General features: G+C 71.1%; 51 protein-coding genes and 2 pseudogenes (2 of these 53 running past the window's edge). 23 read left to right on the top strand and 30 right to left on the bottom strand.

From position 1 onward, the window contains the following. A protein-coding gene (locus AV521_RS04685; RefSeq protein ID WP_107480813.1) for a SulP family inorganic anion transporter crosses the window boundary here: on the top strand, positions 1–707 show its 3' end. The gene continues 964 nt to the left of window position 1, outside the view; 707 of the gene's 1671 nt are visible here — the last part of the coding sequence; its start codon lies off the left edge, out of view; the stop codon is at positions 705–707. A 49-nt stretch (positions 708–756) separates the two neighbouring features. Here the strand turns inward: AV521_RS04685 and AV521_RS04680 are convergent, their stop codons facing one another. The 4 genes from AV521_RS04680 to AV521_RS04665 are packed head-to-tail and all read right to left on the bottom strand — an operon-like array spanning position 757 to position 5395. Continuing rightward, positions 757–1680: a carbamate kinase gene (locus AV521_RS04680; RefSeq protein WP_076083831.1), complete on the bottom strand. Its 924-nt coding sequence runs from the start codon at positions 1678–1680 to the stop codon at positions 757–759. A gap of 3 nt (positions 1681–1683) precedes the next feature. Then, positions 1684–2685 carry an ornithine carbamoyltransferase gene (argF, locus tag AV521_RS04675; RefSeq protein WP_076083829.1) on the bottom strand — a complete coding sequence of 334 codons (1002 nt, stop codon included), beginning with the start codon at positions 2683–2685 and terminating at the stop codon, positions 1684–1686. 18 nt (positions 2686–2703) lie between these two features. Then, complete coding sequence (locus AV521_RS04670; RefSeq protein ID WP_076083827.1) at positions 2704–3918, bottom strand: arginine deiminase; 1215 nt, start codon at positions 3916–3918, stop codon at positions 2704–2706. A 28-nt stretch (positions 3919–3946) separates the two neighbouring features. Beyond that, entirely contained in the window at positions 3947–5395 is a 1449-nt protein-coding gene (locus AV521_RS04665; RefSeq protein ID WP_076083825.1) for an APC family permease, read from the bottom strand. A gap of 606 nt (positions 5396–6001) precedes the next feature. Here AV521_RS04665 and AV521_RS04660 point away from each other — a divergent pair. After that, positions 6002–6457: a cyclic nucleotide-binding domain-containing protein gene (locus tag AV521_RS04660; protein WP_076083823.1), complete on the top strand. Its 456-nt coding sequence runs from the start codon at positions 6002–6004 to the stop codon at positions 6455–6457. Between the two features lie 27 nt (positions 6458–6484). Further along, positions 6485–7189, top strand: coding sequence for a CBS domain-containing protein (locus tag AV521_RS04655; RefSeq protein ID WP_107480812.1), 705 nt, complete (start codon positions 6485–6487; stop codon positions 7187–7189). A gap of 98 nt (positions 7190–7287) precedes the next feature. Here AV521_RS04655 and AV521_RS04650 read toward each other — a convergent pair. Continuing rightward, positions 7288–7979: pseudogene (locus AV521_RS04650) on the bottom strand (response regulator). 187 nt (positions 7980–8166) lie between these two features. On the opposite strand from AV521_RS04650, the gene AV521_RS04645 reads away from it, so the two are divergent. From AV521_RS04645 to AV521_RS04635, 3 genes and pseudogenes are all read left to right on the top strand, one after another. Continuing rightward, complete coding sequence (locus tag AV521_RS04645; protein WP_076083821.1) at positions 8167–8565, top strand: hypothetical protein; 399 nt, start codon at positions 8167–8169, stop codon at positions 8563–8565. A 268-nt stretch (positions 8566–8833) separates the two neighbouring features. Then, complete coding sequence (adhE, locus tag AV521_RS04640; RefSeq protein ID WP_076083819.1) at positions 8834–11521, top strand: bifunctional acetaldehyde-CoA/alcohol dehydrogenase; 2688 nt, start codon at positions 8834–8836, stop codon at positions 11519–11521. Between the two features lie 217 nt (positions 11522–11738). Continuing rightward, positions 11739–12065 (top strand): annotated as a pseudogene (locus AV521_RS04635) (pyridoxamine 5'-phosphate oxidase family protein); the annotation flags it as partial. A gap of 73 nt (positions 12066–12138) precedes the next feature. Here the strand turns inward: AV521_RS04635 and AV521_RS04630 are convergent. The 4 genes from AV521_RS04630 to AV521_RS04615 all read right to left on the bottom strand — a co-directional run bounded on the left by AV521_RS04630 (position 12139) and on the right by AV521_RS04615 (position 16807). Continuing rightward, on the bottom strand, positions 12139–13056 hold the full coding sequence (locus AV521_RS04630; RefSeq protein ID WP_076083817.1) for a universal stress protein: 918 nt from the start codon (positions 13054–13056) through the stop codon (positions 12139–12141). A gap of 127 nt (positions 13057–13183) precedes the next feature. After that, a complete protein-coding gene (gene pflA / locus AV521_RS04625; protein WP_179022842.1) occupies positions 13184–13933 on the bottom strand; it encodes a pyruvate formate-lyase-activating protein in 750 nt (249 codons plus the stop codon). Beyond that, positions 13930–16191, bottom strand: a complete 2262-nt coding sequence (pflB, locus tag AV521_RS04620; protein ID WP_076083815.1) for a formate C-acetyltransferase — start codon at positions 16189–16191, stop codon at positions 13930–13932. The genes pflA and pflB overlap by 4 nt, the downstream gene beginning before the upstream one ends. Before the next feature lie 175 nt (positions 16192–16366). Beyond that, positions 16367–16807: a pyridoxamine 5'-phosphate oxidase family protein gene (locus AV521_RS04615; protein WP_076083813.1), complete on the bottom strand. Its 441-nt coding sequence runs from the start codon at positions 16805–16807 to the stop codon at positions 16367–16369. 175 nt (positions 16808–16982) lie between these two features. Here AV521_RS04615 and AV521_RS04610 point away from each other — a divergent pair, with 175 nt between their 5' ends. After that, the gene (locus tag AV521_RS04610) at positions 16983–17372 is read left to right on the top strand and encodes an STAS domain-containing protein (RefSeq protein WP_076083810.1); all 390 of its coding nucleotides are present in this window, start codon (positions 16983–16985) and stop codon (positions 17370–17372) included. A 91-nt stretch (positions 17373–17463) separates the two neighbouring features. Here the strand turns inward: AV521_RS04610 and AV521_RS04605 are convergent, their stop codons facing one another. Further along, on the bottom strand, positions 17464–18444 hold the full coding sequence (locus AV521_RS04605; protein ID WP_076083808.1) for a nitroreductase family protein: 981 nt from the start codon (positions 18442–18444) through the stop codon (positions 17464–17466). Positions 18445–18742: 298 nt separating this feature from the next. Here AV521_RS04605 and AV521_RS04600 point away from each other — a divergent pair, with 298 nt between their 5' ends. After that, positions 18743–19342 carry a hypothetical protein gene (locus tag AV521_RS04600; RefSeq protein ID WP_076083806.1) on the top strand — a complete coding sequence of 200 codons (600 nt, stop codon included), beginning with the start codon at positions 18743–18745 and terminating at the stop codon, positions 19340–19342. Between the two features lie 193 nt (positions 19343–19535). Here the strand turns inward: AV521_RS04600 and AV521_RS04595 are convergent, their stop codons facing one another. Next, positions 19536–20042: a hypothetical protein gene (locus AV521_RS04595; protein WP_076083804.1), complete on the bottom strand. Its 507-nt coding sequence runs from the start codon at positions 20040–20042 to the stop codon at positions 19536–19538. A gap of 774 nt (positions 20043–20816) precedes the next feature. Here AV521_RS04595 and AV521_RS04590 point away from each other — a divergent pair. After that, positions 20817–22193 (top strand): MFS transporter, encoded by a 1377-nt coding sequence (locus AV521_RS04590; protein WP_076083802.1) that lies wholly within the window; start codon positions 20817–20819, stop codon positions 22191–22193. An 89-nt stretch (positions 22194–22282) separates the two neighbouring features. Here AV521_RS04590 and AV521_RS04585 read toward each other — a convergent pair whose 3' ends face one another. From AV521_RS04585 to lnt, 4 genes are all read right to left on the bottom strand, one after another. Then, positions 22283–24202 carry a GAF domain-containing protein gene (locus tag AV521_RS04585; protein ID WP_076084685.1) on the bottom strand — a complete coding sequence of 640 codons (1920 nt, stop codon included), beginning with the start codon at positions 24200–24202 and terminating at the stop codon, positions 22283–22285. Positions 24203–24302: 100 nt separating this feature from the next. Continuing rightward, a complete protein-coding gene (locus AV521_RS04580) occupies positions 24303–25118 on the bottom strand; it encodes a 3-hydroxybutyrate dehydrogenase (RefSeq protein ID WP_076083800.1) in 816 nt (271 codons plus the stop codon). Positions 25119–25172: 54 nt separating this feature from the next. Continuing rightward, complete coding sequence (locus tag AV521_RS04575) at positions 25173–25652, bottom strand: NUDIX domain-containing protein (protein WP_076083798.1); 480 nt, start codon at positions 25650–25652, stop codon at positions 25173–25175. An 88-nt stretch (positions 25653–25740) separates the two neighbouring features. Further along, positions 25741–27351 (bottom strand): apolipoprotein N-acyltransferase, encoded by a 1611-nt coding sequence (gene lnt, locus AV521_RS04570; protein WP_076083796.1) that lies wholly within the window; start codon positions 27349–27351, stop codon positions 25741–25743. Between the two features lie 352 nt (positions 27352–27703). On the opposite strand from lnt, the gene AV521_RS04565 reads away from it, so the two are divergent. After that, positions 27704–28720: an O-antigen ligase gene (locus tag AV521_RS04565; RefSeq protein ID WP_256725433.1), complete on the top strand. Its 1017-nt coding sequence runs from the start codon at positions 27704–27706 to the stop codon at positions 28718–28720. Between the two features lie 87 nt (positions 28721–28807). On the opposite strand, the gene AV521_RS04560 is transcribed toward AV521_RS04565, so the two are convergent. Both AV521_RS04560 and AV521_RS04555 read right to left on the bottom strand, forming a co-directional pair. Further along, the gene (locus AV521_RS04560) at positions 28808–29353 is read right to left on the bottom strand and encodes a hypothetical protein (protein WP_076083794.1); all 546 of its coding nucleotides are present in this window, start codon (positions 29351–29353) and stop codon (positions 28808–28810) included. A gap of 107 nt (positions 29354–29460) precedes the next feature. Continuing rightward, positions 29461–30246, bottom strand: coding sequence for a glutamate racemase (locus tag AV521_RS04555; protein ID WP_076083792.1), 786 nt, complete (start codon positions 30244–30246; stop codon positions 29461–29463). A gap of 69 nt (positions 30247–30315) precedes the next feature. Between AV521_RS04555 and AV521_RS04550 the strand changes: the two genes are divergently transcribed. Beyond that, complete coding sequence (locus AV521_RS04550) at positions 30316–31479, top strand: glycosyltransferase (protein WP_079249122.1); 1164 nt, start codon at positions 30316–30318, stop codon at positions 31477–31479. A gap of 6 nt (positions 31480–31485) precedes the next feature. On the opposite strand, the gene AV521_RS04545 is transcribed toward AV521_RS04550, so the two are convergent. Further along, the gene (locus tag AV521_RS04545) at positions 31486–32838 is read right to left on the bottom strand and encodes a TerD family protein (RefSeq protein WP_076084681.1); all 1353 of its coding nucleotides are present in this window, start codon (positions 32836–32838) and stop codon (positions 31486–31488) included. A 275-nt stretch (positions 32839–33113) separates the two neighbouring features. On the opposite strand from AV521_RS04545, the gene AV521_RS04540 reads away from it, so the two are divergent. From AV521_RS04540 to AV521_RS04520, 5 genes are all read left to right on the top strand, one after another. Next, on the top strand, positions 33114–33545 hold the full coding sequence (locus AV521_RS04540; RefSeq protein WP_076083787.1) for a DUF6643 family protein: 432 nt from the start codon (positions 33114–33116) through the stop codon (positions 33543–33545). A gap of 43 nt (positions 33546–33588) precedes the next feature. Then, positions 33589–34413 (top strand): MOSC domain-containing protein, encoded by an 825-nt coding sequence (locus tag AV521_RS04535; RefSeq protein WP_076083784.1) that lies wholly within the window; start codon positions 33589–33591, stop codon positions 34411–34413. Positions 34414–34633: 220 nt separating this feature from the next. After that, positions 34634–35239, top strand: coding sequence for a hypothetical protein (locus tag AV521_RS04530; RefSeq protein ID WP_076083781.1), 606 nt, complete (start codon positions 34634–34636; stop codon positions 35237–35239). 228 nt (positions 35240–35467) lie between these two features. After that, positions 35468–37906 carry a right-handed parallel beta-helix repeat-containing protein gene (locus AV521_RS04525; RefSeq protein ID WP_076083778.1) on the top strand — a complete coding sequence of 813 codons (2439 nt, stop codon included), beginning with the start codon at positions 35468–35470 and terminating at the stop codon, positions 37904–37906. Between the two features lie 38 nt (positions 37907–37944). Next, positions 37945–38295: a VOC family protein gene (locus AV521_RS04520; protein ID WP_076083775.1), complete on the top strand. Its 351-nt coding sequence runs from the start codon at positions 37945–37947 to the stop codon at positions 38293–38295. Here AV521_RS04520 and AV521_RS04515 read toward each other — a convergent pair. Continuing rightward, a complete protein-coding gene (locus AV521_RS04515; RefSeq protein ID WP_076083772.1) occupies positions 38292–40640 on the bottom strand; it encodes a hypothetical protein in 2349 nt (782 codons plus the stop codon). The two genes, AV521_RS04520 and AV521_RS04515, sit on opposite strands and share 4 nt — an antisense overlap. Before the next feature lie 290 nt (positions 40641–40930). Here AV521_RS04515 and AV521_RS04510 point away from each other — a divergent pair, with 290 nt between their 5' ends. Then, positions 40931–41761: a DeoR/GlpR family DNA-binding transcription regulator gene (locus AV521_RS04510; RefSeq protein WP_076083769.1), complete on the top strand. Its 831-nt coding sequence runs from the start codon at positions 40931–40933 to the stop codon at positions 41759–41761. A 68-nt stretch (positions 41762–41829) separates the two neighbouring features. Continuing rightward, positions 41830–42324, top strand: coding sequence for an SRPBCC family protein (locus AV521_RS04505; protein WP_076083766.1), 495 nt, complete (start codon positions 41830–41832; stop codon positions 42322–42324). Here AV521_RS04505 and AV521_RS04500 read toward each other — a convergent pair. From AV521_RS04500 to AV521_RS04460, 8 genes are all read right to left on the bottom strand, one after another. Then, positions 42318–43109 carry an enoyl-CoA hydratase/isomerase family protein gene (locus tag AV521_RS04500; protein WP_076083763.1) on the bottom strand — a complete coding sequence of 264 codons (792 nt, stop codon included), beginning with the start codon at positions 43107–43109 and terminating at the stop codon, positions 42318–42320. The genes AV521_RS04505 and AV521_RS04500 overlap by 7 nt on opposite strands. After that, positions 43106–44368, bottom strand: coding sequence for a cytochrome P450 (locus AV521_RS04495; RefSeq protein WP_076083760.1), 1263 nt, complete (start codon positions 44366–44368; stop codon positions 43106–43108). The genes AV521_RS04500 and AV521_RS04495 overlap by 4 nt, the downstream gene beginning before the upstream one ends. Before the next feature lie 164 nt (positions 44369–44532). Then, the gene (locus AV521_RS04490; protein WP_076084679.1) at positions 44533–45837 is read right to left on the bottom strand and encodes a cytochrome P450; all 1305 of its coding nucleotides are present in this window, start codon (positions 45835–45837) and stop codon (positions 44533–44535) included. A gap of 95 nt (positions 45838–45932) precedes the next feature. Beyond that, positions 45933–46535 (bottom strand): ATP/GTP-binding protein, encoded by a 603-nt coding sequence (locus AV521_RS04485; protein WP_076083757.1) that lies wholly within the window; start codon positions 46533–46535, stop codon positions 45933–45935. Beyond that, complete coding sequence (locus AV521_RS04480) at positions 46510–46884, bottom strand: DUF742 domain-containing protein (protein ID WP_076083754.1); 375 nt, start codon at positions 46882–46884, stop codon at positions 46510–46512. The genes AV521_RS04485 and AV521_RS04480 overlap by 26 nt, the downstream gene beginning before the upstream one ends. After that, complete coding sequence (locus AV521_RS04475; RefSeq protein WP_076083751.1) at positions 46881–47282, bottom strand: roadblock/LC7 domain-containing protein; 402 nt, start codon at positions 47280–47282, stop codon at positions 46881–46883. The genes AV521_RS04480 and AV521_RS04475 overlap by 4 nt, the downstream gene beginning before the upstream one ends. Beyond that, the gene (locus tag AV521_RS04470) at positions 47279–48481 is read right to left on the bottom strand and encodes an ATP-binding protein (protein WP_179022840.1); all 1203 of its coding nucleotides are present in this window, start codon (positions 48479–48481) and stop codon (positions 47279–47281) included. Before AV521_RS04470 ends, AV521_RS04475 begins: the two co-directional genes overlap by 4 nt. 232 nt (positions 48482–48713) lie before the next feature. Then, entirely contained in the window at positions 48714–49838 is a 1125-nt protein-coding gene (locus AV521_RS04460) for a PLP-dependent cysteine synthase family protein (protein ID WP_076083748.1), read from the bottom strand. 453 nt (positions 49839–50291) lie between these two features. Here AV521_RS04460 and AV521_RS04455 point away from each other — a divergent pair, with 453 nt between their 5' ends. Together AV521_RS04455 and AV521_RS04450 are read left to right on the top strand one after the other, a co-directional pair. Beyond that, complete coding sequence (locus tag AV521_RS04455; protein ID WP_076083745.1) at positions 50292–50615, top strand: hypothetical protein; 324 nt, start codon at positions 50292–50294, stop codon at positions 50613–50615. A 252-nt stretch (positions 50616–50867) separates the two neighbouring features. Beyond that, the gene (locus tag AV521_RS04450) at positions 50868–51542 is read left to right on the top strand and encodes an ATP-binding protein (protein ID WP_179022837.1); all 675 of its coding nucleotides are present in this window, start codon (positions 50868–50870) and stop codon (positions 51540–51542) included. Between the two features lie 299 nt (positions 51543–51841). On the opposite strand, the gene AV521_RS04445 is transcribed toward AV521_RS04450, so the two are convergent. Genes AV521_RS04445 through AV521_RS04435 form a run of 3 tightly spaced genes read right to left on the bottom strand, consistent with a single transcriptional unit; the run spans position 51842 to position 55436 of the window. Then, positions 51842–54403, bottom strand: coding sequence for an ABC transporter permease (locus tag AV521_RS04445; RefSeq protein WP_076083739.1), 2562 nt, complete (start codon positions 54401–54403; stop codon positions 51842–51844). Then, a complete protein-coding gene (locus AV521_RS04440) occupies positions 54400–55149 on the bottom strand; it encodes an ABC transporter ATP-binding protein (protein ID WP_076083736.1) in 750 nt (249 codons plus the stop codon). The genes AV521_RS04445 and AV521_RS04440 overlap by 4 nt, the downstream gene beginning before the upstream one ends. After that, complete coding sequence (locus AV521_RS04435; RefSeq protein WP_076083733.1) at positions 55146–55436, bottom strand: SHOCT domain-containing protein; 291 nt, start codon at positions 55434–55436, stop codon at positions 55146–55148. Before AV521_RS04435 ends, AV521_RS04440 begins: the two co-directional genes overlap by 4 nt. A 228-nt stretch (positions 55437–55664) precedes the next feature. Here AV521_RS04435 and AV521_RS04430 point away from each other — a divergent pair, with 228 nt between their 5' ends. The 3 genes in view from AV521_RS04430 to AV521_RS04420 are tightly spaced (at most 22 nt apart) and all read left to right on the top strand, a layout consistent with a single transcriptional unit that may run on beyond the window. Further along, a complete protein-coding gene (locus AV521_RS04430) occupies positions 55665–56228 on the top strand; it encodes a TetR/AcrR family transcriptional regulator (protein ID WP_256725432.1) in 564 nt (187 codons plus the stop codon). A 22-nt stretch (positions 56229–56250) separates the two neighbouring features. Next, positions 56251–56835 (top strand): DUF4865 family protein, encoded by a 585-nt coding sequence (locus tag AV521_RS04425; RefSeq protein WP_076083727.1) that lies wholly within the window; start codon positions 56251–56253, stop codon positions 56833–56835. Beyond that, positions 56832–56874: the 5' end (the start) of a phosphotriesterase gene (locus tag AV521_RS04420; protein ID WP_076084671.1), read on the top strand. 866 nt of this gene lie beyond the right edge of the window; only the first 43 of its 909 coding nucleotides appear in the window; the start codon lies at positions 56832–56834; the stop codon falls past the right edge of the window. The genes AV521_RS04425 and AV521_RS04420 overlap by 4 nt, the downstream gene beginning before the upstream one ends.

Here is a 56874-nt window from a genome sequence, read left to right as displayed (position 1 = left end):
GCCACTCGCTGGTAGCCGGAGCGGCGGTCCTCGCCGTCCTACTGTTCCTGAGCCCCTTGCTGAGCAGAACACCCTCGGCGGTGCTGGGGGCGCTCCTCGTCTACGCCGCCGTCCGCATGATCGACGTGGCCGGCTTCCGACGCCTGGCCTCCTTCCGCCGCCGCGAACTCCTGCTCGCCGTCGGTTGCCTGGCCGGCGTGTTGGCTCTGGACATCCTGTACGGGGTGATCGTGGCCGTCGGCCTGTCGGTGGCCGAACTGCTGACTCGGGTGGCGCGTCCGCATGACGCGGTCGAGGGCCTGGTGCCCGGGGTGGCGGGCATGCACGACGTCGACGACTACCCGCAGGCTCGCACGATCCCGGGCCTGCTGGTCCACCGCTACGACTCGCCCTTGTTCTTCGCCAACGCCGAGGACTTCCGCCGCCGTGCCCTGGCCGCCGTCGCCGAACAGACCGAACCCGTCCGCTGGTTCGTCCTCAACACCGAGGCCAACGTGGAGGTCGACATCACCGCCCTCGACGCCGTGGACGAGCTGCGCCGGGAGCTGACGGGCCGCGGCATCGTGTTCGCCCTCGCCCGGGTCAAGCAGGACCTGCTGGACGACCTGAAGGCGTACGGCCTGGCGGACTCCGTGGGCACGGACCTCATCTTCCCCGCGCTGCCCACCGCGGTGGCCGCCTACCGCGAGTGGGATGGCGAGCGATAGGAACCGGTCCTGGACACGCGACACGGAGCCGGACCGGCCACCCCCTCTGTCACCCGACCGTGAGGTCCGGCCGGATCAGCGTGCCCGACCTGCCGTGGACGATCTCGTAGGCCGCGTCCAGGGCCCCGATCGCGGCCAGGCCGCCGGTGTGCTCGACGAACCGTGCAGCCGCCTCGGCCTTGGGGCCCATCGAGCCGGCAGGGAAACCACCGTGCCGCAGCTCCCGGGGGGTGGCGTCGGGCAACGGGTGCTGGTCGGGCGTCCCGTAGGCCTCGTAGACGTAGGGGACGTCGGTGAGGATGAGCAGGAAGTCCGCCTTGAGATCCTCGGCAAGAAGGGCTGCGGTGAGGTCCTTGTCGATGACGGCCTCCACGCCGGTCAGTGCGCCGGTGTCGCGGTCGGCGGTGACGGGTACCCCGCCTCCGCCGGCGCAGATCACAAGGGTCCCGCTGTTCAGGAGCTCGCGGATGGTGTCGGTCTCCAGGATGCGTTCGGGCGCGGGTGACGCGACGACGCGCCGCCAGCCGGTGGTGTCCCGGGCGATGTGCCAGCCCCGCTTGCGGGCCAGTGCCTTGGCCAGCGGCGCGGAGTACACCTGGCCGACGAACTTCGTTGGCCGTTCGAAGGCGGGATCGTCGGTCCGCACGAGGGTGTGCGTGACGAGGGCGGCGATCCGGTGCCCGGGCAGAGCGTCGTGCAGGGCACGGGTGAGCAGGGAACCGATCATGCCCTCGGTCTGGGCACCGAGCAGGTCCAACGGGTAGGGGGCGCTGAGCGCGGGGTCGGCCTCGCTCTCCATGGCGAGGAGGCCGATCTGCGGGCCGTTGCCGTGGGTGATGACCAGCTCGTGCTCGTGGGCGAGGGCGGCCAGCGCGGTGGCGACCCGGTCGATGTTGGCCTGCTGGACAGCGGCGTCGGGGCGTTCGCCGCGGTGCAGCAGGGCGTTGCCGCCGAGGGCGACGACGATGCGCATGGTTCAGTCCTCCAGGGTGGCGACGAGTACGGCCTTGATGGTGTGCAGCCGGTTCTCCGCCTGGTCGAAGACGATCGAGGCGGGCGAGGAGAAGACTTCGTCGGTGACTTCGAGGCCGTTGAGGCCGTAGGCCGCGAACAGCTCCTGACCGAGCCGGGTGCGGTGGTCGTGGAGGGACGGCAGGCAGTGCATGAACTTCACGTCCGGGTTGCCGGTGAGGGCCAGCGTCTTGTCGTTGACCTGGTACGGGAGCAGCAGCTCGATCCGTTCCCGCCAGGTGTCGGCCGGTTCGCCCATGGAGACCCAGACGTCCGTGTGCAGGAAGTCTGCGCCGCGTACCGCGGTTTCGACGTCCTCAGTGAGGGTGATCCGGGCTCCGCTGCGGTCCGCCAGCGTGCGGCACTCGGTCACCAGCGCGGGGTCGGGCCACAGCGCGGCGGGGGCGGCGATGCGGACGTCCATACCGAGCAGGGCGCCCATGGACAGCAGGGAGTTGCCCATGTTGTTGCGGGCGTCGCCGAGGTAGCAGTAGGCGATGTCCGGCAGCGGCTTGGGGTTGTGCTCGTGCATGGTGAGGACGTCGCACAGGCTCTGAGTGGGGTGGGCCGTGTCGGTCAGCCCGTTGTAGACGGGGACGCCGGCGTGGGCCGCCAGTTCGGTGACGATGGACTGGGCTGAGCCTCGGTACTCGATGGCGTCGAACATCCGGCCCAGCACGCGCGCGGTGTCGGCGATGGACTCCTTGTGGCCGGCGTGGGTGTCGCCGGGGCCGAGGTAGGTGGTGGCGGCGCCCTGGTCGGCGGCTGCGACCTCGAAGGCACAGCGGGTGCGGGTGGAGGTCTTCTCGAAGGCCAGGGCGATGTGTTTGCCCGTGAGCCGGGGCTGTTCGGTACCGGCCTGCCGAGCCTTCTTGAGGTCGGCGGCGAGGTCGAGGAGGTGGTGAATGTCAGCGGCGGCGAAGTCGAGTTCGCTCAGGTAGGAGCGGCCTCGCAGGTCGACGGTCATGGTGGTGTCCTTACGGGGTCAGGCGACCGGGTCGCGTTCGATGGGGCAGCTCATGCAGCGTGGGCCGCCCCGGCCGCGGCCGAGTTCGGCACCGGCGATCGTGACGATCTCGATGCCCTGCTTGCGCAGGTATGTGTTGGTGGTGACGTTGCGCTCGTAGCCGACGACCACACCGGGTGCGACGGCGAGGAAGTTGCTGCCGTCGTCCCACTGCTCGCGCTCGGCGTTGCGGATGTCCTGGAGGGCCGAGAGCATCCGGACCTTGTCCAGGTCGAGGGCCTCGGCGAGCGCGGTCGCGAGATCGGAGTTCGCGGTGACGTCGAAACCGGTCTCGCGCTCGGAGCCGGGCCGCAGCGTCCAGGAGCGCAGGGAGTCGGCGAGGCCGGGGTAGATGACGAAGGCGTCGCGGTCGACCATGGTCAGCACGGTGTCCAGGTGCATGTACGCACGCGCTGCGGGCAGTTGGACGGCGATCAGCCTGCTCGCCGTACCGGCCGCGAAGAGCCGGGCGGCCAGGTTCTCCACGGCCTGGGCGGTGGTGCGCTCGCCCATGCCGACCATGACGGTGCCGTTGCCGAGGACGTGGACGTCGCCGCCTTCGAGGGTGCCGATGGGGCCGCCGAGCAGGGGTGCCGGCGCGACGCCGGCGAACATCGGGTGGAACCGGTAGATGGCCTCCGCGTGCAGGCTCTCGCGCCGCCGGGCGGGCTTGGCCATCGGGTTGACCGACACCTGGTCATAGACCCAGCAGGAGTTGTCGCGGGGGAAGAGGTGGTTGGGCAGCGGGGCGAGGGCGAAGTCGTCGGCGCCGAGCGCGTTCCACACCAGGCTGTGCGGCGTGGCGAGCGGCAGATCGCTCTTGAGGAGGCCGCCGATCAGGTACCCCGCGAGCGTCTCTCCGTCGAGTTCGGCGCACAGTTCGCGCACCGGGTCGATGAGGGCCGGGCCCACGGTGCCGGGAGTGACGACCTGGTCCAGGAGCCAGTCGCGGGCCTCGGGGACGTCGAGGCTCTGCGCCAGCAGGTCGGCGAAGTAGTGGACGCGGGCGCCGTGGTCGCGCAGGACCTGGGCGAAGGCGTCGTGCTCCTCGCGGGCGCGCTTGGCCCAGAGGATGTCGTCGAAGAGCAGCGCATCGACGTTGCGCGGGGTGAGGCGGGACAGTTCGAGGCCGGGGCGGTGCAGGATCACCTGGCGCAGGGGGCCGACCTCGGAGTCGACGTGGAAGGTGTTCATCGCGGAGGTTCCTCTGTGCTGGGGGCGGTCAGTCGTGGTGGCGGAGCTCGTTGCGCTTGCGGGGTCCGCCGATGCGGCTGGTACGGAGCCCTCGGGAGAGCCGCTGGGCCGGCGGGGGCGTCTCGGGTGCCCGTTCCTTCCGGTCCACGGTCGCCGCGGTCCTCGGCGCCGTGGCCTCGCCAAAGGTGTCCTGTCCCCGCTTCAGCCACACGTAGACGGGGACGCCGAGCAGCAGCACGAACAGGCCGTAGTAGACGGTCTGGTAGCCGCTTCCCTGGATCGACCAGTACGAGAAGGCGAGCGCCAGCCCCGTGACGGTGACATCGCGGGCGAGCCTGCCGGGGCTGAGGCTGTCCCGGCCGCGCACCAGCAGCCAGTACAGCTGGGCGGCGGCGGAGAAAAGGTAGGGGATCACGGCGGTCAGCACGCTCAGCAGCACGATCTTGGTGAAGACGTTGTCGAAGCGCGTGTAGCTGAACACGGTGATCAGCGAGGCCAGCACCGTGGAGGCGACGATGCCGAAGGCCGGGACACCGCCCTCGCCGCGCAGCCGGGCGAAGGCCTGCGGGAAGAGTCCGTCGCGGGCGGCCGCGTACGGCATCTCCGCGCACAGCATGGTCCAGCCGTTCAGGGCGCCGATGCCCGAGATGATCGCGGCGACGGCGACGATGTCGCCGGCCCAGCTGCCGCCGAAGATATTGTTCGCCGCGTCGGTGAACGGCGCGGTCGAGCCGCCCAGCTTGCCGTGGGAGACGGTGCCGAAGACGGCGAGGGTGCCAAGGATGTAGATGACGGCGCAGATAAGCGTGCCGTAGACGGTGGCGCGGGGAACGTTGCGCTCCGGCTCGCGGACCCGGCCGGCGACGACGGAGGCCGCTTCCAGGCCCAGGTAGCTGAACAGGGCGATGGCACCGGCGGCCGAGATCGCGCCCAGCGCCGACTGGCCGCTGGCGTTGAACGAGCCGAAGTTGCGCGAGTCGATGAACAGCAGCCCGACGGTGGCCATGAAGATCAGCGGGACGAACTTCAGCACGGTCGTGATCACTTGGAACGCGCCCGTGTTCCGGACGCCGGTAAGGTTGATCGCGGCGGGAATCCACAGTCCGACCAGCGCGAGAAGCACCGAGACCCACTTGTCGTGCCCGGTGTTCACGAACACCTCGACGTAGCCGACCCAGGCGACGACGATGGCCGCGTTGCCGGCCCAGGCCGTGATCCAGTACGACCACGCGTTGAGGAACCCGGCGAACTCGCCGAAGGCCTCGCGGGCGTAGACGTACGGCCCACCGCTCGCCGGAACGCGCTTGGACAGCGCCCCGAAGGTCAGAGCCAGCGCGAGCGCGCCGAGGGTGACGGCGATGAAAGCGACGAGGGAGATGGGCCCGTACGGGGCGAGGGCGGAGGGCAGCGCGAAGACTCCGGTGCCGATGATGCTGCCGATCACGAGCGCAGAGGCGGCGGGAAGACCGAGCGCCATGGGCGCTGTCCCCTTTCCACCTCCCGTGGTTCTGGGCACGGCTAAGGCTCCTTACAAGCCGGTGTGGGTGAGTCGATCCGCGACTGATCTTTCTGCCCCTCAGCCGCGCACAGCCAGCGGCCACACGGCCCACACGCGACCCCGATGGTCCCGCTGCCGTAGGCCTGGACAGCCCAAATCGTCCGCTTCCCGGCGTGCTCCTGGTCACAGGACATGGGCCGTTCGGTCCACGGCATGGCCCGCCCAGCCCCATCGTCAACTCCGAGCCGAGCTCGACAATCGAGGGCAGGAGCTGCGGCCGGTCGCAGCAGACACGCTGCCGACCGGCCAGCCGTGCCATGTCCTTACGGCTCGTTCGAGATGGGGTTGGTTCTCCCGCACGCCCCAGGAGCCGCGAGGGCTTCCGCGCGAGTCTCGTGCAGGGGAGACACGACACTCGCGCCACGGCTGCCGCCCCCACCGACACGGGGGGCGGCAGCCGTCTTCGATGCCATCGGCCTCGGGGCCGAACGGCCCTGCTCCGGACCCAATGGCCCCTCGCAACAGTCGAAGTCGGTGCCACACGCTGCAAGTACCAGTTCGTACGCCCTGACCGGGAGGCCGGCCATGAACACCCCGGGCATGCTGCGCGCGCTGCCCACCCAGCACCGGCAACGGCTCATGCGTCTCGCCCGGGAGGTGTCCTTCCCGCAGGGGACGCGCATCTTCGACGAAGGTGCCCGCGCGGACCGGTTCTGGATCATCCGCACCGGCTCCATCGAACTCGACACACACATCCCCGGGCGGCGCCGCGCCGTCATCGAGACCCTCGGCCACAACGAACTCGTCGGACTGTCCTGGCTGTTCGCGCCGCACGTGTGGCATCTGGGCGCCACAGCCGCGACACCGGTACGGGCCTACGAGTTCGACGCCACGGCCGTCCGCTCCCTCTGCCAGGACGACCCGGCGCTCGGCCATGCCGTCACCCAGTGGGCCGGCGACGTACTGGCCCACCGCCTCCGTACCACCAGGACCCGGCTGCTGGACCTCTACGCCCCGTACGGCGCCGCAAGCGCCGTGTGAGCGGGCCGACCCGACGAAGGAGTCACCGTGTACAGCACCCCGCATATCGTCAGCGACGTCATGTCCCACACGGTCGCCGCTGTCGGCCGGCGGGCCGCCTTCAAGGAGATCGTGCAGCTCATGCAGGACTGGAAGGTCAGCGCCCTGCCCGTCCTGGAGGGCGAGGGCCGCGTGGTCGGCGTCGTCTCCGAGGCCGACCTGCTGCCCAAGGAGGAGTTCCGCGACAGCGACCCCGACCGGGCCACACAGCTGCGCCGTCTCGACGACCTGGCCAAGGCCGTCGGTCTCACCGCCGAGGACCTGATGACCTCCCCCGCCCTCACCGTCCACGCGGACGCGACGCTCGCACAGGCCGCACGGACCATGGCGCACGCCAAGGTCAAGCGCCTGCCCGTCGTCGACGCCGTGGGCATGCTGCAGGGCATCGTCAGCCGTGCTGATCTGCTGAAGGTCTTCCTGCGGACGGACGAGGAGATCGCCGAGGAGGTCCGGCGAGAGGTCGTGGCATGTCTCTTCCCTGCGCCAGGGTCAGCCGTGCGGGTGGACGTACGGAACGGCGTCGTCAAGCTCATCGGCCACGCCCGGGACACATCCCTGGTCCCGGTGGCTGCGCGCCTGGTCCGGGCCGTCGAGGGCGTGGTCGACGTGGAGTTCGAGCTGACGCGCTCGGAAAGCCCTACGGAGTCGACCGCCGGTCCCGCGAACGCCGGCGAGAACCTGTCTACGGCCTGACCGGCAACTCCTTGCAGAACAGCGGGATCCTCGCCGGGCCGTACCAACCCTCCACCGTTGCCCGGCGATTCGTTCTCGTCCGCGCCGGCTCCGGGGTTTCAGTTCCCTTCCTGCCGCTGCCGGTCCTGGACCTGGGTGGCGATGACAGCAGCCTGGATACGGCGCTCGACGCCGAGCTGGGCCAGCAGACGAGAGATGCGGTTCTTCACCGTCTTCTCGGCCAGGTAAAGCCGCTGGCCGATCTGGCGGTTGGTCAATCTTCGCCGATCAGGGCCAGGATCTCCCACTCCCGCTCGGTCAGACCTTGCAGTCCGTCGGGCTGCTGCTCCTCCTGCTGGCCGCCGCGAAGCCGGGCCATCAGCTTGGTGGTGGCACTGGCGTCGAGCAGGGACTGGCCGCCGGCCACGGTGCGCACCGTGGACACGAGGTCCGAGCCCTGGATCTGCTTCAGGACGTAACCGGACGCGCCCGCCATGATCGAGTCGAGCAGCGCCTCCTCGTCGTCGAACGAGGTCAGCATGAGACAGGCGAGCTCGGGCATGCGTGACCGGAGCTCCCGGCACACGGTCACGCCGTCGCCGTCGGGAAGACGGACGTCGAGCACCGCCACCTGCGGGCGCAACGCGGGGACGCGCACAAGGGCCTGCTCCACATTGCCGGCCTCGCCGATCACCTCGATGTCCGGCTCGTCGTTCAGCAGGTCGCGCACTCCGCGCCGTACCACCTCGTGGTCGTCCATCAGGAAGACCCGGATCGGGTTGTCGGCGCCCGGCTGCTCGCTGTCCGCCATCAAACTGCTTCCTGGTTCCGCGTTGCGTCAGCATGCTGTCATGGACCTGCCATTCACACGCCGAACTCGCCACCCCACAGAGTGAAGGTCCAATGGCCCTACTGCTGGGGGCCCGACAGCCCTGGGCCAGGACCTGTGCCCGCAGAAGTCTGGAGCCGCTGCGAATCGATCAGGAGGAGTGGAGCACATGACTGCCAAGGACACCGGAACCCAGGTCACCAGCACCGTCGCCGTGGAGGTGCGCGTGGAAGGCGATGTGGACGAGGAAACCGTCGCATACCTCCGGGAGAAGGTCGACGCGGTCCTCGGCCGGCCCGGGGTTCCCGCCGTGAGCGGTGCGGTGAGGATCGTCAGGGCGGTGGCGCACCACGCCGAGCGGCCCTGGTCCGCCGGGGCGGAGCTCGTCGTGGGGAACACCCTCGTGGTCGCGCATGCCCAGGAGGCCACGGGACACGAACTGGCGGACCGACTGCAGGATCGGCTGCGCAGACAGATGAACCGTGTCCTGCACCACAAGGAGGAAGCCCGCAGGTCGGCCACTCCGCCGCCGTGGCGCGGCGGCCCCACCGACACCGGCCGGGAGTAGAACCCTTCGTGAGCCTCCACTACGGCGCGGTCGCCCTCCTTCACGTACGTGTGGTTCCTGCGACTCGGCGAGGGAACTGCCCGGCCGGGTCGCCCGGCCTGGCCGGACCAGTGCCGGTCAGCCCCCGGAAGGGACCATCGGCACCTGGGAGTCGGGACCGGTGAGCACGAAAGTGAAGGCGTGAGCGGCACCGATCCCCCGCGGTGCCGCTCACGTCCGCCCACCGTCGGCCACCGCCGACGGCTCTCGTCAACGGAGGCGCTCCCCAATGACCCGTCATGAGGCCGGAACCCAGGCACCAGCAGCTGCCGACGCGCCGTCCGACATCACCATCGCCGTGGACCAACTGGTCACGAACGGACTCAAGGCGCTCACCGACTACGACGCCCTCACCCAGGAGCAGGTCGACCACATCGTCAAGAAGGCCTCGGTCGCCGCCCTGGACCAGCACACCACGCTCGCCCGCCTCGCCGTGGAGGAGACCGGACGCGGGGTCTTCGAGGACAAGGCCGCCAAGAACATGTTCGCCTGCGAGCACGTCACGCACAGCATGGGCCCGATGAAGACCGTCGGCGTCATCGCCCGCGACGACATCGAAGACATGATCGAGGTGGCCGAACCGGTCGGCGTGGTCTGCGCGATCACGCCGGTCACCAACCCGACCTCCACCACCGTCTTCAAGGCCCTGATGGCGCTGAAGACGCGCAACCCGATCGTGTTCGCCTTCCACCCCTCGGCCCAGCGGTGCAGCGCGGAGGCGGCCCGGATCGTACGGGACGCTGCCGTCGCCGCCGGCGCGCCGGAGAACTGCGTGCAGTGGATCGAGACCCCGTCGGTCGAGGCGACCGGCATACTAATGCGCCACCCCGGCGTCTCGCTGATCCTCGCCACCGGCGGCAACGCCATGGTCCGGGCCGCCTACTCGGCGGGCAAGCCCGCGCTGGGCGTCGGTGCGGGAAACGTCCCGGCATACGTGCACAAGAGCGCGAAGCTGCGCCGGGCCGTCAACGACCTGGTGCTGTCCAAGTCCTTCGACAACGGCATGATCTGCGCCTCCGAGCAGGCCGTCATCCTGGACGACGAGATCTACGACGCGGCCCTGGCCGAATTCCACACCCTGCACGCCCACCTGGCGACCGCCGAGGAGAAGGCGAAGCTGGAAGCCTTCCTGTTCCCGACCGGCCACACCAACGCTGGCTGTGAGCCCAAGGTCAACGCCGGCGCCGTCGGTCAGAGCCCGGCGTGGATCGCCGAGCAGGCCGGCTTCACTGTCCCGGTCGACACCTCACTGATCCTGGTCGAGACTGAACGGGTGGGCCCGGACGAGCCGTTGACCCGCGAGAAGCTCTGCCCGGTGCTCGCCGTGCTGCGCGCCGGCTCCGAGCAGCAGGGCTTCGACCTGGCCGCCGACATGGTCGCCTTCCACGGCCAGGGTCACACCGCGGTCATCCACACCGAGGATCCGGCGCTGGCGGAGGCGTACGGCCGGCGCATGAAGACCGTACGGATCATCGTCAACGCCCCGTCGTCCCAGGGGGCCATCGGCGGCATCTACAACAGCCTGCTGCCGTCGCTCACCCTGGGCTGCGGCTCGTGGGGTCACACCTCGGTGTCCAACAACGTCTCCGCAGTCCAGCTGCTGAACATCAAGCGCGTCAGCGCGCGCCGCAACAACCTGCAGTGGTTCAAGGTGCCGCCGAAGATCTACTTCGAACCGCAGTCCCTGCGCTACCTGTCCTCCATGCCGGGCGTCCACCGCGTCACGGTCGTCACCGACGCCACCATGACCCGCCTCGGCTTCGTCGACCGCGTCAGCCGCGTCCTGCAGCGGCGCAAGGAGCCGGTCACTCTGCAGATCATCGACAACGTCGAACCCGAGCCGAGCATCGACTCCGTCCAGCGGGGCGCGCAGCTCATGCGGGACTTCCGCCCGGACACGATCATCGCGCTCGGCGGGGGGTCGCCGATGGACGCCGCGAAGGTGATGTGGCTGCTGTACGAGCACCCGGACGTCGACTTCGCCGACATGCGGCAGAAGTTCTCCGACATCCGCAAGCGCGCCTTCCGCTTCCCGGTCCTCGGCACCCGGGCCCGCCTCGTGTGCGTACCCACCACGTCCGGCACCGGCGCGGAGGTCACCCCCTTCGCGGTGATCTCCGACCCCGCGAGCGGCAAGAAGTACCCGCTCGCCGACTACGCACTCACCCCGAGCGTCGCCATCGTCGACCCACTGCTCACCGCGGACCTGCCTCCGGCGCTGGCGGCCGACAGCGGCTTCGACGCCCTCACCCACGCCATCGAGGCGTACGTGTCCGTCTACGCCAACGACTTCACCGACGGCCTGGCCCTGCACGCGATCCGACTGACCTTCGACAACATCGAGGCCGCGGTGAACGACCGCGCCGCCCGCCCCGACGCGCGGGAAAAGATGCACAACGCGGCCACCATCGCCGGCATGGCCTTCGGCAACGCCTTCCTCGGCATCGTCCACGCCATGTCCCACACCCTAGGTGCCACCTTCCACATCGCGCACGGCCGCACCAACGCAGTACTGCTTCCGCATGTCATCCGCTACAACGGCAGTCTGCCGACGAAGTTGACGGGGTGGCCGAAGTACGAGAACTACCGGGCCCCGGAACGCTTCCAGGACATCGCCCGCACCCTCGGCCTGCCGGCCGCCAGCCCGTCGGAAGGCGTGGAGTCACTGGCGTGCGCAGTGGAGCGGCTGCGCGACGCGGTAGGCATCGAGCCGTCGTTCCAGGCCCTCGGCGTCGACGAGCGCGCCTTCCTCGACGCCCTGCCCCGACAGGCCCTGAACGCGTACGAAGACCAGTGCGCGCCCGCCAATCCACGCATGCCGATGCTCAACGACATGCGGGAGATCATGCGCACGGCGTATTACGGGGAGGAACCGGGGCGGCCGTGCACGGACAAAGGCCGAACGACCCTGGCCTGAAGAGCTCCGGTGCCGTTCCAATGACCTGATCGAGCCTGTCCGCGGCGCCCCGACCTGGTACGCCGCGGACAGGCAGCCGCGCAGGCCTCGAAGGGACGTCGCACATGCCCTACCGGCGCACCGCCCGTCGCCACGGTGACAGATCACGCATCCGCCTGGTCACGCCGGCCGAAGACACACCGCAGTGAGCAACGAAACCGCACGGAAGCCACCCCATGACCATGGCGACATCGTCATCCGCACCCACGAGGGCGCGGCACTTACCGCACGCGCCGGGCAGGCCGACGGCCAAGGCGTCGTGGTGGCATACGAGGCCGACTCCATAGACCCCGACACCCACCTCGGCTGGAGCGTCGTGGTCACCGGCTACGCCCGACTGGTGACCGACTCGCATGAGCTGGCCCGCTACCAGGAACTGCTCACCCCCTGGGTGAACCAGACCATGGGCTATGCCGTCCGCATCCGACCCGACCTGATCACCGGGGTCCGGTCACTGCGGGCGAGGAGCGCGATCCCGCCTGATCGCGGTGTCGCTTCCGGCTGAAGGCGGCGTGAGAACCCTCCAGTTCTCACGCCGCCTTCAGTCGGAAGCGGGCTGTGGCTCGCCCGGCAACCTGTCAATCGTGGGGGACCACCGCGACCGGTGCGGTGGCATGGTGCAGCACCGCGTGGGCGACCGGGCCGATCCCCGTGCCGATCGGCGTCCGGCGCAGGCGGCGGCCGATCACGACGAGGGACGCGTCGCGCGAGGCCTCCACGAGGTGCGAGCCCGCCTTGCCGATCACGGCCTGCTCTGTCACATCGACGCCGGGAAACTTCTCCCGCCAGGGCTCCAGCGCCTCGGACAGGGCACGGTGCATCTCCCCGGTGAGTTCGTCGTGCAGTTCGGCGTTGAGGTCGCCGCCGTTGTCGTAGTAGGGCAGTTCCGGGCTGCGGCCATGGACGACGCGCAGCCCCGCCGCGCGCTGTGAGGCAGTCTCGAAGGTGAATCCGATCACGCTGTCGTTCGGGGCCGCGGAGTTGAGGCCAAGGACGACGTCGCGGAACGGCGTGACCCCGGAGCCGAAGGCGCCGGGCTGGTGTTCGTCCTCGGGGCGCAGGCCGCCCCGCACGAGGACGACAGGCCTTCGACTGCCGGCCACGACCGCCTGGGCAACGGACCCGACCAGAAAACCGGCCGCGCCGCCCAAGCCCTGAGAGCCCAGCACCAACAGGTCGGCTTCCCCGGCCGCGCCGAGCAGGGCGGACACGGGTTCTTCGGTGACACGGTCGGTGGTGATCCGCAGGCCCGGGTGGCGCCGCGCGATCGTCGCTTCCGCCTCGCGAAGCATGCGGTCCGCCCAGCGACTCCACTCGTCCGGGATCGGTGACGGCTGAGGTATCCCGCCCGGCGGCGCGTACGTGTACAGCTGCCGCCCGAGGGCGTGGACCAGGCGCAGCGGGGCGTCGCGGAGCAGGGCTTCCCTGGCTGCCCATTCGGCGGCGCACAGGCTCTCCGGGGATCCGTCCAGGCCTGCGGTGATGGTGCGGGGCATCTCGGCCTCCTTCAAAGTCACGAACTCAGTTTCACGCTCGGTTACTTGGGACAGGAGAGGCCTCAGGTCCCTGTACGGAGGCCGAGTGGCCCACACGCCGGTGCACGTACGGCGGAGATCGGCCTGCTCACAACGCCCGCAGCCCGTGTTCCCGGAACTGCTCGCGCACGCGTTCCGTCAGCTCCGGATCGGGCACGGGCGTGTCGCGCAGCGGGAAGTCGATACCCAGGGCGTCGTACTTGTGGGCGCCGAGTTTGTGGAAGCGCAGGACGTCCACCCGGTCGACGTTGCTCAGCCCGGACAGGAAGGCGCCGAGAGCGTCCACGGCGGACGGGTCGTCGGTCCAGCCGGGGACGAGGACGTAACGGATGTACACAGGGACGCCCAGCCGGTCCAGGCGCGTGGCGAAGCTGAGCGTGGGAGCCAGACCGCCGCCGGTGAGCTTGCGGTAGGTGGTGGCGTCGAACGACTTGATGTCCAGTAGCACCAGGTCTGTGTCGGCGAGGAGTTCGTCCGAGGCACGCGCGCCCAGGAAGCCGGAGGTGTCCAGCGCCGTGTGCAGGCCGGCCTCCTTGCAGCGGTGCAGCAGGGAGCCGGTGAACGCCGACTGGAGCAGCGGCTCCCCGCCGGTGATGGTCACCCCTCCCCCGGCCGTTGTCAGGAAGCCACGGTACTTCTCGATCTCCCCCATGACCTTGTCGACCGAGGTCTCCCAGCCGTCGCGCATGTGCCAGGTGTCCGGATTGGCGCAGTACAGGCAGCGCAACGGGCAGCCGCTGACGAACAGGACGAACCGGGTCCCGGGACCGTCCACGCCGGTGGACAGGTCCCAGGAGTGCACCCGGCCGGTCACCACGGGTGCCGCCGTGGCGTTCACAGCGCCCCGTGGAAGGTGCGGCTGATCACGTCGAGCTGCTGCTCACGCGTGAGCCGGACGAAGTTGACCGCGTATCCGGAGACCCGGATCGTCAACTCGGGGTACTTCTCGGGGTGTTCCATGGCGTCCTCGAGCGTCGCCCGGTTCAGCACGTTGACGTTCATGTGGAAGCCGCCGAAGGTCATGTACCCGTCGAGGATGCCGACCAGGTTGCCGGCCCGCTCAGTGGGATTGTGGCCCAGTCCCTCGGGCGTGATGGTCGTGGTCAGGGAGATTCCGTCGCGGGCCTCCTCGTACGGCAGCTTCGCCACCGACAGGGCCGAGGCCACAACCCCGTGCCGGTCCCGGCCGTTCATGGGGTTGGCGCCGGGCGCGAAGGGTTGCCCGGCGCGGCGGCCGTCGGGGGTGTTGCCGGTGTGCTTGCCGTAGACCACGTTCGAGGTGATCGTCAGCACCGACTGGGTGTGCTCGGCGTCCCGGTAGGTGGGGTGCATGCGCACCTTGGCCATGAAGGACTCCACCAGGTCCACCGCGAGGCCGTCGGCGCGGTCGTCGTTGTTGCCGTACGCCGGGTACTCGCCCTCGACCTGGTAGTCCACGGCCAGCCCGGTGTCGTCCCGGATCACCTTCACGCGGGCGTACTTGACGGCGGACAGGCTGTCGGCGGCCACGGAGAGCCCGGCGATGCCGCATGCCATGTAGCGGTAGACGGGGTGGTTGTGCAGGGCCATCTCGATGCGCTCGTAGGCGTACTTGTCGTGCATGTAGTGGATGACGTTGAGCGTGTCGACGTACGTCTTCGCCAGCCAGTCCAGCATCCGGTCGTACGCTGCCGACAGCTCCTCGTAGTCCAGGTACTCCCCTGTCAGGGCGGGCATCTCGGGTGCGATCTGCTCGCCGGTCATCTCGTCCCGGCCGCCATTGATCGCGTACAGCAGGGCCTTGGCGAGGTTGACGCGGGCGCCGAAGAACTGCATCTGCCTGCCCACCGCCATCGCCGACACGCAGCAGGCGATGGCCGTGTCGTCGCCGGTGCGCGGGCGCATCAGGTCGTCGGACTCGTACTGGATGGAGCTGGTGTCGATCGAGACCTGGGCGCAGAACCGCTTGAAGCCCTCAGGCAGCTGCGGCGACCACAGCACCGTGAGGTTCGGCTCCGGCGCGGGCCCGAGGTTGTAGAGCGTCTGCAGGAAGCGGAACGAGCTGCGGGTGACGAGTGTACGGCCGTCGGAGCCGATGCCGCCGATGGACTCCGTCACCCAGGTCGGGTCGCCCGAGAACAGTTGGTCGTACTCGGGTGTGCGCAGGAAGCGCACGATCCGCAGCTTGATGACGAAGTCGTCGATCAGCTCCTGGGCCCGGACCTCGTCGATACGGCCCTCGTCGAGGTCGCGCTGAACGTAGACGTCCAGGAAGGTCGAGGTGCGGCCCAGCGACATCGCGGCGCCGTTCTGCTCCTTGACTGCGGCCAGGAAGCCGAGGTAGAGCCACTGCACGGCCTCGTGGGCCGTGGACGCGGGGCGGGTGACGTCACAGCCGTAGGAGGCTGCCATCCGCGCAAGCTCACCCAACGCCCGGATCTGCTCGGCCAGCTCCTCGCGATCACGGATGACGTGCGGAGCGGAGGGCCGGCTGTCCAGCAGGGCCCGCTCGGCCCGCTTGGCCTCGATCAGCCGGTCGGTGCCGTACAGCGCGACGCGCCGGTAGTCGCCGATGATCCGGCCCCGGCCGTAGGCGTCCGGGAGCCCGGTGATGATGCCCACCTTGCGGGCGGCCCGCATCTCGGGAGTGTAGGCGTCGAAGACGCCGTCGTTGTGGGTCTTGCGGTAGGTACCGAAGACCTTGGTGACGAAGGGGTCGGGCTCGTAGCCGTACGCTCGCAGGCCGTTCTCGACCATCCGGAGTCCGCCGTTGGGCATGATCGCACGTTTCAGCGGGGCGTCGGTCTGGAGTCCGACGATCAGCTCACGGTCCCGGTCGATGTAGCCGGGGGCGTGCGAGGTGATCGTGGAAGGGGTGGCGGTGTCCACGTCGAGGATGCCCTTGCGGCGTTCCTCGGGGAACAGGGCGCTGACCTTGTGCCAGACGGCGAGCGTGCGCTCGGTCGGACCGGTCAGGAACTCCGGACCGCCTTCGTAGGGCGTGTAGTTTGCTTGGATGAAGTCGCGTACGTCGATCCGTTCGCGCCAGCGCCGGCCGGCGAATCCGCGCCAGGCCTCGGCGGGAGCGTCCACGTCTGGACGGGTTGCCACGGTCATCACTGCCTCCGCATCGTTCGCGACACCGCACACGGACGTATTCCGTGAGCGGCTCCGCTGACGATGCTCCCCGTGTGCCCCTGCCCGGGGCAGGGCCGGCGGGAACCCGTCGCCGCGCCGTCCGGCCCCGCACCGTTGGGCCCTTCGGGCCAGGTCACGCGCGGATGCCCAGCGGTCAGGCGGAGAGGTGCAGGCCGTACATCGTGCGGCCCCCGACGAGTTCACGCCCGGTGACCAGTTCAGGCTCGATGCACACGAAGACCTCCTCGGGCGAGGGAGCCCAGGAGTGCGGGCCGATCCGCTCCAGGCGTGCCACCCCGGCCGGATCCGTCACGATCTCGGCCCGGCCGGTGACGACGACGCTCCAGCCGGAGTGCACTTCCGCGTCCACCGCGTCCGCCTCAAAGGCGACGACCGCGCCGTCGACCGCGCGGGCCAGCTCGGAGCCCGCCGAGGTGCGCAGCAACACCGCTCCATCGTTGTCCAGGCCGAAGTTGACCGGCACCACTGCGGGCAGTGCCTGGCGCGTGTGGACGATGCGGCCGATGGGAGCCGTCGCCAGCAGGCGCAGGCACTCGTGACGACCGAGTTCACGGAAACCATCGTTCGGGTACATGAGTCAGCCCGTCCTTCGCCCGGTGGGGGATCACACTCCATGCTGAGCCCGCCGGTGGCCGCGGGTGAGGGCCACGGGTCCCGCCCCGACCGGAGAGCGGCCCGAGGAAACGTGGCGGCGAAGGGGGGCCGGACGGCCCTTCCGGCACGCCCATCGGCCCGGATTTCCTCTGACCATGGCCGAACCCCTCATCTCGTTCGCACCCCGCCACATCGAGCGTGCCGTCGGCGGGACGACCGTCCTGGAGCTGCGCGGTGAGATCGACATCCTCACGGCACCGCCCCTTGGAGCACGCCTGGACGATCTGACGGCCGTCGTTCTCCCCGACCTCGTCGTGGACCTCCGTGCCGTGTCCTTCATCGACTGTGCCGGGCTGGGGGTGCTGTGCCGGGCGCGGAACAGGGTTATGGATCGGCACGGTCGGCTGCGTCTTGTCACTGACAGCAATCAGTTCCTTCGAATTCTTCGTGGTGCGGGGCTGGATGGCGTGTTCGATATGTACGACCACCTGCCCCAAGCCTTGGCTGCTGTGCCCGGCGGGGTCCTCACCGCCACAGCGCGCTGACACTTCTGAGGGCAACCCGCAACCACACGGGGCCTTCGGAGTGGCCGCGGCTCCAGGATCACGGCTACTCAGGCGGCCTGGTCGTTGAGCGTCAGCACACCTGATCCGGCGCACGCCGCGGAGTGGCCGAGCCCTCCGGGCCGTACCCGAGGCGAATCAGCATCTGCGCATGCCCGGTGCGGTCCGGTACGGGGCTCAGGTCGCGGCGCAGGTCGGGCCACTCCATCGGCTGGTGCAGCAGGGAGGCACGCACACCGTGCGCCGTGGCCACCAACAGGAGGTTCTCCAGGGCCTGTCCGGCGCGCAGCCAGTCGCTGCGCCGGTCGTCCTCGGTGGTCAGCAGGGCTACCACAGGACGGGACTCGAAGGACTGGGCGGAGAGCCGCTCAGGGTGCCGTTGTGCGGTGAAGTCACGTAGGGGCAGCTGCTCGTGTGCGTCCTGCGGCCCCAGCGCCGTCTGCGGTATGCCGACTTCGCTGGAGTGGTCCGGGTCTCGGTGCACCCATCGGCGGCTCTCCACGGCCCGGTCGGGGTCGGCGCGGTTGCGGTGTTCGGCCTCCGTGGCGACGCGCAGCAGCCGTGCCGTCTCGTCAGACGGGGAAAAGGTCAGTGAGGCACCTTCCGTTTGAGCGGCTTCGGCAAGTTCCGCTCGAACGTTCAGCGGAAGCGGCCTGCCGGAGAAGGGGAACCTGCTGCTGTGCCTGCGCCAGATCATCGGGTAGAGGTCGGGGCGGTGCCCCGCAGTGTGCCGCTGGCCCGTCCCGGACAGCCGAAGCGTGGCCAGCACGCTCGGGTCTTCAGGATCCGGCAGCAGGCGTACCACGGCTCCCCAGCCGAAGTGGGCCATTGCGACGCGGAGGTTGAAGACGGCGGCACCCACCGACAGATGCAGAGCCCGCCCGACAGGATCAGCGTGGCGCAAGCCACGCTCGGGTACGGCGCGTACCTCCAGCGCGACGTTGTCCGGGTCGAGCCGGAAGCACCACGGCTGGGTGTTGTAGATCGAGGGCGCGGCCCCGGCGGCCGAGATACAGGCTTCCAGGGACGCGGCGTCGACGGGCGCGGTTCGCATGGCGGCCTCCTTCCGTACGAAGTCGGACAGATACGGGTGCCCTACGAGCGTGAGAGCGCCACAGCCGTACGGGGAGGGGCCGATGGTCCCCTTGCCAGGCCCGTTCAGGGCACAGCGACCACTGCGCACGGGCACAGCACCACGGCGAGTCGACGAGCCGTACGTGTGCTGGGCCGAACGGCCCACCGCCGGCCTGGGCTCGGCCCGATCGGCCCTCCGCTTCCACCTGACCGGCCCATGCCACCGCAATGCCGCCGCTGTCACCTTCATGTGTGTGACGACGAGGAGGTGCGGAGAGATGCGCGAGGACAACCCCGCGAACAGGAAGCGCAAGCCAACGAGGGTACCGCTGTGGCGGTGGCGCAGTAACCCGATCCGGCGTCGCGACGACGTCCTTGAGGCATGGCTCATGCTGGCCACATGGGTGCTCGTTGCGGTGGGTGGCACGGCGGTCGGTGTGGTGACGGCCCATGCAGCCGACCAGGTCTTCGCCCAGCAGCGGGCCGAGCGGACCCCCGTCCGCGCCGTTCTCCTCGATGACGTCCCGCGCACCGCGACCTCGGAGATGGGCAGAGAGCTGGCATCGGCAAGGGTCCGCTGGACGAACTCCGACGGCTCCACGCACAGCGACAGGACGCTGGTGACCACCGGGAAGAAGGCCGGCTCCACGGTCAGGATCTGGATCGACACCCAAGGGAAGCTGAGTACGCAGCCGCCCACGCCCGGCAAGGCGGCCGTCGAGGCGGGACTCTTCGGAGCCTCCGCCGCCCTCGCCCTGAGCGGCGCAGTATTCGGGATCGGGAGCGTCGGCCGAATGTACCTCGACCGTCGCCGCATCAAGGAGTGGGACCGGGAGTGGACCCTGGTCGGGCCGCAGTGGAGCCACAAGACCAGTTGACCGTCGAACCCCATGCACGAGCAACCTCGGTCATGCCGTCGGAAAGGGACACCACCGCCGAGGTGGCGTCCCTCCGGGCGTTCATCACCTGCAGGCTGTTGGACCGGGGTGTACTCAGCGCGCGCCAGGGCCGGCCGAAGCCTACCGGTTATGCGACTCCTGAACCGGAACCGCCGCGACACGCTTTCGGCGTTCAGGCCGGCAGCCAGGGGTCCGTGACGTGGTGAACGTTCCACCCCTTCCCGGCCAAGGCCTCGGTGTAGGGCTCGGCCCGCTCCCGCAAGGCGGCCAGGGCAAGAAGGTGAGTGGGGCGAGTGGCTCCGACGAAGATGAGTTGCGCCGCGCGGCGAACGGTGGGGGAAGCACGAGCGATGTCTCCGGCACCGGCCAGCAGTGCCAGCACGTCGGTGACGTCGTGCCTCTTTCCCGTTCTGTCCAGGCACTCAAGGACCAAGGTGGCGGCGTGTGTTTCGCCCTTGGCGCTTTGAATGGTGCCGACCACGGAGGTCACGTTGCCGGACTCGCTGATGAGGCGACGTGCCGCCGGGTTCTCGACGGGCAGGTAGGCCATCGGCTCCTGCAGTGCGGCGGCGTCGTCCCACGGTGCTTGAGTGAGTTCGGGCAGCACCTCAAGCAGTTGCCGGGTCAGTCGTTGCCATCGGGGCTCGTCATCCAGCGCATCGGTCAGGAGCGAGTTCAACAACGCTCGGATCCGTCCGCCCGCTGTGCTGGGGTCGCGGTCGAGACGGGCAAGTGGGGAGTTTACTGCTCTCCCGCGTGGCCGCCGATGCGGTGCGTGGGCGTGGCACTCCCTGAACAGGGCCACCGGGCACCCCTTCCGGTACGGTCACGGATCAAGATCCGGACCATTCGCGGGCCAAAATGCCGCTTCCCGCCTCCTTCGAGATCATTTCCGCTGGTCAGCAGCCTATCAACCCTGTACCACCAGCAGACCAAGAACCTGCTCGGTGCTCCACTCGGCTGGTGAAGCATGACCGCTCGCCACACGACAGCCGCTGACACGCCGACCACATCACGACACTCGCCGAGGCAAGGCATCCGCTTCTAGCTCCGGGGCTACCCATGAACCGCGGCCCGAGAACTGCTCGCCCCGCAGCCAACCCGACACTGCGACGCCCGATCTGCGGCCGACGTCGGACTTCTACGCTGCGTAGTCAGCACCAAGTCAGCACGGGAGGGGTGAGAACGGGTGATGACGTGGGCTTTTAGTCAGCACCAAACCAGCACGGGAGTCAGCACGGCGCCTCCAAATCATGCCGAACAGCGCAACTCGGACGGCGCCCTTCGCAGCCTCATTGAGGCCGTCGCCGAGGCCCCAGCAGCGCCTCCATGGTGTGCGCGCGCACTCCCACGCCTAGAACTATGGTGTCCCACCACATACGCCTCTGACCTGCCCGTTCCTACGGTGTGGCGACACGCAAACGTCCCCGTCGAACGCCAGGAAGTGGTACCGATGTCCTCCCCCGCGAGCGCTCCACCAGCCCCTACGCGCCTCCCCCGCATCGTCGCCGCCAGCCTCATCGGCACCACCATCGAGTGGTACGACTTCTTCCTCTACGGCTCCGCCGCCGCGCTGGTGTTCAACAAGCTGTTCTTCCCGGACTCCGACCCGCTCGTCGGGACGCTGCTGTCGTTCTTGACGTATGCCGTCGGGTTCGCGGCCCGCCCCTTGGGGGCGCTCGTGTTCGGGCACTACGGCGACCGGCTGGGGCGCAAGAAGCTGCTGGTGCTGAGCCTGGTGATGATGGGCGGGGCGACGTTCGCCATCGGGCTGCTGCCCACGCACGCCACGGTCGGGGCCGCGGCTCCCGTGTTGCTGACCACTCTGCGGCTCGTCCAGGGGTTCGCGCTGGGCGGGGAGTGGGGCGGTGCCGTCCTGCTGGTGTCGGAGCACGGGGACGCGCGGCGGCGCGGGTTCTGGGCCTCGTGGCCGCAGACCGGCGCGCCGGCCGGCCAGTTGCTCGCGACCGGTGTGCTCTCGCTGCTGACCACCGTGCTCTCCGACGACGCGTTCGGGACATGGGGCTGGCGGATCCCGTTCCTGCTCTCCGGGGTGCTCGTGCTCATCGGTCTGTGGATCCGGCTGTCCGTCGACGAATCGCCCGTGTTCAAGGAGGCGTTGGCGCGGGCCGAGAACCGGCGGGCGGAGAAGCCGGAGAAGCTGCCGCTCGTCTCCGTGCTGCGCCACCACTGGCGGGACATACTGGTGGCGATGGGCGCCCGCATGGCGGAGAACATCAGCTACTACGTCATCACCGCCTTCGTCCTCGTCTACGCCACCACCTCGGCCGGCGTCTCCAAACAGACCGCGCTGAACGCCGTACTCATCGGCTCCGCCGTCCACTTCGCCGTCATCCCGGCCTGGGGCGCGCTGTCCGACCGGGTCGGGCGGCGGCCCGTCTACCTGTTCGGCGCGGCTGGTATCGGCCTGTGGATGTTCCCGTTCTTCTCACTCGCGGACACCGGCTCCTTCGGATATCTGATCCTGGCCGTCACCGTCGGGCTCGTGCTGCACGGCGCCATGTACGCGCCCCAGGCCGCCTTCTTCGCCGAGATGTTCGCCACCCGGATGCGGTACTCGGGCGCGTCCATCGGCGCTCAGTTCGCCTCGGTGGCAGCCGGTGCACCGGCCCCGCTCATCGCCACCGCCCTGCTCGACGACTACGGCAGCTCCACCCCGATCGCCCTGTACGTGATCGCCGCCTCGGTGCTGACCCTGGTCGCCGTGGGCCTGGCACGGGAGACACGGCACCGCGACCTCACCCATGTCGAAGGTGAGGGAGGCGAGTCCGCCGGTGCGAGCCGCGCCGCCGAGGCGCGGACGGTCTGACCGGCGGCACTCACCTCGCACGTGCCCCTGGCCCGGCTGTCCCGCACGCTCCCTTTCCCCAGCCCCCGTACGGCACGTCCGTACGGGGGTCAGCGTCTGTCCGGGGACGCCAACCGGTGCAGTCGTAGGGCCAGTTGGATCTCCAAGGTGCGGGCCGGAGTCTGCCAGTCCTCGCCCAGCAGACGGCCCACCCGCTCCAGCCGCTGGGCGACCGTGTTCACGTGGACATGGAGCGCGTCCTTGGTGCGGGCCGGGCTCATCCCGCAGGCGAAGTAGGCGTCCAGGGTGCGCAGCAGTTCCGTACCGCGTCGCTCGTCGTAGGCCACGACCGGGCCGATGGTGCGGTCGACGAAGCCGGCGACGTCCCGTTCGCCCGCGAGGAGCAGGCCGAGGAAGCCGAAGTCCTCGGCCGCCGCGCCGTCCCCGGCCCGGCCCAGCAGGTGCAGCGCGTCCAGACAGCGTCGGCCCTCGGCGTAGGCGGCGGCGACGGTCTCGGGGTGCGTGGTGAGGTCGGTGACCGGGGCCGAGGCGCCGACCGTGACGGGTTGGTGGACGGCCGTGCCCAGCTGGCGGGCGGTGCGGTGGGCCAGGTAGGTGGCGCTGTCATCAGCGGCGAGCGGCAGTAGCAGGACGGTTCCGCCGTCGCGGGCGGCGGCCAGGCCATGCCGGGTCGCCGCGAGGTGCGAGGCGGCCGACCAGAGGCGACGGCGCGCCGCGGCCTCCTCGTCGGCGTCGGCCGCCGGGCCGTCGAGGCGTGCGGCGAGGACGACATGGGTGGCGTCCAGGTCGGCGCTCAGCCGAGCGGCACGCTCGCGCAGCAGGCGCGGATCCCGGTCGCGCGCGTCCAGCAGGTCGTCCAGCAGCTCGCCCCGCACGCGCTGTTCGGCCTCGGCCGCCGAGCGGCGGGCCAGCAGGAGCAGCGAGGTGACCATCGCCGCGCGCTCCAGAGTGCGCAGGTCGACGGGGTCGAGACCGGGGTGCCCGCGCAGGACCAGCGCACCGAGGAGTTCACCTCCGGCAGCGACCGCGGCGATCCAGGCGCTGCCGTGCCGTACGGCGTGTCCCTCGGCGCGGGACGCCTCCAGTGCCCCGGCCGGTGCCGCATCGGCCTCGGTGAACTCGACGGTGCCGTCGAGGACTTCGGAGACGGCGGCAGCCACGTCGTGCACCCCGCCGCCGCGCAGGACGAGTTCGGCGAGCCGGTCGTGGACGTCGGAGGCGCGTTCGATGACGGCGCTGCGGTCCCGGATGATCTCGTTGGCACGCTCCAGGCCGGCCAGGGCCGCACGGGTCTCGGTGAGCAGATTGGCGGTGTCGATCGCGGCCGCGGCGAGCGCGGCGAAGGAGCCGAGCAGGGCGATCTGAGCGCGCTCGAAGACGCGTGCCCTGCGGTCGGCGGCGAAGAGGACCCCGATGACCTGCGGACCGAGCATGAGAGGGACGCCGAGGATGGCGACCAGGCCCTCGTCGCGGACGCCGGCGTCGATGGTGAGGGTGTGCTGGAAGCGGGCGTCCTTGAAGTAGTCGTCCGTGACATACGGCCGGGTCGTCTGGGCGACCAGTCCGCCGAGCCCCTCGCCCATGCCGAGACGCAGCTGCTGGAAGCGGGCGGAGACGGAGCCCTCCGTGACCCGCATATAGGTGTCGCCGCGCCCCGGGTCGTTCAGAGTGAGGTAGGCGACGTCCGTGCCGAGCAGGGAGCGGGCGCGCTGCACGATGGCCTGCAGCACGGCGTCCAGATCGCGCAGGCCCGCCAGGTCATGGGCGGTCTCGAAGAGCGCGGACAGCTCCGCCTCGCGGCGCCGGCGCCCCTCCAGCTCGGACCGGACGCGCAGGGCGAGCAGCTTGGCCTCTTCCAGCGCGGCGATCCGGTCGGCCGGTCTGCCCTCGGCGCGGGCGAGCAGCGCCGGCTGTTCGTACGCCTCCGCGGAGGCGTCACGGGCCAGCAGTTCGAGGTACGGGACCTCGGCGCCGGCGCCGGGTTCCGGCTGAAGGTGATCGCGAGACATGGTCACAGGATTCCGCATCGGCCGCCGGGCCCGGCGAGCCTGTGGAAAACTCCCCGGCCGGGCGCCGCCGGGTACTTCGGAGGGCCGTCCGCCCACCGCTTCAGTGCGCTGTCCAGCCGCCGTCGAGCACCAGCGACGTGCCGGTGACGAAGGACGCCTGCGGGCTGCACAGGTAAGCCACCGCCTCGGCGACCTCCTCGGGCTCGATGAGCCGCTGGACCGCGCTGTCCCGCAGCAGGACCTCGGACAGCACGCGCTCCTCGGGGATGCGGTGCGCCTGCGCCTGGTCGGCGATCTGCTTCTCCACCAGGGGCGTGCGCACATAGGCCGGGTTCACACAGTTCGAGGTCACCCCATGGGCGGCGCCTTCCAGTGCGGCCGTCTTCGACAGACCCTCAAGGCCGTGTTTGGCAGCCACATACGCGGACTTGAATGCAGAGGCACGCAGACCATGGACGGAGGACACATTGACGATCCGGCCCCAGCCCTGCGCGTACATGTGCGGCAGGGCACCGCGGATGAGGCGGAACGGCGCCTCCAGCATCACGGTCAGCACGGTGTGGAAGATCTCGGGCGGGAACTCCTCGATGGGGCGCACCAGTTGCAGACCCGCGTTGTTGACCAGCACATCGGCGCCGACGGCCGTGCGCTCGGCTGCGTCGAGGTCGGCAAGGTCCACGACCTGGGGTTCGACGGTCCCCGGGAGGTCGCCGGACCGTTCCGCCTGCTGCGCCAGCTCGGCCAGGCCGGCCGCGTCCCGGTCGACGGCCCGCACCCGCGCGCCGGCGGCCGCGAGGCGCAGCGCGCAGGCGCGGCCGATACCGCCGGCGGCACCGGTGACAAGGGCGGTGCGGCCGGCGAGGTCGAGGGCTAGGGGCTGAGGGCGCGGGCCGGGCGGGGGGCTGGACGAGGTCATGTGCCGACCCTAAGCGGACCCCACCCATCACCACATGTGGTGATCACCCATACTTCAGCCGAGAGTCGTAGCGTCAAACCATGTGGGGGCCTCGGACATGGCCTGCTTGATCCGGAAGCGCCCGAACTCATGGAGATCGGGCAGCGAGTCCACCGCGAACCAGCCCACTTCCACGGACTCGTCGTCGTTGACCCGGGCCTCGCCGCCCACGGCCCGGCAGCGGATGGTGATGTCCATGAACTGGCAGCAGTCACCGTTGGGGTAGGTGAACGACTCCAGCGCCTGGACGAGGACGACCCGCTCGGCCACGCAGCGCACCGCCGTCTCCTCGAATACCTCCCGCACGGCACAGGCAGCGGGCTGCTCGCCAGGATCCGGGATACCCCCGATCACCGACCACTTTCCGGTGTCGGACCGCCGGCCCAGGAGCACTCTGCCCTCGTCGTCGAAGACGATCGCGGTGACCCCGGGGAGCCAGAGCAGCTGCTGTCCGGCGGACGCCCGGAGTGTGCGGATGAAATCAGGAGTAGCCATGGGCCCGACCCTAACCGGCCGGGCCCGCGCTCTCCTCGGGTTCGGACGGAGTCCGAACCAGTTCAGAAGGCGTAGGCCGGTCGTACCGCTATGCGCCACCGGCGCGCCGGGCGCGCAGCCCGGAGCCGATCGCCCAGCCGAGACCGCCGGCGGCGACCAGCAACAGAGCGATCTCCGGCAGGATCCCCAGCTCGGTCGCCGGGGTCTTGGACGTGCGCAGAGGCACCTTCTGGACCAGGTAGGCGGGCACGAACATGCCGGTCCGCTGGGTAATCCTCCCGTCCGGCATGATGACCGCGCTGACGCCGCTGGTCACCGGCACGGTGACGGTGCGGCTGTGCTCGACGGCGCGGATCCGGGACATGGCGAGCTGCTGGTAGGTCATCTCGCTGCGGTCGAAGGTCGCGTTGTTGCTGGGCACGGAGATCATCTCCGCGCCGTGGGTGACCGTGTCCCGCACGGCCCAGTCGAAGGCGGCCTCGTAGCAGGTGGCGAGGCCCACCTTGGCGCCGTCGATGTCGAACACTCCGGGCGCGCTGCCCCGGCTGAAGTCCTGCCGGACCATGCCGGTCCAGTTCTTGTTGACCGCGCCGACGAGCCCGCGCAGCGGGAGGTACTCGCCGAACGGCTGGATCTGCCGCTTGTCGTAGGTCTGCGTCGGTCCCTTGACCGGGTCCCACAGGACCTGCTCGTTGAGCAGCTTGCCGTCCTTCTCGACGACGGCGCCGACCGAGATGGGCACGCCGACCGCCTTGGCGGCGCCGTCGATGACGGCGGCCGCATCGGGGTTGGCGAACGGGTCGATGTCGGAGGAGTTCTCCGGCCACAGCACGTAGTCGGGCTTCGGGGTCTTCCCGGCCTTGATGTCAGCGGCGAGCTTCAGTGTTTCGCGTGCGTGGTAGTCCAGCACGGCCCGCCGCTGGGCGCTGAACTCCAGCCCGGAACGGGGCACGTTGCCCTGGATGACCGCGACGGTCCGGGTGCCGTCCTCGGCCTTGTCGCTCACGAGTGGCCGGGCGGCGACCGCGCCCGCAACCGGCACGGCCACGCTCAGCAGCGCCGCGGCCGCCGCCCCGCGCCGCACGTCGCGCGACCTGCGCTTCTCGGCGATCAGCCGGCCGGCCTCGTACAGGCCGAATCCGCACAGCACCACCGCGAACCCGAGCACGGGCGTACCACCCACCGCGGCGAGCGGCAGGAAGACGCCGTCCGCCTGCCCGAACGCGATCTTGCCCCAGGGGAAGCCCCGGAAGGGCGCACGCGCGCGTACCGCCTCGCCCGCGATCCAGACGGCGGCGGCCCACAACGGCCAGGCGGGCAGCCGCGAGACGGCGGCGACGCCGGCACCGACCAGGGCGACGAAGACCGCCTCGATGGCGACAAGGGCCAGCCAGGGGCCCGGACCGACCTCCACGCCGGTCCACACCAGCAGCGGCAGCAGGAAGCCGAGCCCGAAGAGGTAGCCGAGGCCGAGGGCCGCCTTCCAGCCACGGCCGCGCAGCACCCAGCCGAAACCGGCGAAGGCGGGCAGCGCCAGCCACCACAGGGTGCGCGGCGGAAAGCTGACGTAGAGCAGCACTCCGCAGAGCGCGGAGGCGACGGCCGGGACCAGGCGCAGCAGCCGACCGCCGCGCACGCCGGAGGCGGAAGGTGGCTGAAGCTGGTCCGGCTGGTCCACGGAAGTTGCGGTGACGGTCACCCGGGTGAGTGTACGGCGGCTTCCTGGGCCACCGACAGCGCGGTACGAGGGCCCGCACCGGCTCCACCCACTGCCGGTTGTCCCTGGTCGCCGCCCCGCCCATGCCCGTTGGCGCAGGGACCAGTACCGCCCCCGCACCCGCAGCACGCAAGCGCCGTTCCGCCCACGTCCACCGCGACGTTCCCCCGCATCTCGTGACCAAACCGGTCATCAGCCGCTACGGTGTGCCCAGCCTCGGCAGTGCGGCCGGATCCGGCGCCGTGCCCAGCCGTGGCCTGAAACAGGGGACGGGGACGAGGGGCGGCGGGTGGGGTCGACGGGGACGAGGTCTGTGACCGGTGGGGACACGGACGTGACCGATGTCAGGAGAAACGTTTCTGACGGGGCCGGCCTGATCCTGCTGGGCGCCTGCGCGGGCTGGTCGCTGATCACCGCGGCGGTCCACGACGGACGGCCCGAGGGCGTGCTGCTCGCGGTGCTCGCCGTGGCCGCCGGTCATGCCGTCGGCCGGGTCTCCGGGGCGCTGCTGCCGGTGGCCGCGCCGTGTGCCGGAGCGGCGGCCGGACTCGCGCTGGCCGTGGCACTGCCCGGGCTGTCCGCCGGTACCCGGTACGCAGCCCCGCTCGGCCACGCCGGTGGTACGGCCGCGCTGCTGGCGCTGGCCACGGGAGCCGCGTGCTGTGCCGCCTGGGCGACGCCCGTGCCGAAGGTGCGGCTGGTACTGCGGATGCTGGCCGCGGGGGCGGTGCTGACCGGAGCCGTGCTGGGATCGGTGGCCGGTTGCGTGGCGAGTGCGGCCGTACTGCTGTGGTCACTCGCCGTGGGCCGGGTGTCCCGCCGGGGTGGGTGTCTGCTCGGGCTGGCCGTGGTGGCGGCGCTGGTGGCGGGCACGGTCTGGGCGCTCGCAACGGATGTACTGCCGGGCGGACTCACCCGGGTGCTCGAAGGCCGGCTGACCGCGTCCAGGGTGGCGTTGTGGCAGGACGCCCTGCGACTGGCGGGCCGGAACCGGGGGCTCGGGGTCGGTCCGGGACGCTTCGGCGAGCCGGGCAGCCCGGCGCCGCAGACGCTGTCCGCCGACGGCAGGCCGCACTCGGCCGTGCTCCAGCTGGCGGCGGAGCAGGGCCTGGTCGGGGTGTTCCTGTGCCTCGCCGCGTTCTGCTGGGTGATGTACGCGCTGTGGCGCAGCCCCCGCTCCACCCCCGTCGCGCTGACCACCGGCGCCGCCCTGACGGCGCTGGCCGCACTCGCCACGGTGAGCAACGCGCTCAGCTTCACCACGGTGACGGTGGGCGCGGGTCTGCTGGCCGGGTGGGCGACGGCACGGCCGTGGGCGAGGGACGGCGTGGAGCCGCAGCCCGGAGCGTGATGACGGAGAACCGTTGCCCGGAAGTGACGGCGTGGAGCCACGCCCCTCAGCGGTTTCGCGCCCCGCGCCGACACACGGCGCGCGGCCTCAGCGGGCCGGGCCGGATGTGATCGTGCGCAGCCGGTCCCTGATGACCCGTACCGCCGACTCCGCGTTGTCCACGGTGATCGTGAAGGTGTGGCCGTCCCACAGGCGCAGCACGATGCCCTCACCCCGGCGTACGACGACGGCAGTGCCCTTCTCGGGGCGCCACCGGTAGCCCCAGCCGCCCCAGTGCCGCGGTGTGACCAGGGCGGTGAAGTCGGCGCCCGCCACATGGGAGAGCGGGATGCGGCGGCGCGGCAGCCCCATGTGGCCGCAGCGCACCTCGAGGGACTCCTTGTCGAGCTTGAGGTCGACGTGCACGAACGCGAGCGTGCCGAAGAGGACCAGCAGACCGGCGGCGATGCAGCCCACGACGGACATCACCAGCGCGGCGATGCCGGAGGTCCATGCCGAGTCCACGGCCAGCTCGATACCGAGCGCCATGCAGGCCGCGCCGACCAGCGCCAGCAGCCACTGGATCCGGTTGGTGGCGCGTCCGGTCCAGACCTCGGGGTGCGGGCTGTCGTCGGCGTGGGGGTGGTCCCTCATATTTATGAGGTTACTCAGGTTTCGCTGCGCGGGCAGGGCGTGGCGGAGGGTGACTGCCCCGGGTGGTCCACCCTGCGCCCGAGTGTGCTCCGGCGGCGCCGGGCGGGTCAGCGGACGGGGCTGACCGCCTGGAGGAAGCGGCCTTCCTCATAGGACAGCGCCGTGTCCGGGAGCGTGGCCTCGCGGCCGCTGAGCAGCACCGTGAGCGTGGTGTCGGCGGCGGCGTCCGGGGCCGGCTCCGCACCGATCCGGCGCAGCGCCTGCGCGGCCACCGCGTGGGCGGAGCCGTGCAATATGAGCGACGGACGGCCGGGCCGCTCGACGGCTGCCCGGATCCGCTCACCGACCAGCTCGTAGTTGGTGCAGCCGAGGACGAGGGCGGTGACGTCCTCGGGGGTGCGGGCGGCGGCCGAGGCGATCGCGGCGTCGATCGCGGCGTCGTCCGCGTGGTGCACCGCGTCCGCGAGGCCCGGGCAGGGCACCTCGGTGACGTGCGCACCGGCGGCGAACTGCTCGATCAGGTTTCGCTGGTAGGCGCTTCCGGTGGTGGCGGGGGTCGCCCAGATCGCGACATGACCGCCGCCCGCCGCGGCCGGCTTGATCGCCGGGACCGTACCGATGACCGGCAGATCCGGTTCGAACCGGGCCCGCAGCTCCGGCAGGGAGTGCACGGACGCGGTGTTGCAGGCGACGATGAGGACCTCGGGCTCATGGGCGGCGGCGGCCTCGGCCACGTCGAGGGCCCGCCGGGTGATGTCGTCCGGCGTGCGTGGTCCCCACGGCATCCCGTCCGGGTCCCAGGAGAGCACGAGATCCGCGTCGGGCCGCAGCCGCCGTACCGCCGCGGCGGCGGGGAGCAGGCCGATTCCGGAGTCCATGAGCGCGATCTTCACCCGGCCACGATAGACGATCGGGCCGTGCGGGCTTGGCCGGTGGGGCAGACTGCGGGCGTGAGCGCCCTGATGTGGATCACCGTCGTGTCGCTGGCCGCCTGGTGCTGGCTGCTGCTGTGCCAGGGCTTCTTCTGGCGTACGGACGTCCGGCTTCCGTCACGACGGGAACCGGACTCCTGGCCGTCCGTCTGTGTGGTCGTACCGGCCCGGGACGAGGCCGCCGTGCTGCCCGCGAGCCTGCCGTCGTTGCTGGCGCAGGACTATCCGGGCCGGGCCGAGGTCTTCCTGGTCGACGACGGAAGCACCGACGGCACCGGGGAGCTGGCCCGCGAGCTGTCCCGGAGGCACGGCGGGCTGCCGCTGACCGTGGGCTCACCGGGCGAGCCGCCGGCGGGCTGGACGGGCAAACTGTGGGCAGTGCGGCACGGTATCGGCCTGGCACGCGCGCGTGACCCCGAATATCTGCTGCTGACCGACGCGGACATCGCACACGCGCCGGACAGTCTGCGCACGCTGGTGGCGGCGGCCCATGCCGGAGGCTACGACGTCGTGTCGCAGATGGCACGGCTGCGGGTGGAGTGCGTCTGGGAGCGCCTGGTGGTCCCGGCGTTCGTGTACTTCTTCGCGCAGCTCTATCCGTTCCGGTGGATCGGCCGGAAGGGCTCGCGTACGGCCGCGGCGGCGGGCGGCTGTGTGCTGCTGCGCGCGGGGATGGCGGAGAAGGCGCGCATCCCGGACGGCATCCGGGACGCCGTCATCGACGACGTGGCGCTCGCGCGCGCGGTGAAGGGCGCCGGCGGGCACATCTGGCTGGGGCTGGCGGACCGGGTGGACAGCGTGCGGCCGTATCCGCGGCTGCACGACCTGTGGCGGATGGTGTCGCGCAGCGCCTACGCCCAGTTGCGGCACAACCCACTGCTGCTCCTCGGTACGGTCGCCGGGCTCGCGCTCGTCTATCTGGTGCCGCCCGTCGCGGTACTCGTGGGAGTGGCGGGCGGCGGTACGGCGACGGCGGTCGCCGGCGCGGTGGCGTGGGCGGTGATGGCGGGGACGTACCTGCCGATGCTGCGCTACTACCGCCAGCCGCTGTGGCTCGCTCCACTGCTGCCGTTCACCGCGCTGCTGTACCTGCTGATGACGGTGGACTCGGCCGTACAGCACTACCGGGGGCGCGGAGCCGCATGGAAGGGCCGCACGTACGCGCGCCCCGACGCCGTGTCCGACGAGGGCTGAGCCCGCTCACTTGCGGCCGGGCGTCCAGTTCATGCCCCATCCATAGGCGCGGTCTATGGTCCGCTGCGGGCTCACCCCGCGCTCCGGCACCAGATAGCGCGCCTCGCGCTGCACGAGGAGGTCACCGCCCGTGTTCGTGATGAGGGCGAGCGCGCACACCGTGGAGGGGACGGTGCACTCGTCGAGCGAGAAGTCGACCGGCGCCCCGTGCTGCGGCTGCAGCGTGACGGTGGCGTGCAGGTCGGCGAAGGAGCTGGCCCCCTCGTAGATCGTGACGAAGACCAGGATGCGCCGGAAGTCCTGCCTGTGGTCGAGGTTGATGGTCAGGTTCTCACCGCTCGCCACGGCACCGGTACGGTCGTCGCCGTCGAGGTGGATGTACGGCGGCCGGTTCAGCGAGCCGAAGGCGTTGCCGAGGGCCTGGACGACCCCTTTGCGGCCATCGGCGAGTTCGTACAGGGCGCACAGGTCGAGGTCCAGGTCTCCCCGCCCGCCTCCCCAGCGGCTGCCCCAGCCCGAAAGGTGGTTCCGTGTCTGCCAGTTGAGGTTCACCCGCATCGCTCCGGAAGTGCCGCCCTGCTTGGCGAGCGAGACAGACGGTGCCGCCTTCGTGAGGGTGACCTTGGACAGGCGGACTGCCGGGGCGGGCGGAGCCGTGGGAGGGGTGACGGGCGGGGGTGGCATGGTCGCGTGCGGCGGGTACGGAGCCGGGGTGGACGGAGCCGGACAGGCCGCCGAAGTCGGCGGAGCAGGGGGTGGCGGCGGGGCCGCCACAGTGGGCGACGCCGGGTAGGTAGCCGGGGCGGGCGGAGCCGGGCGCTGGGGCTCGTCCACGGTGATACCGAAGTCCGTTGCCAGACCTTCGAGTCCGCTGCTGTAGCCCTGGCCGACCGCGCGGAACTTCCAGGCGCCCTGACGACGGTAGAACTCGCCGAGCACGAACGCCGTCTCCACGGTCGCGCCGGTGCTGTCGAAGCGGGCGACCGGCCGGCCGCTCACGGCGTCGGTCACCTCGACGTAGAGACCGGGGACCTGCCCGAAGGTCCCGCCGTCGGCGGAGGCGGCGAGTACGATCCGCTCGATGGCCCCCTCCACGCGCGCGAGGTCCACGGAAAGGGTGTCGATCACGCCTGCGCCCACCGTCCGCTTGCCTTCGTGACGCACCGCGCCGGAAGCATGGGCGGGCTGGTTGTAGAAGACGAAGTCGCCGTCGGAGCGGACCTTGCCGGTTGCCAGCAGCAGCGCGGAGGCGTCCGCGTCGGGCACCCCTGGTCCGGAGCGCCAGCCCAGTTCGACGCGCAGGGCCGTGGTCGGCACCGGCGTGTTCGATCCTTTCTGCATTGACATGTCCGCCCCCATCAGTGTCGGTTTCCGGGCACCCTCGGCCGTCGAGGTCATCCCTACCCGCACAACCTATTCGCGGGCACAGCGAACCCCCACGACCGGCGCGGGAAGATCACCGGTCAACTGCCGGTAACCCCGCAGGACCTCGCCCTTTACACGATTAAAACGCCGACGCGCGTCCTATTTTGCCAAGTTCGCTCGGATTGGGGATCCCCGGTCACTGCCGGCACGGAAAACAACCCTCTTATCGGTCTCCCCAACGAGCACATCGTGGGCTTAACTTATGTGCCATGACCTCCCCCCGCTCCACTTATGGTGGCGGCTACTACTCCGCCTCCTTCCCGGACACCCCGATCTACGACTCGCTGGTGGCCGAGCGTGGCACCCCGCAGATCGCCCCGATCCGGGTCCCCGCCGCCTACGACACGGGCCACAACCTGCCCGCTCTGCCGTCGGCACTGCCCGCCCTCCCGGCGGCCCCCTCCCACCAGGCCCCCGCCTACGGCTACCCCCAGGCGCCGCAGCCCGCGCCGCTGCAGCAGGCGCCCACGGCGTACATCCCGCAGCAGGCGAGCGCCCCGCGCGGCTATCCCGGCCCGCAGGCACCGCAGCAGCAGCGGCCGATGGGCACGGGATACGAGGCCATGCGTCCGGCCGCGCCGCGGCCCACGCCGGCTCCGTACCAGGACCCGTACAACAACCAGCAGTACCGCGGCTACTGACCGGCGCCCCATCGCTGTCGGTGCCTGCTGGCACCATGGCGGCATGGGAAACGCCGAGGTGCAGTCGATTCACGTCCATCCGGTCAAAGCGCTCCGGGGGCACGCGCCCCGGGAGGCCGTGGTGGAACCCTGGGGCCTGGCCGGTGACCGGCGCTGGACACTGATCGACGACGGGGGAAAGGTCGTCACCCAGCGCGAGCAGCCGCGCCTCGCGCTGGCCGCCGCCGAGCTGCTGCCCGGCGGCGGTGTTCGTCTGTCCGCGCCCGGCCTGGCGCCGCTGGCGGTGTCCGTGCCCGAGCCGGCCGGGACCGTGCCGGTGAACATCTTCGGTACGAAGGTCGAGGCGGTCCCCGCCACGCAGGCCGCGCACGACTGGTGCGGCGCCTATCTGCGGGCGGACGTCCGCCTGGTGCACATGGATGATCCGGCCACCCGCCGCGCGGTCGACCCCGAGTACGCCCTGCCCGGCGAGACCGTCAGTTTCGCCGACGGCTACCCCCTGCTGATCACCACGACGGCGTCCCTCGACGCCCTGAACTCGCTGATATCCGAGGGCTCGCACGCCCATGAGGGCCCGCTGCCGATGAACCGCTTCCGGCCCAACGTGGTCGTCGCCGGCACCGAGGCCTGGGCCGAGGACCACTGGTCGCGGATCTCCGTCGGCGAGGTGGTCTTCCGCGTCGCGAAGGCGAGCGGGCGCTGTGTCGTCACCACCGTCGACCAGGACACCGCCGTACGCGGCCGGGAGCCCCTGCGCATCCTGGCCCGCCACCGCAAGGTCGGCACGAGTCTGGTCTTCGGCCAGAACCTCGTGCCCCTCTCGCCCGGCACGATCAGGGTCGGGGACCCGGTCCGGGTGCTGGGCTAGCCCGCGACGACGACGGCGGCCCCGAGGGCCTGGACAGCCTCCACGAGCCTCGACGGACAGGGGAACCGTCGGCGGGTCACGGTCGTTGGGAGGGCTGAGAGAAGCATGGGAAACCGCGTTCGTGACCGTCCGCGGTGGACGTGATGTCGCTCTCTCTTGCTCCGGGCCGTGCATGCCCGCGCGGTCCGGGAGTTATGACGGAGCGGAAGGGGGTGGGGAGATGGGGGCTCTCAGCGGTCTGTGGCGCTGGCGGCACAATCCGCTGCGCCGCGCGACGGACCTGGCCGAGGCGTGGGTGGCCCTCGTGGCGCTGGTGCTGATCGCCGTCGCCGCGCCCTTGACCGGCTGCCTGGTCGGCGCCGCCGCCCAGGAGTCGCTGCAGCGGTCCGTGCGCGAACAGCGGCACACGCGCCACCTCGTCACGGCCACGGTGGTGCGCGACCTCGGCGAAGCTCCGCTCGAACCCGACCCCGACACCACGACGGTGCGCGAGACCCACACCCGTGTCCTCGCGGACTGGACCGCTGCGGACGGCACGCAGCGGCGCAGCCCGGCCCTGGCGGAGCTCAAGTCCCCGCGCCCGGGGGACCACTTCAGACTCTGGACGGACCCGCAGGGCCGAATAGCGGCCAGACCGCTGGACTCCCCCACCGCCACGACCCACGCGGTGCTGGCCGGGATCGGCGCGGCCCTGCTGGTCACGGGCCTGGTCGAATGCGGCAGGCGGCTGACCGTGTGGCGTATGGTCCGCAGCCGGTACGCACGTTGGGACCAGGCCTGGGACCGGGCAGGCCCGGACTGGGGCAAGGCGGGCACGGGCTGCTGACCGCCTTCCAGCTCTGGTCAACCCACCCTGCACGCACACGCTACGGTGGACCGGCCGAAGCGCTTTCGGCGACAACCCGCGGATGAGCGAACCGCAGGGGCGCACAGGTTTTCGGGAGCGCGAGCGCGCGGCAGCCCAGGGCTGAGCGCGGTCGCGATCCCGGCGCCGGAGGCGATCCCCCTACGGGAGCGAGCCATCAGTACGACGAGGTGGGGGCACAGCAACGCCATGGCACAGGGCACGGTCCAGGTGACGCACACCGGTACGTCGCGGTGGCGGCGCCGCACAGGTGAGTACGCTTCGCTCGCCGCTGCCCTGGAGGCCGCCGCCGACGGCGACGTCCTCACCATCGCCCCGGGCACCTACCGGGAAAACCTCGTGGTCCAGAGGGCGGTGACGCTCCGTGGCCCCGAGGGCTCACCCGGCTCGGTGCGGATCGCGCCGGTGGACGGCGTGCCGCTCACCGTGCGGGCCTCGGCCGTGGTGCAGGACCTGCACGTGGAGGGCCAGGATGCGGCGGCGCCCGCACTGCTGGTCGAGGAAGGCACGCCCGAGCTGATGGACGTGCGGATCGTCACCCGGTCCGCCGCGGGTATCGAGGTGCGCGGCGGTGCCCGGCCGACCGTGCGCCGCTGCACCGTCGACAACCCTGCGGGCATCGGTATCGCCGTACTCGACGGCGGGGGCGGAGTGTTCGAGGAGTGCGAGGTCGTCGCGGCCGGGCAGGCGGGCGTGGCCGTCCGGGGCGGTGCCCATCCGCGCCTGGAGCGCTGCCGGGTGCATCACGCCTCGGGCACCGGGCTGACCGCGACGGGCGAGAACTCCGCGCTGGAGGCGGTGGGTTGTGAGGTCTACGAGGTCCGCGGCTCCGGTGTGCAGGTCACCCAGCGGGCGACGGCGCATCTCACCGACTGCGATGTGCACCGCACCACCGCCGACGGCGTCACCATGGACACGGACGCGGTACTCACCCTCGCCGACTGCCGGATCCACGACATCCCCGAGAACGCGGTCGATCTGCGCTCCCGTTCGGTACTCACGCTGACCCGGACGACGGTCCGTCAGTTCGGGCGCAACGGACTGTCGGTGTGGGATCCGGGGACCCGGGTGGACGCCAACCAGTGCGAGATCTTCGACAGCACCGGCGACTATCCGGCGGTGTGGGTCAGTGACGGCGCCACCGCCGTCCTCGACTCCTGCCGGGTGCACGACGTGCCGGACGCGCTGTTCGTGCTGGACCGTGGTTCACGGGCGGACGTCGTGGACAGCGATCTGTCGCAGGTGCGCAACACGGCGGTGTCGGTCAGCGACGGGGCGACGGCGCAGCTCGACGACTGCCGGATCCGGGAGGCGGCGACCGGAGCGTGGTTCCGCGACCACGGCAGCGGCGGCACGCTGAACAACTGCACCCTGGACGGCACCCAGACCGGTGTGATTGTCACCAAGGGCGCCGACCCGACCATCGAGCGCTGCACGGTCGACTCCCCCGCCGAGGCCGGCTTCTACGTCTCCGCGGGGGGCCGCGGCAGCTTCCTGAACTGCCGGGTCAGCGGGAGCGCCGGGTACGGCTTCCATGTGATCGACGGCTGCCGTGCGACGCTGCGCAAGTGCCGTACGGAGCGCTGTGCGCGCGGCGGTTACGAGTTCGCCGAGGCGGGCCCCGACGCCGGGTCCGGGTCAGGCCCGGTCGTGGAGGACTGCACCAGCGACGAGAGCGCCGGGCTGCGGCCGCCCACGGTCCGCGAGACCACCGTACAGACGATGGCGCACTCCCCCGGTCTGCTCGGCTCGATCCCCGGGCAGCGCAACACGGAGCAGGAGCCGCTGATCGCCGCCGCCGAGCCGGAGCAGCCGGCGCGGACGTCGAAGGATGTGCTCGGCGAACTAGACGCGCTGGTGGGCCTGGAGAGCGTCAAGCGGGAGGTGCGGGCGCTGACCGACATGATCGAGGTGGGCCGGCGCCGGCAGCAGGCGGGTCTCAAGGCGGCCTCGGTCAAGCGGCATCTGGTCTTCACCGGTTCCCCCGGCACCGGCAAGACGACGGTCGCCCGGCTCTACGGCGAGATCCTCGCCTCCCTCGGCGTGCTGGAGAAGGGGCACCTGGTGGAGGTGTCCCGGGTCGACCTGGTCGGCGAGCACATCGGCTCCACTGCGATCCGCACCCAGGAGGCGTTCGAAAAGGCGCGCGGCGGTGTGCTGTTCATCGACGAGGCGTACGCGCTGTCTCCGGAGGACGCCGGGCGTGACTTCGGCAAGGAAGCCATCGACACGCTGGTGAAGCTGATGGAGGACCACCGGGACGCGGTGGTGGTGATCGTCGCCGGCTACACGACGGAGATGGAGCGCTTCCTCTCCGTCAACCCCGGTGTCGCCTCCCGCTTCTCCCGCACCATCGCCTTCGGCGACTACGGCCCCGACGAACTGCTCCGGATCGTGGAACAGCAGACCGAGGAACACGAGTACCGGCTGACGCCGGGCGCGTCCGAGGCGCTGCTGAAGTACTTCACGGCCATCCCCAAGGGCCCGGCGTTCGGCAACGGCCGTACCGCCCGGCAGACGTTCGAGGCGATGGTGGAGCGCCACGCGAGCCGCGTCGCCCAGCTGACGGACCCCACCACCGACGACCTGACCCTGCTGTTCGCGGAGGACCTGCCGGAGCTGTCCTGAGCATCCGGCCGGCAATAGTTTCCTGGGGGGAATCCGGTATGAAGGCACTGGCGACGCTCGCCCGGCTCTATGTGGACGACCTGGACGAGGCGCTGCCCGCCCTGCGCGAGCTGACCGGCCAGGACGTCCGCACGCGGTTCTCCCACGACGGTGTGGAGGTCGCGAGCATCGGCGGGTTCCTGCTCGTCGCGGGGAGCGAGCAGGCCCTCGCCCCGTTCCGCGCCGTGCAGAGCACGGTGCTCGTGGACGACCTGGACGGACTGGGGGCGCTCCTGACAGCCCATGGCGGAGAGCTCCTCGACGGCCCGAACGAGGTCCCCACCGGCCGCAACGCGACCGTACGGCACGCGGGCGGGGCCGTCATCGAGTACGTCGAGCACACGGCCTAGCCGGCATTGCCCCCGCCCGCGCTCGGTGCGTCCGGTTGGGTGCGTGGTCCCGGGAGGGCCGGGCGCAGGCGGCTCAGCAGGCCGGTCCGCTCCCGGGCGAAGGCTGGGTCGGCCTGGTAGTCGGAGTGGCCGAGGATGGGGGCGGGGAGGGGGTGCGCGGGCGTGCGGCCGTAGGCGAGCGGGTCCCTCAGAGGGGCGTGGTCGACCTCGGGCGTGGTGTCGTCGGCGACGCGGACGGGGCCGCCGATGGGGTCGGTGAGCCGGTAGAGGTTGCCCCAGCAGGCGACGTCGCGGTGCAGGCCGGCGAGCGCGGGCGGTCCGAAGTGGGCCGGGAACCAGCGGCCGTACAGGCGCTCCAGTGGGGAGCCGTAGGTGAGCAGCGCGATCCGGCCGCAGACGGACGGGGGCAGCTGCCAGGCGGCCGCCGCGGCGAGGACGCTGCCCTGGGAGTGGCCGGAGAGCACGAGGCGGCCCCCGGTGCACTGGGTCCAGGTGGCCATGCGCCAGGTCAGGTCCGGCACGGCGCGCTCGGCGTAGCACGGCGGTGCGAAGGGGTGCGCGGCACGCGGCCAGAAGGTGCCGACATCCCAGAGGATGCCGATCGTGCGGCGCGCCGAGGCGTCCTTGTAGGCGCGCCGGCCCCAGGTCACGAAGAGTACGAAGCCGAGGCCGACCAGCCAGGAGCCCAGCGCCTGCGAGGTCTCGGCGACGGCTTGTACGGCGTCGTAGGTGCGGCGGGCGGCTGCGTCGGGTGTCTTCCCGGTGGCCAGGGCACCGGCCAGCGCGACGGCTCCGAGTGCCAGGGTGGTGGCGGCGAGCACGGCGACGACGAGGGGTGCCCGGTCGGTGAGGGTGGCCAGCGCGCGGACCTGGGCGATGGTGCGGGTACGGCCAGGGTCCTCGGGTTCGCCGGGATGCTCGTGGCGGACCCGGTCGCGTTCGGCGCGGGCCAGCCGGGCGGTGCGCATCCCGAGCCCGGCGGCGAGGACCAGCAGGGCGGCGAGGACCGGCGGGATGGTGGACGCCTGCCAGGTCAGCAGGACCGGCGGCCCCGGCAGCAGGGCGTGGGTGCCGTCCAGCCAGTCGGCGACGCGCTGGGCGACCCCGCCGGACATCACACCGCCCAGCGCGCAGGCGAGCAGGGCGACGGCCGGTCCGCTGAGGCCGCGCATCCCGGCGCGTGGATCGGGTCTGCGGCGGTAGAGGTCGCGGGCCACCACGGCGAGCGCGACGACCAGCAGCCCCTGGGCCAGCATGAGGGCGCCGAAGGCCGGGTCGCCCGCCAGCCGCCCGGTGGACCGCCAGCCGGGCCGGGCCCAGCCGGCGTAGACCACGGTGAGCAGCAGCAATACGAGCGCGCCCAGCGGCAGTCCGCGGACGAGATGCCGGTCGAGCTGCTGGTCGAGCTCGTTCTCGCTGCGGCCCCGGCGGCAGACGACGGTCACCGCTGCCGCCGCGCAGGCCAGCAGGGCCACGGTGAGCAGCCAGCTCAGCACGTTCAGGGCGGCGGGGCCGCCGGGCCGGTGGTCGAGGCGGGCCGCCGGGGTGGCCACGGCGGCGGCGACCGTCAGCAGGGCCGCGGCGGTGTGCGCGGCGCGCAGCCGGGCCACGATGCGGCGCCCGTACCAGAAGCCGGGCAGGGCCAGTGCGCTGCCGTCGGTGTCCGGTTCGGGGTCGTGGGACAGCGGCCGGTGGGACTCGTACGCGCTCCAGGTGCGGTGCGACAGGTACCAGAGCAGGCAGGTCAGCGCGGTCGGCACCAGTGCGGCCAGGGCGAGCCGGCGGCCGGGCAGGCTCCACCAGCTGTCGTGCCCGCCGGGGGTGACGGACGCCCGCGGGGCGAGGAAGGTCAGCCAGGAGTGACGGCGGGTGCAGGCGTGGACGCCGGCGCACTGCCAGGCGACCAGGTCCAGGGCCACCTCGCACGCGGCGGCCACCAGCAGCACGGTCAGGGTGAGGGCGGCCAGCCGTACGAGGAGGCCGTACAGGCGGACGGCGCGCTGCCGGCCGGGGGCGGCGGGGCGCATCCAGTGGGCGAGGTTGACCACCATGAACGGCAGCAGCACCAGCCACAGGGCGCGGCTGCTGTCACCGGAGGTGAGGTTGCACCAGACGTACGCCTCCTGGACTGGCTCGTCGCGCGGGCCCTCCCCGGCTCCGGCGTCCTCGGCGCGCCGGAAGACGGCGGCCGTGTCGTCACCGGTGACGCGGACAGTCCGCGGATCGCCGAGCATCTTCTCGGGAGTGGTCCCGCCCACCCCGTGCACCAGCAACTCCAGCTCGGGCTCCGGCCCGGCATCGTTGTCGGCCCGCTGTCCGGCAGCGCGTTCCTGTGCGCGGTTCACTGTTCTCGCACCCCCGAGAGGCACCGAAGGCATGTGTCGATGCGGGCTTCAGGCTCTCCTCTCCGGTGGTCATGTACACCTCTCGTCACGGGATCTCCCCGATTCGTGTGACGGTGGCCGGGACGGCGGGGGCGGGAGTGGCATGTGCGCGTCGTGACAGGTGGTGGCGCAACCCCTACCGACCCGTGAAAGGATGGGACGCCCGCGCATCTCCGGACGGACGGTACCTCCTGGTCGGAGGCGGTGTGCGGAGGTGTCGGACGGATGACGGCGAAAGGACCGGAGCGTACGTGAGCGAGAATCAGAACCTCCTCGCGGAGCAGCGTCGCGCCCTGATCGTCGACGAGGTCCGGCGCCGGGGCGGGGTGCGCGTCAACGAACTGACCCGCAAGCTCGGCGTGTCGGACATGACCGTCCGCCGTGACCTGGACGCCCTCGCCCGCCAGGGTGTGCTGGAGAAGGTGCACGGCGGTGCGGTGCCCGTGGTCGAGGCCAGCACCCATGAGCCGGGCTTCGAGGCCAAGTCGGGTCTGGAGCTGACGGCCAAGGAGGACATCGCCCGGGCCGCCGCCCGGCTGGTCACCCCGGGCACGGCGATCGCCCTGTCCGGCGGTACGACGACGTACGCGCTCGCCCAGCACCTGCTGGAGGTACCCGATCTTACCGTCGTGACGAACTCGGTGCGGGTCGCGGACGTGTTCCACGCGGCGCAGCGCACCTCGGGCCAGCGACAGGGCGCGGCCACGGTCGTACTGACCGGCGGGGTGCGCACCCCGTCGGACTCGCTGGTGGGGCCGGTGGCCGACCAGGCGATCGCCGCCCTCCACTTCGACCTGCTGTTCCTCGGGGTGCACGGCATATCGGTCGAGGCCGGTCTGTCCACGCCGAACCTCGCGGAGGCGGAGACGAACCGGCGGCTGGTGCACTCCGCGCGCCGGGTCGTGGTGGTCGCCGACCACACCAAGTGGGGCACGGTGGGCCTGAGTTCGTTCGCCACGCTGGAGCAGGTGGACACGCTCGTCACCGACGCCGGCCTGCCGGCCGAGGCGCGCGCGGAGATCTCGGAGCACTTGCGCGTGATGGTGGCGGGCGAGCCCGGGGAAGACGACACAGACATCTGAGGGACCGTCAGCTATCGTGGGCCGCCCGGTCGACCGCCCTGCGGGAGGGGCACAAGGGGGTTACGTCCATGGCTCGTCGTCTGCACCCGGTGGACCTCGACTTCGTCGGGGCCGCGCCCGTCCGTCTGGTCTTCGCGCGGAACATGTCAGCGTCCCCCGAGCAGGTCTTCCACGCGCTCGCGGAGGACGTGCCCGGCTGGACTCAGTGGTTCTCGGCGGTGACGCTCGCCCGGGCCACCGACGGCGGCGCCGGGCGGGAGATCCGGCTCATGGGCGGTACACGGTTCGCGGAGACGGTCCTCGTGGCGAAGAAGCCCGAGGTGTACGCCTACCGCGTCGACACCACCAACGCGCCGGGCGCCCGTGCCCTGGTCGAGCAGTGGCGCCTCACTCCTCACGGCACCGGCACCCTCGTGCAGTGGACCTTCGCCGCCGACGGGGCGGCGCCGTTCCGGTTCGTCCTCAATCTGGCCCGGGCGGGCCTGGGGCGCGCCTTCCGTGACGCGGTGACGGCCTTGGACCGGCGCCTGGCGAAGCCGTCGTCAGGAAGCGGTGATCAGTAGGCTCCGCGGCCGTGGTGTGCCTCGGTCACGACCGCGGCCATCAGTTCCGCGTCCAGCGCGGAGACGTCGGCCAGACGCGAGGCCGAGGACAGCGAGTTGAGCAGTGTCTTGGTGACACGCAGGGCGGACCGGGGACGGCGGACGATGGGCTTGGCCCAGGCGGCGACGGCCGCGTCCAGCTCCTGAGCGGGGACGACCCGCTGCAGGATGGACAGGGACTGGGCTTCCGCCGCGGTGACGGCCCGGCCGGTGAGGACGATCTCGCGGACGTGGGCCGCACCGACCTCGCTGATGAGACGGGGCAGCAGACCGCCCCACGCGGTGGGCAGCCCGAGCGCGAGTTCCGGGAGACGGAAGGTCGCGTCCTCGGAGCCGACCCGCAGATCGCAGGCGAGCGCCAGGGCGAAACCGGCCCCTATGGCCTTGCCGTGCACGCGCGCGATGGTGACGGCCGGGTTCGTGGTGAGGGCGTCGCAGACGCGCCGCGCCTTGATCCCCGTCATACGGATGTCACTGCCCAGGGGGTCGTGAGCGAGTTGCCGGGTGAACTCGCTGCGGTCCCCGCCGAGGCAGAAGTCGTCGCCGCTCCCGGCGAGCACGAGCACCCGGACCGCCGGGTCCTGGTCCTGGAGGACCGCCAGGAGGTCGTCCAGCAGGTCATCGGTCACCGCGTTGCCCTGCTCGGGGTTGTTCAGCTCGATGGTGAGAACCGGGCCCTCCCGGTGGGTCCGCAGGGTCCGCCGGACGGCTTCGGCCGGGAGGGTCGTCAGGGGGAGGGCAGTCATGTCGTCACTCTCAGGGAAGTCATGCGCCGGAAGACCATCCGGTTCGCGTAGGTCGGCCCCGCGGTCGGCCGCAGGGTGGGGAATCGTTCCAGCAGCTGGGTGAGCAGAAGGCTCGCCTCCAGGCGGGCCAGGGCCGTGCCGAGGCAGTAGTGGGCGCCGCCGCCGAAGGTGAGGTGGCCTCCCTTGCGGTGGATGTCGAAGGTGTGGGGGTCCGGGTTGCGCCGCGGGTCGTGGTTGGCGGCGCCGTAGAGGACGTGGACGGTGGTGCCCTTGGCGACGGGCACGCCGGCGAGGACGGTGTCGTCCGCGGCGAAGCGGGAGTTGAGGTGGATCGGCGGGTCGTAGCGCAGCACCTCGTCGATCGCGTCGTCGAGGTCCTCGGGGTGCCGGCGCAGCCGGTCGGCCCGGGCGGGGTCCTGGGTCAGGAACCACACGGCGTTGGTCAGCAGGGTCGCCGTGGTCTCCAGGGAGGCGATGGTGATGAACATCGTCAGGTCGTAGAGCATCTGGTCCGCCGCCGCCCGGTCACCGGGGTACTGGGCGTCCCAGTAGCGGATCCAGCCGGTGAGGACGTCGTCGCCGGGGTGGGCGCGGCGGTGGGCGACGAGGCCGGTGAAGAAGCCCTTCATCTCCAGGGTGGCCTGGGCCGAGACGGCCAGTTCGCTCCTGGTGGGGATGAGTTCCTGGGCGTGGACCTGACGGTGGGTGAAGTCGAGGATGCGGGGGTAGTGCTCGGCCGGGATGGCGAGCCACTGGCCGACGGTGTGGATGGGCAGTTGGTCGCCGACCGTGGTGACGAAGTCGGCCTCGCCATGGGTACGCAGCGCTAAGCCGAGGCGGTCCAGGAGCCGGGTGACATGGTCCTCGACGCGAGGCCGCATGGCCTCCAGGGTGCCGCGGTCGAAGAGGTTGCCGAGGGCGCGGCGCCGGAAGGTGTGCTCGGGCGGGTTGAGGCGGGAGAGCGTCCGCGTCATCTCCCGGGTCGCCGGGTCCTGCCAGCGGGCCGCGTCGGGCCGGCGTTCCTGCCAGGCGAAGTCCGGTACGAGCCAGTCCCGGCCACGCAGGATCTGGCTACAGGTGTCGAATCCGGTCACGAAGTACCCGCCCCAGGGAGCGGGCACCACCTCGCCCAGTGCGCGCAGTTCGTCCCAGACGGGGAGGGGGTTGGCCTGCCCTTCGCCGGAACGGAGGCGACGAAGGAGGGGGATGACGGCTCGGCGGTCTGTGGTGGTACCGCGTATGACGCCAACGGCGGTCACGCGAAGCTCCTCTGTGGCTGGGCGCTACCGGAATACCGCCGGAACCTACCCTTCCCCTCTCCCTCGCCATGCGCCCGTCAGTGTTGCTCCCGTCACATGCCGCACACCAGTCCCGGAAGAAGTCCACACATGCCGCACATCCGCCGCGGAAGAACTCCGCGGCATCACACCCGGAAGATGTCCAGGAACGTACTCCAGAAGCCCTTCTTTCTGGCCGGTTCCTGACGGGCGGCGGCCACCGGTGCCGTGGGGAGCGGCTGCTCCGCCGCGGCGGGGGCGGTACGGCCCTGCACCGCGGAGGCCATGCGGGTGGCCGGTGTCGGGCTGAAGGCCACGGGCAGCGCGACCAGCGCCCGGTGGAACGGGCCGGGCCGCCAGTCCAGGTCCTTCTCCGGGACAGCCAGGGTCAGGTCGGGCAGGGCATTGAGAAGCTTCTCGATCGCGGTGACGGCGATGACCTGCGCCGGGTCCTTGGCCGGGCACGCGTGCGGGCCGGCTCCCCAGGCCAGGTGGGCGCCCTTGCTGTGCTTGCGGCGGGCCTCGGCCAGCGCGGGATCGCTGTTGGCCGCGGCGAAGCTGATGACGACGGGTGTGCCCGCCTCGGCCACCACTCCCCCGAGGTCCACGTCCTGGACCGGGTAGTGGGTGGCATAGTTGGCGATCGGCGTCTGGTTCCACAGCACGTGATCGATCGCCTCCTCGATCAGCAGCCCGGAGTCACGTCCGCTGGTGTCGGGCGACAGCAGCAGGAGCAGGGCGTTGCCGATCAGATTGCGCTCGGGTTCCACTCCGGCGCCCATCAGCATGACCAGCTGGTCCTTGAGTTCCTCGTCGGTCAGACCCGCGGGGTGCTGGATCAGCCAGGAGGTCACGTCGTCGCCGGGCCGGCGGCGCTTGAGGGCGATCAACTCCATGAGGCAGGAGGTGAGTTCCTCGTTGGCGCGCAGCGCGTCCTTGCCGTCGAAGATCGCCGACATCGAGGTGGTCAGGGTGTCACCGATGTCCGCCGGGCAGCCGAAGAGCTTGTTGAACAGCAGCAGCGGCAGCAGTTTGGCGTAGTCGTTGAGAAGGTCGGCCCGGCCTCGCTCGCTGAACTGGTCGATGAGGTAGTCGGCGAGGGGCTCGACGTCGCGCCGTATTCGGGTGATGTTGAGCCGGGCCAGGCTGTCCGTGACGGCCTTGCGCAGCCGCAGGTGCACGGCGCCGTCGGTGAACAGACAGTTGGGCCGGTACGCCATCATCGGCAGCACCGGGTGGTCCAGTCCGATCCGCCCTTCGTTCAGGGCCTTCCAGCGGCGGGCGTCCCGGGCGAAGAGCGAGGAGTTCTGCAGCACGCGCAGGGCCGTCTCATGGCCGACGACGAGCGTGGCGTCGATACCGGGGGCGAGTTCGACCGGTCCGGCCGGACCGTGGGCGCGCAACCGGTCGTAGACCTGGTGGGGGTCGACGGCGAACGACGTGTCGTGCATGGGGCATCTGGCCGCGGCGGAGGCGGGGGCTGACTGGCGGTCCATGGGGTTCCTTCTGCTGGCTCCGGGCCGATGGTCCGGCGGGGATGGGGGTGTCAGGCGGCTCGGGTGAGCAGGTGACGCACGAGCTCTATCAGCGCGTGGGCGGAGGACTGCCGGTCGCGGGCGTCGCAGTAGACGACGGGGGTGTCCGGGAGCAGGTCGAGCGCCTCGCGCACCTCCGCCTCCTCGTACACCCTGCCCTGCGCGAAGCTGTTGACCGCGATGGCGTACTCAAGGCCGTACCCCTCTACGAGGTCGATGACCGGGAAGGTCTCCTCCAGCCGGGCGGGGTCGACCAGGAGGAGCGCGCCCAGCGCGCCGCGGGCCATGTCCTCCCACAGCTGCATGAAGCGCTGCTGTCCGGGGGTGCCGAACAGGTACAGCACGAGTTCGTCGCTGAGGGTCAGCCGGCCGAAGTCCAGGGCCACGGTGGTGGTGGTCTTGTCCGTCACGCCCCTGAGGTCGTCCACATGGAGGGACGCCTGTGTCATCTTCTCCTCGGTCCGCAGCGGGGTGATCTCCGACAGCGAGCCGATGAGGGTCGTCTTGCCCACCGCGAAGTGCCCGACGACGAGGATCTTGGCGGCGTTGGTCACCGCGCTGGAGACGTAGATGGATCCAGGGGCCGTCTCAGCCGATGAGGGATTGGAGTCCATTCAGAACCTTCTCGAGGGTCGCTCTGTCAACGTTCTGAGCCCGGGGTGGCTCGGCGCGGCGCAGGAGGTGGCCCTGCTCGAATAAATCGGTCAGCAGCAGCCGGGCCACCCCCACCGGCAGTCCCACGTGGCCGGCCACCTCGGCGACCGACAGGTAGCCGCCCGCGATCAGCTTCCAGATCGCCATCACCTCGGGGCCGGCTCCCAGCGGAGGGGTCCGCTCGGGAGCCAGGGTGACGAGGGTGTGCAGCGCCAGGTCATCCGAGGCGGGCAGGCTCCGACCGCCGGTGATGACGTAGGAGCGGACGAATTCGCTGGTGACGGATGCTTCCTCGCCGGGCCTCGTCATGCTCCGGCACCGCTGTCCGAACGCGGCGCCACGCTCATCGCCTTGCTCAGGCCCGCCACCGTCTTCTGCATCCGGAACGACATGGCCTCCATGTCCACGTCCAGCGCGGCCGAGACGGCGAGATATGAGCCCTGACCTGCGGCGATCAGAAAAATCCAGCCGTCGTCGTACTCCAGCAGCGTCTGCTTCCAGATCCCGTGTCCCGCTCCCACGAACCCCGCGACGGCACGGCTCAGCGACTGCATCGAACTCATCGCGGCGGCGTTCGTCTCGGCGTCGTCCCGCGCGATGTCGTCGGAGCGCTGCAGCAGCAGGCCGTCGCCCGAGACGAGGACCGCGTGCCGGGCTCCACGCACCTCCAGCACGTCGTTCAGCACCCAGGACAGGTCGATCTTCACTTGTTGTCAGATCCTTCCGTGGTGTTCGTGGTGCGCCCGAGCTGTGTACCGCGCGCGAACGCCCCGAGCCGCGACGCCGTGACCTCGCTGTCCGGCTCGGCCGTTCGCTCCTGGCCGGCGGTGTCGAGGGCCGGGACCACCGTGACCGGGCCACTGCGCCTGCGCCGTTTGGGCAGACCTCCCTGGGTCGTTCCCACCACGTGCGAGGGGCCCACGGCCGGAACCGACGCCAGCCTCTGGGGTACCTCCTCCGGGCCTGCGGGGATCTGGGCGTCGGCCGGAGGGGAAGGAACGTCGGCCGCGAGAAGGTTTTCGGGCACACGAATCACTGCACGCACTCCGCCGTAGGGGGACACGGAGCCGACGGAGACGGCGAAGCCGTAGCGGGCGGCGAGCATGCCGCACACGGCGAAGCCGAACCGCGGCGGATCGCCGAGACCGGTGATGTCGACGGGACCGTCGACGGTGAGCAGCGCCGCCGCCCGGTCCTTGGTCTCCTGGTCCATGCCCAGACCGGCATCGTCCACGATGAAGCACACACCGGTCGGTACGGCCTGGATGTTGACCTCGACGGGCGTTCCGGGCGCACTGTAGTTCGTCGCGTTGTCCAGCACCTCCGCCAGCACGACGGCAACCGGCTCGACCGCCTTGCCGACGAGCGAGACGTTGACCTGCGAGTGGACGCTGACCCGGTTGAAGTCCTTGATCCGGCCCTGGGCGCTGCGCGCGACGTCGTAGACCGTGGCGGCGCCGTCACGCCGGCCCAGCCAGCCGCCGCACAGCACGGAGATGCCCTTGGCGCGGCGGCCGAACTGGCTGCCGGTGTGGTCGACCGACATCAGGTCGGCCAGGACCTCCGTGGTGTCGCCGTACTTCCTCAGGAGGCTGTCCAGGAGGACCTGCTGCTCCTCGGCGAGCGACTGCAGCGTTCCCATCGCGGACTTCAGCACCGCCTTGGTCGCCGCCTCGGCGTCCGCCCGTACGTCCGCGAGGTCGCGCTGTTGCTGTGCGGTCAGCGCGGCGATGTGTGTGTGGAGCTGACCGACATCGCCGCGGGCCTCGCTCAGTCCTGTCTCCAGATCCTTCCTCGTTCTTCGGAGCGCCATATTGGTTCTCCGGGCCCGCATCACTGCGACGACCGCAGCGATGAGCACCACCAGCAAGATCCACAGCAGTGGATCCTGGGTCAATGACGTCATGAGACTCTCTTCAAGTCGCATCGCGCCAGGAGCAATTGAGCGCGATGGTGGCTTTGCGACTGTCCCCCAGGCGCGCAACGTGACACGCCGTCAGCCCACTGAAAAGTGGGATGATCTTATCAGTCACTCAGACACAACCAGCTTGCTCACAAGCCGGATTGAGACGTCACCAAACCCACACAGTCCTGTCACCCTCCCGTCGGGCGACGGCCGCCGAAGAGGCGGGGCCGGGTCAGTGCGGCCACACACCCGTCGCCAGGAGCGTGTCGATCGCCGTCGCGTACGGCGTGATGTCCAGGCCCTGTTCCGCGAGCCAGGCGTCGGAGTAGTACTTGTCGAGATAGCGGTCGCCCGGGTCACACAGCAGGGTGACGACGCTGCCCCGGCGGTTCTCGGCCACCATCTCGGAGACGATCTTCAGCGCGCTCCACAGTCCGGTGCCCGTGGAGCCGCCCGCCTTGCGGCCGATGGCCCCCTCCAGGGCGCGTACGGCGGCGACACTCGCCGCGTCCGGGACCTTCATCATCCGGTCGATCGCGCCGGGCACGAAGCTCGGCTCCATGCGCGGCCGGCCGATGCCCTCGATCCGGGAGCCGCAGTCACACGTGACGTCCGGATCGCCGGTGGTCCAGCCCTCGAAGAAACAGGAGTTGTCCGGATCGGCGACGCAGATACGGGTGTCGTACTGCATGTAGTGGACATAGCGCGCGAGGGTCGCGGAGGTGCCGCCGGTGCCCGCCGTGGCGACGATCCACGCCGGCTCCGGGAAGCGCTCCAACTCCAGCTGCCGGAAGATGGATTCGGCGATGTTGTTGTTGCCGCGCCAGTCCGTGGCCCGCTCGGCGTAGGTGAACTGGTCCATGTAGTGGCCGCCGGTCTCCACCGCGAGGCGGGCCGACTCCTCGTACATCTTCCGGGAGTCGTCCACGAAGTGGCACTGGCCGCCGTGGAACTCGATGAGTCGGCACTTCTCGGCACTCGTCGTGCGCGGCATGACCGCGATGAAGGGCACGCCGATCAGCTTGGCGAAGTAGGCCTCGGAGACGGCGGTGGAGCCGCTGGACGCCTCGATCACCGGGCGGCCGGGCCGGATCCAGCCATTGCAGAGACCGTAGAGGAAGAGGGAGCGGGCGAGGCGGTGCTTGAGGCTGCCGGTGGGGTGCGTCGACTCGTCCTTGAGGTAGAGGTCGATGCCCCAGTGCTCGGGCAGCGGGAAGCGCAGCAGGTGCGTGTCCGCCGACCGGTTGGCGTCGGCCTGCACCTTTCGGACGGCTTCTTTCAGCCAGTCACGATAGGCGGCGTCACTGCGGTCGACGTCGAGGGTGGCGCCGGGTCTGCTCTGGTGGGTGGTGCTCACGACGGTGCTCCTTACGCTGGGCGCCGACGACGCCTCACGCGCCCGGCATCTCGAGCATAGGCATCTTTGACACCGCTTCCCACCTGCATAAACGCATCTTTGGTCCCCCCAAAGCCACCCTGTGGCACAGCCCTGCGGGGACGTTGGGGGCGCATTTGGCGGGAGTACTCCGGGCGACTGCGGTACGCACTCCACGTGCACTGGTGCTTCCGGCCGCATCGGGGCAGACTGCACGCGACGGAGCGGTCGTTCCGAGGGCCTGTCCGACGATTCCCGTCGTCCGACCATAGGGCGGGCCCCGTGGCGTCCGGCGCGTGCGATCGCAGCGTGGGCGATTCGGCGACGCTGCGAGCGTGCGTGCCGGACACCGCGGGGCAGACGGGAATCGTCGGACAGGCCCTACGGGGGCGCACACTGGATCGCGGGAGCACACGGGCAAGGGGGCGGCGAGGGATGGCGGAGCCGGAGTTCACAGCCTCGGGCGTGCGGATCGGCAAGCGGATGCGTTCGCTCACCCGCGCGGGGCAGGTCCGGATCAACGACGGCAGGGTGGAGTTGCTCACCAGCTACGGCAGCGAGATCGACAGTGCCCCGGTGCAGGCGGTGCGCGCGTCCAAGCCGTGGTTCGGGCCGGACGACAAGGCGTTGGCCGACATCAACGGCAAGCGGTACCAGCTGACGCTGGGCGAGCAGGACCCCGCTCCGGGCGAGCCGGGTCCGCCCGCGGCGCGGCGTTTCATCGAGGCGGTGCGCCGGGCCGCCAACCGCGGCGGCTGACCGGCCTACGGCAGCCGGCCGGGATCACCCCGGTGGCGTACTCCTGACAGCGGACCGTCGCGGCGAGTTGCGGGAGCGCATCCCCTGGGTCACGCTGGTCACACGTCACTCTGGGTTTACCGGCGATAACGCTGCGAACCAGCCCGCCGGCCATGGCAGCAGGCGGCTGTCTGGACGCAAGCACCCTGCTGGATCCGTTGTTCTCCGTGTTCTTCCGGTCCCTTCGGACCTCTACATCGGGGAGTCGCAGCCGTGATCAGTCACCCAAGCAGGCACTGCACGGTGGAGCTCCAAGCCCTGCCGTCGCGGATCGGCCAGGTCCGCAGAATCGTATCTGCGCAGTTGCGTTACTGGCATATGGACCCGTTGATAGACCGGGCCGCGCTCGGTGTGACGGAGCTGCTGAGCAATGTGCACCGGCACGCCAGGCCCGACAAGTCGTGCACGGTCGAGCTGGAGCTGGCGCCGGACCGGCTCACGGTCTCGGTGCGCGATCACGATCCGCGACTGCCGGTGCTGGCCGACGCCGCGCACCTCCTGGCGGCCGCACCCCTCGCCACCTGCGGGCGGGGGCTCGCGATGGTGGCGGCGGTGAGCGAGAGCTGGGGTGCCCGGCCGGACGGCGAGAACGGCAAGGTCGTGTGGTTCACGCTGTCTGCGCCGACGGTGGCACGGCCGCATCCGGCTCACACCCCGCGCCGTACGACGGAGCCACGGCCGGAGCCGGTCCCGGTACGGTCCACGGTGCCCGTGGCGGCATCGGCGCCGGTGTCGGCCGCGGCTTCGCTACCTGTCGCTCCTGTGCCCGCCGGGACTCCGGTACGCGCCGGGACCCCCGTCGGTGCCGCGGCACCGGTTGCAAGCGTGGCGCATGCTCCCGCCGTGTCCGGGGTACAGGCTCCCGCCCGGTCGGCCGTTCCTGGCTGACCGGGCGGTGACCTCGGCCAGGCGCGGCGGGGGGTTTCGCTCACCAGCGACGGCGGGACCACACAGCCGACGGCACCGCAGTTCCCCAAGGAGCGCGGGGAACTGCGCCACCAGCCACAACGGACCCGCACCGGCACACGGCCCCGCACAGCCCAGCCACTCCGCACGGCAACGGCGCCTCGAAACCGACGGCAGCACAGTTCCCCAGGGGCGCGGGGAACTGCGCGACCCGCCACAACCGGCCCGCACTCGCGCGGCGGTCGAACACGGCCCGGCGAGTGCGCGCTCTCGGCGGGGTGTCACTCCGTTGCGATGGCCCGGAGGACGTCCAGTCGGGACGCTCGGCGGGAGGGGCGCAGGCCCGCCAGGGCGCCGGCGGTGAGGCCGACGAGGGCGACCACCGCGAGCCGGGCGGGTGGGAGCGCGAAGGCGAACGCGGTGTCGCTCGCGCCGTCGGACGCCTTCACCAGCACCCAGCCCAGGAAGGCGCCGAGCCCGAGCCCGCCCACCGTGCCGAACGCGGCGACCAGGACCGACTCCCAGCGGACCATGGCCCTCAGCTGGGCGCGGGTCTGGCCGACGGCGCGCAGCAGGCCCAGTTCCCGGGTGCGTTCGTGCAGCGCGAGGGTCAGGGTGTTGGCGATGCCGAGCAGGGCGATGACCACCGCGAGGGCGAGCAGCGCGTAGACGAGAGTGAGCATCATGTCGATGCCGCCGGCCGACGACTGCGCGTACTCGTCGCGGGTCTGCACCTCGGGGTTGCCGTACCGCGCCGCGACCTTCCGCACCGCCGCCTTGCCCGCGTCGGCGCTCACCCCGTGCTTGAAGGTGACGGCGATCAATGAGTCGGCGTCCTGGGTGCGGTGCGGGGCCCAGGCGGCGCGGGTGACGACGTAGTCGCCCGCGAGTTGCGACTGGCCGTACACGGCCCGGACGGTGAAGTTCTCGCTCCTGCCGTCCGTGAAGGTCAGGCGCGCGGTGTCGCCGGTACGCAGATGCTGTCGGTCGGCCTCCGTCCGGGTGACGGCGATGCCGTCCGCGCCGAGGTCCCGCAGTGAGCCGGTGACCGTACCGAGGTCGAAGGTGTGGGCGAGTGCCACTGGATCGGTGACGGTCAACGCCCGTCCCCTGCCGTTCACTTCGGCGACCCCGCGGCCCAGCCCCACAGCCGTGTCCACCTCGGGCAGCCGCTGCAGGGCGGGGGCGAGCCGGGGGCTGAGTCCACTGCCGCCCGCGCCGAAGGACGGGCTGCTGACGGCGACGTCACCGGCGAAGGACCGGGACACCGTCTGGTCCATCGTGGCCTTGAGCGAGGCGCCGAAGACGGTGAACAGCGAGACCACGGCCACGCCGATCATCAGCGCGCTCGCGGTGGCCGCCGTCCGCTTCGGACTGCGCAGGGCGTTGCGCCGGGCCAGCCCGCCTGTCACACCGCGCAGCCGGTCCAAGGGGGCGCCCAGCAGTCGTACGGCTGTCGTCGCGGCGACCGGGCCGAGGACGACGAAGGCCGCCAGGGCGAGCAGCGCGCCGAGTCCCGCCAGCCAGACCGACGGGGTGACGAACACACCGGCGAGGGTCGCGGCGAGCGCGAGGGCGCCCAGGACGCTTCCGGCGATGGCACGCGCGCGGGACGCGCCCGAGGTGTCGACAGCTGTCTCCCGCAGGGCCGCGAGCGGCGCGGTACGTCCGGCACGCCGGGCCGGCGACAGCGCGGAGCCGAGGCAGACCACGATGCCCACCGCGAGCGGCAGCACCATCGAAAGGGTCTTGATCACCAAGTCGCCGTCGGGGAACGGGAATCCGATCGCCGGGAACAGCGCCTGCAGGCCGGCGGCGATGCCGATGCCGCCCGCGAGTCCGGCGAGGGACGCGGTGAGCGCGACGAGACAGGCCTCGGCGAGCGCGGCGGCGGTCACCTGGCGGCGGGCCGCGCCGAGGGCCCGCAACAGGGCGTTCTCGCGGGTGCGTTGGGCGACCACGATGGCGAACGTGTTGTGGATGGAGAAGGTGGCGACGAGCAGGGCCACACCGGAGAACACGAGCAGGAAGGTCGTGAAGATGGTCAGGAACTGACCGGAGACCATGTCGGTGTTCTCCTGCGCCGCCCGCTGACCGGTGATGGCCTCGACTCCCGCGGGCAGCACGGGAGTCAGCCGCCGCACCAGCTCCCGCTGGCTCACTCCGGGTCCGGCCCGCACGTCGATCGCCGCGGCCTGACCGGGTCGCGCGGTGAGGTACTTCTCGGCGTCGGCCCTGGTCATGCCGGTGAACGTCACCTGGGCCATGCCGTCCTGGCCGCCGAAGGTGGCGAGGCCGACGAGGGTGACCCGTACCGGGTCCGGAGTACGCAGCGTGGTGGTGTCACCGATCTTCAGGCCGCCCTTCTTCGCGGCACCCCGGTTCACCACGACCTCACCCGGCTTCGCGGGCGCGCGGCCCTCGGCCAGCCGGTACGGGTTCAGGTGGGTGTCCGTGATCCAGTTGCCGGCGAGCGTCGGCGGTCCCTGACCGCCCACCGGTTTGCCGTCGGAACCGACGAGCTGGCCGGCGCCCTGGATGTTCGGTGCGGCGGCCGCCACGCCGGGTACCCGTTCGATGGTCCTGGCCAGCGAGGTGTCCACCGGCCGTCGTACGCCCTGGGCCTCACCGGGTGCGGTGATGGCGTCGGCGCCGCGTACGACGGCGTCCGTGCCGCTGGTGGCCTCGCCGAACATGCCGCCGAAGCTCGCGCGCAGCGTGTCACCCATGACGAGGGTGCCGGTCAGGAAGGCGACGCCGAGGAACACGGCGAGGAAGGTGCCGGCGAACCGGCGCCGGTGCGCGCGCAGGGAGGTGAGGCTGAGCCGGAGCGAGGCGTTCATGTCCGCACCTCGAAGGCCTTCAGGCGGTCCAGGACCCGGTCCGCGGTCGGCGCCTCCATCCGGTCGACCAGCCGTCCGTCGGCGAGGAACAGCACCTCGTCGGCGTGTGCGGCGGCCACCGGGTCGTGCGTGACCATGACGACCGTACGGTCCATCTCCCGCACGGCGGAGCCGAGGAGGCCGAGGACCTCCGCGCCGGAGCGGGAGTCCAGGTTTCCGGTCGGCTCGTCGGCGAAGACCACCTCGGGCCGCCCGGCGAACGCCCGTGCCACGGCGACGCGTTGCTGCTGTCCGCCGGAGAGCTCCGAGGGCCGGTGGTGCAGCCGGTCGCGCAGCCCGACGACGTCGATGAGGGCGTCGATCCACTCCCGGTCGCCGCGCCGGCCGGCCAGGTCCAGGGGGAGCGTGATGTTCTCCGCGACGGTCAGCGTCGGAACCAGGTTGAACGCCTGGAAGACGAAGCCGACCCGGTCGCGGCGCAGCTGGGTCAGCCGCCGGTCGTCCAGCGCGCCGAGTTCGGTGTCGCCGATGTAGGCGGCGCCGGAGGTGAGCGTGTCGAGGCCGGCCGCGCAGTGCATGAGGGTGGACTTGCCGGAGCCGGAGGGGCCCATGATCGCTGTGAAGCGTCCGGCGGGAAAGGAGACGTCGACGCCGTCCAGGGCGTGTACGGCGGTGTCGCCACCGCCGTACACCTTCACCGCGTCGACCACGCGGGCGGCGGCCCGCAGTGCGGTCGTCGTGGTCATGCCGCGCCTCCCTTGCCGGCGCGGCCGAACTGCTCGTCCAGGACGGACAGTCGGCGCCAGTACTCGTCCTCGTCGATCTCGCCGGAGGCGAAGCGGCGGCCGAGCACGGCGAGCGGCGAGTCGCCCGCGGGGCGCCCGCCGTCCATGGGCCGCCAGGGGCCGCCGCGGCCGCGCCGGCCGGTGCGGCGCAGCACGGTGACGGCGCCGATCACGACGGCCGCCCAGATCAGCGGGAAGAACAGGATCCACGGGCCGGGCCCGCCGTTCCAACTCGCCAGGGTCTGCATCTCGGGTCATCTCCCTTGTCTTTTTTCGTCTGTCTTTTTTCGTCGCCTTCGGGGATGCCACGAGACTCCCTCCGGCAGGGGGTCCGGGTCGTCGTGCGGCCGGCGGCAGTGCGGGTACCTCCCGGGGAGTACGGCGTGGGCGGCGCACTGCTCCGTACGGACTCGCGGAGTGCGGACTGGCGGGGTTCGGACTGGCGGAGTGTAACTACTAGTATGTACAGTGAGTGCATGAGCACCTCGGAACGACTGATCGAGTCCACCCGTGAGCTGTTGTGGGAGCGCGGTTACGTGGGCACTAGCCCGAAGGCGATCCTGGAACGCGCGGGCGCGGGCCAGGGCAGCATGTACCACCACTTCAAGGGCAAGCCGGACCTGGCCCTGGCGGCGATCCGGCGCACCGCCGAGGAGTTGCGCGCCACCGCCGAGCGGGCGCTGGGTGGTCCGGGCACGCCGTACGAGCGGATCGAGGCGTATCTGCTGCGCGAGCGTGATGTGCTGCGCGGCTGCCCGGTGGGCCGGCTGACCATGGATCCGGACGTGATCACCAGCGACGAGCTGCGCGCGCCGGTGGACGAGACGATCGCGTGGATCCGGGAGCGGATCGCCGGGATCGTCGAAGAGGGCAAGCGACAGGGGCAGTTCGCGGCCTCGCTGGACGGCGGGGAGATCGCCGCGACCGTCCTCGCGACCGTGCAGGGCGGCTATGTCCTGGCCCGCGCCTCCGGCTCCCCGGCCGCCTTCGACGCCGGCGTCCGCGGTCTGCTCGCCCTGCTCGCGCCCCGGACCGCCTGAGACCCGAGAAGGGAAGTACAACATGCACGCCATGCAGTACGAGTTCACCCTGCCCGCGGACTACGACATGGGCGTCATCCGCTCCCGTGTCGCCCGCGTCGGGCATCTGCTGGACGACTGGGACGGCCTCGGCATCAAGGCGTACCTGCTGCGCGAGCGCGGGGAGCACGGCTCGCCGGCGAACCAGTACGGGCCGTTCTACCTCTGGAACACCGTGGAGGGCATGAACACCTTCCTGTGGGGAGGCGCCTTCCAGAGGCCCGTGGACGACTTCGGGCGTCCGGCGATACGGCAGTGGAGCGGCCTGGCGTTCGAGGAGGGCGCCGCCACCGGGTCCACGCCCGCGTACACCGTGCGGCGGCGCCGATCGGTGCCGGAGGGAGTGGAGTTGGCCACCGTCATGGCGGACGCGGTGGCCGAGACGGGGCGGCTGGCGGCCGAGGACGGTGCGGTGCTGGCGGCGGCCGCCGTGGACACGCGCGCCTGGGAGCTGGTCCACTTCTCGCTCTGGGAGCACGACACGCCGAAGGCCGACGGGGACGTCTACCAGGTGCTGCACCTGTCCGCACCCGGCCGGGACCGGCTCCCGCGCGGGCGGCAGTGGTGAGCCGCGTCCGCACGGTCCTCGGCGACATCCGGCCGGCGG

The organism is Streptomyces sp. IMTB 2501 (genome assembly GCF_001953885.1).
GTDB lineage: Bacteria > Actinomycetota > Actinomycetes > Streptomycetales > Streptomycetaceae > Streptomyces.
The sequence above is the reverse complement of the archived record's forward strand: the minus strand, read 5'-3'. Positions and strand labels throughout refer to the sequence as shown.

Bases quoted from the DNA above. Each gene is read 5' to 3' on its own strand.
- AV521_RS04680 (WP_076083831.1), bottom strand. From the start codon at position 1,680: ATGCGCATCGTCGTCGCCCTCGGCGGCAACGCCCTGCTGCACCGCGGC.
- argF (WP_076083829.1), bottom strand. From the start codon at position 2,685: ATGACCGTCGACCTGCGAGGCCGCTCCTACCTGAGCGAACTCGACTTC.
- AV521_RS04670 (WP_076083827.1), bottom strand. From the start codon at position 3,918: ATGAACACCTTCCACGTCGACTCCGAGGTCGGCCCCCTGCGCCAGGTG.
- AV521_RS04665 (WP_076083825.1), bottom strand. From the start codon at position 5,395: ATGGCGCTCGGTCTTCCCGCCGCCTCTGCGCTCGTGATCGGCAGCATC.
- AV521_RS04660 (WP_076083823.1), top strand. From the start codon at position 6,002: ATGAACACCCCGGGCATGCTGCGCGCGCTGCCCACCCAGCACCGGCAA.
- AV521_RS04645 (WP_076083821.1), top strand. From the start codon at position 8,167: ATGACTGCCAAGGACACCGGAACCCAGGTCACCAGCACCGTCGCCGTG.
- adhE (WP_076083819.1), top strand. From the start codon at position 8,834: ATGACCCGTCATGAGGCCGGAACCCAGGCACCAGCAGCTGCCGACGCG.
- AV521_RS04630 (WP_076083817.1), bottom strand. From the start codon at position 13,056: ATGCCCCGCACCATCACCGCAGGCCTGGACGGATCCCCGGAGAGCCTG.
- pflB (WP_076083815.1), bottom strand. From the start codon at position 16,191: ATGACCGTGGCAACCCGTCCAGACGTGGACGCTCCCGCCGAGGCCTGG.
- AV521_RS04615 (WP_076083813.1), bottom strand. From the start codon at position 16,807: ATGTACCCGAACGATGGTTTCCGTGAACTCGGTCGTCACGAGTGCCTG.
- AV521_RS04610 (WP_076083810.1), top strand. From the start codon at position 16,983: ATGGCCGAACCCCTCATCTCGTTCGCACCCCGCCACATCGAGCGTGCC.
- AV521_RS04605 (WP_076083808.1), bottom strand. From the start codon at position 18,444: ATGCGAACCGCGCCCGTCGACGCCGCGTCCCTGGAAGCCTGTATCTCG.
- AV521_RS04600 (WP_076083806.1), top strand. From the start codon at position 18,743: ATGCGCGAGGACAACCCCGCGAACAGGAAGCGCAAGCCAACGAGGGTA.
- AV521_RS04590 (WP_076083802.1), top strand. From the start codon at position 20,817: ATGTCCTCCCCCGCGAGCGCTCCACCAGCCCCTACGCGCCTCCCCCGC.
- AV521_RS04585 (WP_076084685.1), bottom strand. From the start codon at position 24,202: ATGTCTCGCGATCACCTTCAGCCGGAACCCGGCGCCGGCGCCGAGGTC.
- AV521_RS04580 (WP_076083800.1), bottom strand. From the start codon at position 25,118: ATGACCTCGTCCAGCCCCCCGCCCGGCCCGCGCCCTCAGCCCCTAGCC.
- AV521_RS04575 (WP_076083798.1), bottom strand. From the start codon at position 25,652: ATGGCTACTCCTGATTTCATCCGCACACTCCGGGCGTCCGCCGGACAG.
- AV521_RS04560 (WP_076083794.1), bottom strand. From the start codon at position 29,353: ATGAGGGACCACCCCCACGCCGACGACAGCCCGCACCCCGAGGTCTGG.
- AV521_RS04550 (WP_079249122.1), top strand. From the start codon at position 30,316: ATGTGGATCACCGTCGTGTCGCTGGCCGCCTGGTGCTGGCTGCTGCTG.
- AV521_RS04545 (WP_076084681.1), bottom strand. From the start codon at position 32,838: ATGGGGGCGGACATGTCAATGCAGAAAGGATCGAACACGCCGGTGCCG.
- AV521_RS04540 (WP_076083787.1), top strand. From the start codon at position 33,114: ATGACCTCCCCCCGCTCCACTTATGGTGGCGGCTACTACTCCGCCTCC.
- AV521_RS04535 (WP_076083784.1), top strand. From the start codon at position 33,589: ATGGGAAACGCCGAGGTGCAGTCGATTCACGTCCATCCGGTCAAAGCG.
- AV521_RS04530 (WP_076083781.1), top strand. From the start codon at position 34,634: ATGGGGGCTCTCAGCGGTCTGTGGCGCTGGCGGCACAATCCGCTGCGC.
- AV521_RS04525 (WP_076083778.1), top strand. From the start codon at position 35,468: ATGGCACAGGGCACGGTCCAGGTGACGCACACCGGTACGTCGCGGTGG.
- AV521_RS04520 (WP_076083775.1), top strand. From the start codon at position 37,945: ATGAAGGCACTGGCGACGCTCGCCCGGCTCTATGTGGACGACCTGGAC.
- AV521_RS04505 (WP_076083766.1), top strand. From the start codon at position 41,830: ATGGCTCGTCGTCTGCACCCGGTGGACCTCGACTTCGTCGGGGCCGCG.
- AV521_RS04500 (WP_076083763.1), bottom strand. From the start codon at position 43,109: ATGACTGCCCTCCCCCTGACGACCCTCCCGGCCGAAGCCGTCCGGCGG.
- AV521_RS04490 (WP_076084679.1), bottom strand. From the start codon at position 45,837: ATGCACGACACGTCGTTCGCCGTCGACCCCCACCAGGTCTACGACCGG.
- AV521_RS04485 (WP_076083757.1), bottom strand. From the start codon at position 46,535: ATGGACTCCAATCCCTCATCGGCTGAGACGGCCCCTGGATCCATCTAC.
- AV521_RS04480 (WP_076083754.1), bottom strand. From the start codon at position 46,884: ATGACGAGGCCCGGCGAGGAAGCATCCGTCACCAGCGAATTCGTCCGC.
- AV521_RS04470 (WP_179022840.1), bottom strand. From the start codon at position 48,481: ATGACGTCATTGACCCAGGATCCACTGCTGTGGATCTTGCTGGTGGTG.
- AV521_RS04455 (WP_076083745.1), top strand. From the start codon at position 50,292: ATGGCGGAGCCGGAGTTCACAGCCTCGGGCGTGCGGATCGGCAAGCGG.
- AV521_RS04445 (WP_076083739.1), bottom strand. From the start codon at position 54,403: ATGAACGCCTCGCTCCGGCTCAGCCTCACCTCCCTGCGCGCGCACCGG.
- AV521_RS04440 (WP_076083736.1), bottom strand. From the start codon at position 55,149: ATGACCACGACGACCGCACTGCGGGCCGCCGCCCGCGTGGTCGACGCG.
- AV521_RS04435 (WP_076083733.1), bottom strand. From the start codon at position 55,436: ATGCAGACCCTGGCGAGTTGGAACGGCGGGCCCGGCCCGTGGATCCTG.
- AV521_RS04430 (WP_256725432.1), top strand. From the start codon at position 55,665: ATGAGCACCTCGGAACGACTGATCGAGTCCACCCGTGAGCTGTTGTGG.
- AV521_RS04425 (WP_076083727.1), top strand. From the start codon at position 56,251: ATGCACGCCATGCAGTACGAGTTCACCCTGCCCGCGGACTACGACATG.